The organism is Vibrio sp. M260112 (genome assembly GCF_036533775.1).
Classification (GTDB): Bacteria; Pseudomonadota; Gammaproteobacteria; order Enterobacterales; family Vibrionaceae; genus Vibrio.
The window spans coordinates 1-57,322 of the sequence record NZ_JATABH010000002.1 but is presented as its reverse complement, the minus strand read 5'-3'; the positions used below and the strand labels follow the sequence as shown (position 1 = coordinate 57,322).

The window sequence follows — 57,322 nt, the reverse complement described above, 5'->3', positions numbered from 1 at the left end:
GGTTGGAGCTGCAGTTGCAGTGGGCTTCGCTAAACAGGGGCGGAAGGTAGTTGTTGTCGAAGGCACAGCACCTGAAGAGTTCTCCCCTGAGCAACCTATGGATATACGTGTTTCTGCGATATCACAGCATTCGGTCGATATTTTGAGTGAGCTTGGGGCTTGGCATACGACATCACAAATGCGCGTGTGTCCATACCGCCGTTTAGAGACGTGGGAGCATCCTGAGTGCCGAACCCGTTTTCATTGCGACGAACTTGGTATGGATCGTCTGGGTTATATTGTTGAAAATCGCCTGATTCAGCTTGGATTGTGGGCTCAGTTCTCCCACTACTCGAATATTAGTTTACGCTGTCCAGATACCTTATCTGATATTGAGTTTGGTGAAGTATCGAAAGTGACTCTCAGCTCGGGAGAAGAACTGGTGGTTGATTTGGTGGTTGGCGCTGATGGAGCGAATTCAAAGGTTCGTGATCTAGCGGGGATAGGGGTTACCGCGTGGGATTACCGCCAGCACTGTATGCTAATCAACGTAAAAACTGAGATCGAACAGCAAGATATTACGTGGCAACAGTTCACCCCATCAGGCCCTCGTTCCTTTTTGCCATTATGTGGCAATCAAGGTTCACTGGTTTGGTATGATTCACCAAAGCGCATCAGGCAGTTATGTGCGATGACGCCAGCACAACTTCGAGAAGAAGTATTGGCTTACTTTCCTGCGGAATTGGGCGATATCGAAGTGCTTCAATACGGTTCGTTTCCGTTAACGCGCCGTCATGCTCAACGCTATTCTGCATTAGGCTGTGTGTTAGTCGGTGATTCTGCACATACTATCAATCCATTAGCTGGACAGGGTGTGAATCTTGGATTTAAAGATGTCGAAGCGCTGCTGACGGCCACTCAAAATCACGAGGTATTAACTCAATCCTTACTTGTGCAATATGAACGTAATAGGCGTTATGACAACTTGCTAATGCAATCCGGGATGGATTTTTTCTATAAGGGTTTCAGCAATGATTTTGCGCCGCTTAAACTGTTAAGAAATGCGGCACTTAAGGTCGCTGAGAATGCAGGACCTCTGAAAACTCAAGTGCTGAAATATGCCTTGGGGTTGAAGTAACAAGATAAGCAAAAAAAACGCAGCCATCGGCTGCGTTTTTTAATATCTAGCTAAGTAAAAATTACTTAGTTACACGTAGAACTGGAGTTTCACCAACAGTTACAGAACCAGAAAGCTTGTTCAGCTCTTTGATTTCGTCCATGTTAGAGATAACAACTGGAGTAAGAGTAGACTTTGCTTTCTCTTCAAGTAGTGCTAGATCGAACTCAATGATAGTGTCGCCAGCTTTCACTGCTTGACCTTCTTCAGCGATACGCTTGAAGCCTTCACCTTTCAGCTCAACAGTGTCGATACCGAAGTGAACAAATAGCTCTACACCATCGTCAGATTCGATAGAGAACGCGTGGTTCGTTTCGAAGATCTTACCGATAGTACCGTTTACAGGAGCTACCATTTTGTTACCAGCAGGTTTGATAGCAATACCATCACCAACGATTTTTTCAGCAAAAACAACATCTGGCACATCTTCGATGTTTACGATTTCACCAGATAGAGGTGCGATGATTTCGATTGCACCAGCGTCAGCGCTGTCGTCAGATACTAGCTTCTTAAGTTTGTCAAACAGACCCATTGTGTCATGCTCCTAACGTTTTCATTTAATTCTGTCGAATTATAGTATACCAATATAGAGAGATAGACGACTTTTTTTACCGTCTATCTCATTGGAATTAGTTGGTTATTGAGTTTTCTCAGCGATGAATTTCTCAACAACTGCTTCGATCTCAGCTGCAGTTGGTAGAGATAGAGCTTCTTCCGCCATCGCTTTCACTTCAGCGAAGTTAGAGTTACGAATAACTTTCTTCACTTTAGGAATAGAGATACCGCTCATAGAGAACTCATCTAAGCCCATGCCTAGTAGAAGTAGCGTAGCGCGCTCATCGCCCGCAAGCTCACCACACATACCAGTCCACTTACCTTCAGCGTGAGATGCATCGATAACTTGCTTGATCACGGTTAGTACAGCTGGAGACAGTGGGTTGTATAGGTGAGAAATCATCTCGTTACCACGGTCAACGGCTAGCGTGTATTGAGTTAGGTCGTTAGTACCGATAGAGAAGAAAGCCACTTCTTTTGCTAGGTGGTGTGCAATCGCTGCTGCTGCTGGTGTTTCAACCATGACACCGATTTCGATGTTTTCGTCGAATGCAAGACCTTCTGCACGTAGTTCAGCTTTGTACTCTTCGATAGCGTTTTTCAGTTCACGGATTTCTTCAACAGAGATAATCATTGGGAACATGATGCGCAGTTTACCGTGCGCAGATGCGCGTAGGATACCACGTAGCTGATCACGTAGGATTTCACGACGATCTAAGCTGATACGCACTGCACGCCAGCCTAGGAACGGGTTCATCTCTTGAGGAAGATCCATGTACGGCAGATCTTTATCGCCACCGATATCCATAGTACGGATGATCACTGACTCACCGTTCATAGCTTCAGCGACTTCTTTGTAAGCTTCGTATTGCTCATCTTCCGTTGGTAGGGCATCACGGTCCATAAATAGGAATTCAGTACGGTACAGACCTACGCCTTCACCACCGTTACGGATGATACCGTCACAGTCTTTAACAGTACCGATGTTACCGCAAACTTCTACACGGTGACCGTCTAGAGTCTCTGCGTGTAGATCTTTCAGTTTAGCCAGCTCTTCTTTCTCTGCGATGAAAGCGGCCTTAACTGCTTTTGCTTCTTCTAGCTCAGCTTCTGATGGGTTGATAACGATCTTGTTGTTCATCGCATCAAGAATCAGCATATCGCCGTTCTTAACGCGCGATGTGATGTCGTTAGTACCAACGATCGCTGGAAGTTCAAGAGAACGAGCCATGATAGATGTATGAGAAGTACGACCACCGATGTCACAAGCGAAACCAAGAACGTAGTCTAGGTTGATTTGCGCAGTTTCAGATGGTGTTAGGTCGTAAGCGACTAGGATCACTTGTTCGTTAATATCGCTTAGCGAAACAATGTTGATGCCTAGAGCATTTTTAACAAAACGAGAGCCGATATCACGGATATCAGTTGCTCGCTCTTTTAGATATTCGTCGTCTAGAGATTCTAGCGCCGATGCTTGCTCTTCGATAACCGTGTAGATCGCGTTATCAGCGTGCATCTTGTCATTTTTAATCAGTGCTAGGATTTCTTCCTCTAGCTCTTCGTCTTCAAGAAGCATGATATGACCTTCAAAGATCGCTTCTTTCTCTTCACCGAAGGTTTCAAGTGCTTTCTGCTTAACAGTTTCTAACTGAGCAGATGATTTGTTGCGAGCGTCATAGAAACGCGCAACTTCTGCTTCAACTTGATCATCAGAAATGGTGTTTGTGTTTAGGACAATTTCATCTTCTTGAAGTAGTAGTGCTTTACCGATAGCAATACCAGGAGATGCTAGGATGCCTGAAATCATAGCCTTACCTTAAATTGGTCAACTTTAAAACGGGAGATAATGAGTGCGCTAACGAATAGTTGTAGCTTATATTTTGGCCTATTTCCAACAAAGCCATTTTGCGTTGGCAAAATGGCTTTGAAAATAGGAGACCGAATTAGTGTAGTTGATCCATTAGAGCAACTAGGTGGTCAACAGCTTGTTGAGCTTGTGGGCCCTCAGCTGAGATAGAAACTACTGTACCTTTAACTAGGCCAAGAGTTTGTAGCTTGAAAAGGCTCTTCGCGCTAGCGCTTTTGCCGTTAGAAGTCACAGTGATGTCCGCGTCGAATGCTTTAGCTTCTTTAACGAACTGTGCAGCTGGACGAGTGTGAAGGCCGTTTTCTGCAGTGATTTCTACTTGCTTCTCGTACATGTTATATACCCCAATTGATTTATATTTTGATAGTTTCTTAACCAGAATCAGCTTAACTCCAATTATAGTATTCCGCTAGTTGCAGAACGTTCAATTCGTGTCATAAGTGATACTGGTTGTAAATTTAACAATTGCGCTTTCAATCTTTGCTGTCATTCGCAATTGAGATGAATTCTTATCTGGCTTTTATTTTGAAGCTAGAAATAAAACAGTCCTGATATTACCAAAGGTGAGGCAGGGATCAACAAAAAAGCCCCTGAATGGGGCTTTTTTAGACGAAAAATTGATTTCGACACATATTACTGTTGGTTCTCTTTCTCAGTAAAGATGCCAGCAAATAGGGCAGTGCTCAAGTAACGTTCACCTGAACTTGGTAGGATAGTAACGATAGTTTTTCCTTCAAATTCAGGAAGTTCTGCAAGGCGGTTGGCTGCAACCACTGCCGCGCCAGAAGAGATACCCGCTAGGATACCTTCCTCTTCCATTAGGCGACGAGCCATCGCAATCGCTTCATCAGAAGTCACGGCTTCAACACGGTCAATTATCTCTAAATCGAGGTTTCCTGGAATGAAACCAGCACCGATACCCTGAATTTTGTGTGGTGCAGGCTGGATTTCGTCACCCGCTAGCGCTTGAGCGATAACTGGAGATTCAGCTGGCTCTACCGCGACAGAGACAATGTTCTTGCCTTTTTCGCCCTTAATGTAACGGCTCGTACCTGTGATAGTACCGCCAGTACCAACACCCGCAACGAATACGTCAATTTGACCGTCAGTGGCATCCCAAATCTCAGGTCCGGTTGTTTTTTCGTGAACCTGCGGGTTTGCTGGGTTGTTGAATTGCTGAAGAAGCAAGTACTTATCAGGATTGCTAGCAACAATTTCTTCTGCTTTAGCAATTGCCCCTTTCATCCCTTTTGCTGCTTCAGTCAGTTCTAAGTTTGCACCTAGAGCTTTTAGCAACTTACGGCGTTCTAGACTCATTGACTCAGGCATTGTAAGAGTCAGCTTGTAACCACGAGCTGCTGCAACGAAGGCTAGAGCAATACCAGTGTTACCACTCGTTGGTTCAACAAGCTCTACGCCTGGTTTAAGAGTACCAGCCTTTTCTGCTTCCCAAATCATGTTTGCACCGATACGACATTTAACGCTGAAGCTCGGGTTGCGTGCTTCGATTTTCGCTAACACCTTACCGTTACTTACTTTGTTTAGGCGTACTAGAGGAGTGTTACCAATAGTTTGAGAATTGTCTTCGTAGATTTTGCTCATGGTGTGATCCTTCATCTTTGTTTCAGTCTGCTTAATAGTTATCAAACAGAAGTATGTATGGAGATAATTTATTGGGTAGAGATTAGGACAGCTTGAAAAATGAGAAAAGGATTAAATAGTTATATGATATGAAAGGGTGAGAGGAAGGAGCGGGCTTCGCCCTAAAGAACGCTTCGCCCTAAAGAACGCTTCGCTCCGAGAGCGGACTTCTTGCTGAGAGAATGTAGATCGGGCTCCGCCCAGCGAGAGGTGTGGGCGGAGAGTGAGTTGATAGAACCTTTATTGTTAAGGATGTTGACAGGACTCGTGCCTTCAGAGAGATCACCTCTCGCCTCTATTTCTTGAACTCCGATACCCACATTGAGGTCGCACCACATACAGCGACAGGCATCACGACAAGGTTTAAGATAGGAATCGTCGTAAATACCGACACCAGTGCGCCAAAGCTATATGCCTTCCCTTGTTTTTGTTTCAAATTGTAACGCATCTCGTTAAAGGAGACTTTGTGATTGTCAAACGGGTAGTCACAATACTGAATCGCTAAAATCCAAGCTGTAAATATAAACCAGAGTATTGGGCCCATTGTTTGGCCTAGAGCTGGGATGAGCAGGAGCAAAAATAAACCAATTGCCTTTGGCAGGACATAGACCAACTTGCGCCATTCTCGCGCAAGGATCCTTGGTGTATCTTTCACTACCGCCAGCATTCCATCGTCATTAACTTTTTGTCCAGTGAGGTAAACTTCTACTTTTTCAGCCAGCAGCCCATTAAAGGGAGCGGCGATGAAGTTTGCTAGAGTACTAAAAAAGTATGAAAACGTAGCCAGTATAGTTAACACAAGCAAAGGCCATAAAAGGTAGCTCAACCAAGAAAGAAACTCTGGCAATTGCCCTAGCAACTGCTCAATCCACATATCTAGGTGAGAGAAAAGATAAAATAGGGCACCACCGACCAGTAGGACATTGGCCAACAGAGGTAAAACAACAAACTGGCGAATGCCAGGAGTGAGCGCCAATTCCAAGCCATGAAAGAAATAGCCAAATCCAGAACGCTGTCGAATATGTGTATTCATAGTGATTTTTAGTGGTTTAAAAACGAACGTATTCTATCTTATCAAGAAAAAAGCGTGTTCAAAATCACAACATTATCAGAACTTCTAACATTAAGTTGTTCTAAAACGGGCCAGAGTTTTGGTAGAGTAACTTAGATATAGGTTTAAACAGATTCAATCTAAGCAATGTTATCGCATTGTCTTATTGAACAAATGAGAGCTAAACATGCAGGAACTGCGATTTGTACTCATAATTGTTGGAGCATTAGCGATTGCCGCTCTTTTGTTCCATGGTTTATGGACAAGTAAAAAAGAAGGTAAGACCAAGTTTGGAAGTAAGCCACTTGGTAAGTTAGATGTCGAAAATGAAGAGTCGGACGTAGTACCTGAACGAGCCTTTGCTCCAGAAGACGATTTCGAGATTATCAAAAAAGAGCGTAAAGAGCCGGGATTTGTTGCGCAGGAAGAAGTGATAGCGGATCCGTTGATTGATAGTTATCAAGATCTTGAGCAAGCAGAGCCTGTGCAACCTGCTAAGAGAGAAGACGAGCTAGAGCTGGAGGTACCATCCATTTCAACTCAAGTGTTGGATGAGATTGAACCGATTGGCGACACGAGCATCGAAATAGCTGCCGAGTCTGAAGCTTTGGAAGTTAAAGAAGCAGACCGTGTTGAAGAAGCACCATTAGAAGTGATTGTGCTTAATGTGCACTGCTCGGGTGATGAGCCTTTTATTGGCACTAAACTGTTTGAAAGTATGCAGCAGAATGGCCTAATTTACGGTGAGATGGATATTTTCCACCGACATGCCGATCTTTCTGGGACTGGAAAAGTGTTATTTAGCGTTGCCAATATGATGCAGCCAGGGACGTTGCAGCATGATGATCCTGCAGAGTTTTCTACAAAAGGCATCTCGTTCTTTATGACACTACCATGTTACGGTGACCCAGATCCAAACTTCAAACTGATGCTAAAAACGGCACAGCAAATTGCTGACGATCTTGGTGCGAATGTACTCGACGATGCGAGAAACTTAATGACGCCAAATCGTATCGATGCTTACAAAGCTCAAATCCAAAAGTTTAAGGCCGCCGCTACAGCGTAGTGGTGTTACCACGAACCCCAATTTAAAGGCTCCTAAATGGAGCCTTTATTATTTTTGATTACAGCTTGAGGCTATTGATAACTTGTACTGGCATGGTCATACTTCATGGCAACTAAATTGCCGTACTGCATATCAATGCGGTCTGTAATTCAAACTAGATAAAAATCAGAGTTAGTTATGTCGCAACAGATTCAAGAAAAACTAAACCAGTTACGTGAAAGCCTGCATTATCACGGTGTAAAGTATTACGTAGAGGATAGTCCCGAAATTCCAGATGCCGAGTATGATCGCTTGATGCGCGAGCTGATGGACATTGAGGCCCAGCATCCTGACCTAGTAACACTTGACTCTCCAAGCCAGCGTGTTGGCGGTGCTCCATTAGATGGCTTTGATTCTGTCAGCCATGAGATCCCAATGCTATCTCTCGACAACGCGTTCGATGATGGCGAACTTGACGCGTTTAACAAGCGTATGTCTGATCGACTCACTGGTACTCAGATAGACACATTTTGTTGTGAGCCTAAGCTTGATGGCCTTGCGGTAAGCCTTCTCTACGTGAATGGTCTATTTGTTCAAGCGGCAACTCGCGGTGATGGTGCCACAGGAGAAAACATCACGGAAAATGTGCGCACGATTAAAGCGATCCCTTTGAAGTTGCAAGGAGAAGGCTGGCCGGAGCGACTTGAGGTGCGTGGTGAAGTGTTTATGCCTAAAGAAGGTTTTGCCAAGCTCAATGAACAGGCACTAAAAAAAGGTGACAAAGTCTTTGTCAATCCTCGCAATGCCGCAGCGGGTAGTTTACGTCAGCTTGATTCTCGCATTACGGCTAAGCGCCCGTTGAGCTTTTATGCCTACAGCGTGGGCGTGGTAGAGGGGACATCATTATCAGAAAGTCATTACGAGCGATTTCTCCAATTAAAAGGCTGGGGGCTGCCGATGTGTCCAGAAACTCGACGGGTAGCAAATCTCGATCAAGTTAAGGATTACTATCGCGATATTCTCAATCGCCGAGATCAACTGCCGTATGAAATTGATGGCGTTGTAATCAAAGTGGATAATATTGCTATCCAAGAGCAACTAGGCTTCGTCGCTAGAGCTCCACGCTGGGCCATTGCTTACAAGTTTCCTGCGCAAGAAGAAATTACTCTTTTAAATGATGTTGAGTTCCAAGTTGGACGCACTGGCGCCATTACGCCAGTAGCAAAACTAGAACCTGTCTTTGTCGGTGGTGTTACGGTCAGCAATGCCACTTTGCATAATGCGGATGAAATCGCTCGTCTAGGCGTAAAAATTGGTGATAGTGTTGTCATTCGCCGAGCTGGCGATGTTATTCCACAGATTGTCTCAATTGTTTTAGACCGCCGTCCGCAAAACGCTCAAGAGATCGTGTTTCCAACTCTTTGTCCAGTATGTGGCTCCGCTGTTGAGCGTGTCGAAGGTGAAGCTGTTGCTCGCTGTAGCGGCGGCTTAGTGTGTCAGGCTCAACGTAAGGAAGCACTTAAACACTTCGTATCAAGAAAGGCGCTTGATGTCGATGGTTTAGGTGAAAAGGTCATCGAGCAACTTGTGGATCGCGAGATGGTCGAAACTCCTGCTGATCTGTTTAAACTTTCTGCTGGTGTGATAACCGTGCTCGATCGAATGGGGCCCAAATCGGCGCAAAATGTCGTGGATGCGTTATCTAAAGCCAAAGCCACCACCTTGCCTCGATTCCTATATTCGTTGGGGATTCGTGAAGTAGGTGAGGCAACGGCGGCAAACCTAGCTCAACATTTCAAATCATTGGAAGCGGTGCAATCGGCGAGTCATGAAGAACTTATCGAAGTTCAAGATATTGGTGGTATTGTTGCGAGTCATATCACGGCTTTTTTTGCTCAGGATAAAAACAAACTGGTGATAGATGAACTGCGTGCTCAAGGTGTTCATTGGCCAGATATTGAAGCGAAAGACTCAAGTGCCCCTCAACCTTTGGCTGGCAAGATAGTTGTATTAACTGGTTCGTTGTCGCAGCTAACGCGAACGGATGCAAAAGCCGCCTTAGAGGGGCTTGGCGCAAAAGTGACCGGTAGTGTGTCTAAGAAAACGGATATTCTTTTTGCTGGCGACAACGCCGGCTCTAAGCTCGCGAAGGCGCAGGAACTGGGTGTGGAAATTCGCACAGAAGCAGACTTAATTGCCTTAATGTAACACTGAAAAAAATGATGAAAGCCACCGTTATGGTGGCTTTTTTTTTGTTTGTAATTAATAGGACTTTTTTGTCTAGGTTGGGCGTGTTTTTGCGTCTGTGAAGCGGGTCAATAAAATTGAAATTTATCTTCTTTTGACAAAAAAATGCGATGCACTTCAATGTGATTTTTGACTTTTTTATATGTAAGTGTCTGTTTTTTATATTTTAATTTGTTTTTTGATTAACGGTGTATGCTTATTGTCGATCTAGATCACTCGTTTGATAAAACTTTGTAGCTGGTCATATTTTTTTATATGAAAATTAAGTTCTGATTGATGTTTTTTGCTGCGAAGTTAGTCTGTAGCCATGGATACACGGTGTGTATGCAGGAAATAGAGGGCTAACAATTAATGACTAACTTGCAGCTCTCAGATAGGAAATGATTTCTCCCTTCGGCGGCCAACTTAAGGTGAGAAAAAATAAGACAGCTATATCCATTTTTAGGAGTTTTTCCATGGACAAAATGTTTAAACGTACTCTTCTTGGTGCAGCAGTAGCTACTGCTGCAATGTCAGGTTCGGCAAATGCAGCTATCGAGCTAGCTGGCAAAGCAGTTCAGTTTTACGGTCAGGCAGCAGGTAACATCACTCTAATTGACGCTAATAGCACACAAAGTGTAGGTGCAGAAATCGAATCACGTATCGGTTTCCGTGGTGTGGTTGAGTTTGATGATATTGCACCAAACTTTATTTGGCAGATGGAAGGTGGTAACGCGAACAACAGCGACAAAACTGGTGGTCTAGGTGCTCGTGATACTTACCTTGGTCTAGAGTTTGATGGCGTTGGTCAAATCAAATACGGCCGTCAGCTAGTCGCTGCATACAACTATGTTGACTGGCCACACTCTAACCCTGGTCTAGGTAACGTATTTGACTGGAACAATGATATCAATGGTGGATATCAAGATCGTGCTGACAGTGTTATCCGTTTTGACTCTGCAACTTGGAATGGCTTTAACTTCCAAGCGACATTAAGTGGCATGACTAAAGATACAGACCAAATGGTTTCAAGCTTTGGTACCTCTTTCACTAAAGAGATGTTCAGCATCCACGCAGGTTACTATCACCAAGGTTCTTACCAAGCTGGTGTTGATGAACCAGAAAAGTTCACTGTTAACGATCAAGACCAACTTGTTGTCAATCCGAAGTGGGTTGAGTGGAGCAACGCTGGTGGTGCTAACCAGAAAGAAACGGTTGAAAGTCGCAACTATGCTATTATTGGTGGTTCACTATTCCTAGGTGATGTTACATTAACTGGTGCGTATAAGCGTATGGAAGTAGGTAGCGTTGATCAAAGTGCTTACTCTGCGACAGCTCAGTATGTACTTGATAGCAAATACGTATTTAAAGCGGGTTATGCAGCAACAAATGACGCTAAAGGTATTGAGAATAGTGGTGACCAAGCAATTACAGCTCGCTTTGGTTACTTATTACCAAGCTCATACTGGTACGTAGATTCTCGTAACTACAAGCTGAATACTTCAGACAACAAGTACAATGGCGATTGGGGTCACCGTATCCTAGTAGGTATGGAATACTACTTCTAAGTTAAAGACTTTTAACCATACCCAATCAAGAGCATTCTTTTTAAGAATGCTCTTTTCACTCAAGGAGATAGATAAATGAAGGTAATAAGAAGTTTGGTTGTTGTTGGTGCTATGATTGCTTCATTTGCTCCACGAGCGGAGGTAAGTGTTGATTTTCATTCTGACATCTCACCACTGTTAGTTGGCGGAGATCCTGTGGGATACTCTTTTTTTGCCAAGTCTTCATACATGCTTCCAGATGGTAATAATCAAATCGTACTAAGGGTGTCGAAACTAGTTGAAAAATTAGGTGAAAAAGAAAAGTTTAATTCTAAGGCCTTTGTTTTAACTTTTGATCAAACTGATCAAGAACTATTTATTGAACCAAACGCTAAAATTGTGCGAGTAGAACAAGCGCAAGAGTTTGACGAAGCGCCTAAGTTCTCTGTGAAAAATGCGCAAAATGAAGAGATAGAGTTTGAATTGGCGGAATTGCCAAACTTGGGTGGTCTGACCCGAGACTATGAAAAAGAACTTGCTAAATTTAACAAAAAACATCATCCAAGTTTAGCCGTCGCATCAACCGCCTCGGCGGTTAGTACTACAGAAGTTGGCAATACATCTACCCTTGAATTAGTCTCAGAGAGCTCTGAGCCGAATATGTTCGAATACTGGCTCAAACAAGCTAGCGCAGAGGATATCGATCAGTTTGCACAAATTGCATTTGAGGGTCGTAAGCAAGCTTCAATCTCGATTCCTGAAGGCGAGAGTCAAGCTCTGCAAATGCTAGGTTACTGGTACAACAAAGCTAGCGTCGAACAAAGAAAACAGATCCTATCTCATCTTATTTCTCTATAAAGTAACTACTCTTAGGATAAGAGATAACTTTGTGTTAAGAACAACGCTATCAGCCAGTTAAATCTATTTTATGGCTGATAGTGATGTTGTGTTCTTCTAGAATATTAAATTGGTTTAATGGTTAAGATAATTCCTTTTACTTGCGTTATTTGTACCATTTTACCGGCATTAATAGATGAATCTGATTGAGCACTCCAAGTCGTATCACCGACTTTTACTCGACCTTTACCCGCAGGGAAATCTTCATCGAGGACAAAAGTTTGACCCACTAACTGCTTACTTTTTTGATTGAGTTCGCGGTTGTCATCGGATGCGCGATCTGATTTAAATTGCCTGCGCCACCATAGCCATGTGGTTACCAAGGAAAATACGCCAAACGAGACCCACTGCAACTGCCAACTCATGGGTATCAAAGTCAGCAGAGCCCCAACCACCATTGCGGACAGGCCTAACCAAAGTAAGTAGCCAGCGGTGCCGAGCAGTTCAAAAGCGAGCAGCACAAGCCCCAAGGCCAGCCAATGCCAGTAGTTAACAGTTTCAAGTAATTCCAGCAATTGAACCTCTATTTGTCTGTAGGTTTGTTGTGATTAAACATTTCAGCGATACCAGCGATCGAACCCATCAAGCCAGCGGCTTCGAGAGGCAACATGATAATCTTGCCGTTTTCTGCCTGACCAATTGATTTTAACGCCTCGGTATAACCTTGAGCAATGAAGTAATTGACGGCTTGCATGTCTCCTTTGGCGATCGCTTCAGAAACCATTGTGGTCGCACGAGCCTCCGCTTCGGCAGCACGCTCACGAGCTTCTGCTTGAAGTATAGCGGCTTGTTTGTCGCCTTCAGCTTTAAGAATCTCAGATTGTTTATGACCTTCTGCACGCAAGATTTCTGCTTGTCGAACCCCTTCAGCTTCAAGTACTTCAGCGCGTTTGTTACGCTCTGCTTTCATTTGCGCGTTCATCGCTGCGGTTAAATCGGCGGGTGGTTGTACGTCTTTGATTTCAATACGGGTTACTTTTACACCCCAAGGATTGGTTGCTTCATCAACGATTGCCAGTAACTTGGTGTTGATCATGTCGCGCTGGCTAAGCATCTCATCGAGTTCCATTGAGCCTAGCACCGTACGGATGTTTGTTAGGGTTAAATTACGAATGGCATGTTCGAGGTCGTTAACTTCATAGGCAGCCTGCGAGGCATCAATGACTTGAACGAAACAAACGGCATCAATAGTGACATTGGCGTTATCTTTGGAGATGACCTCTTGTGCGGGGATATCCAACACTCGTTCCATCATGTTGATTTTATGTCCAACTTGATCGATTAACGGAATGATTAAGTTAAGACCTGGCTTTAGGGTATGTGTATAACGTCCAAAGCGCTCAACCGTCCAGTTATTGCCTTGAGGGACAGTTTTTACTCCTGCCACCACTAAGGCAATGGCGACGATGATGAAGACGCCAATAGTAATCAATGAATCAATAGCCATATTAGAGTTCCTTATGAGAGTCGTTTTATAATTGTTGCTTAATTGAACGACTGAAACAATGGCATAAGTGAGACCTAAAGGCGAGTTTTGACAAAATAAAAGCCGGAATGACCGGCTTTAAGTTTATGATTTAGAAGGCACTAATATAGCATTGAATACAATTGTCGGCGGTATTTACTGGCGATTGCATTTCCCTGTCCCAAAGCAGCAAGAATATCCATAAATGATTTTTTAATTTCGCCATCAAGGGCATTCAGGTTGCCCTTTAGTGCTGACATTAACAATTCAAGCGCCTCTTCATCTCTGTTCACCTGATGGTAGCTGAGCGCGAGTTCGTTGGTGAGCTTTAAATCGTTTGGATCTGCTTCTAATGCTTGTTCCAGCAACTGGATCTCAGGGCTATTTGCAGCTTGGGCTTGCAGGTCGAGTTTGGCAATTAAGCCTTTGTAGTAGTTGTCTTGGTATTCAAGGGGGATGTGGTCAAGCAGCGCTCTGGCTTGCTGGTAATCTTTTCCTTCAATGTAGCAATCTGCAAGAGCCAACTTAACGTCGCCTTTTTGTTGAATCGCTGCATCCAATGATTCTAATAGCGGTAGCGCTTGTGCATGGTTACCTGTTTGGATCCACTCAAATGCTTGTTGTAGGTTGCGTTCGTCTTGGCTTGGCAGGTGTTTAGTCAGCATCTCTTGGATTGCTGAAATCGGCTGAGGGCCGCCCAGTCCATCAACGGGTTGACCATTCATAAACAGTGCAATCGTAGGCAAGGCTTGAACGCCAAACTGACTTGCAATCATCTGTTCTTGCTCACAGTTAAGCAGTGCCAGAGTAAATGCGCCGTTATATTGTTGGGCAAGTGTTTGCAGTTCAGGTATCACTTGTGAACTCTCTTGGCTCATTGGCGCCCAGAAGTGAATAAGCACAGGTGTTTGCATCGATTCTTCAAGTACTTGGCGGAAGTTCTGCTCATTGAGCTCAACAATAAATGGTGATTGCATGTAAGGTTTCCTTGCAACATGGTCTGTATAGACAAGATATGGGCGTGACAGGCTGAGTTCAAGTTAACGAGTTGAAATATCTCGTGACGAAAACAAGAACACCGCCTAGTGTAGGCGGTGTTCATATTTCCCAAACGGGCAAGCGAAGGGGGTCTATAAAACGATAAACAACGTTAGTGCAACTCCCACACTCAGCCAGTTTAACTGTATTAAAGACATTGAGTTATTCCGAATAATGTAGCATTGGCAAAATCTGTATAAGGGTTTCCCCAAGCTTCAATATAGTGTCTCAATGTTACGAAATCATGACAACCGCGTTAGTTATTTTACGCGGCATGCCACAATATTTTATCCAACAGCCGAGTGGGCAGAATCCGTTTGAGGACGGCAAAAACTTTAGTCGGGGTAGTAATCCGATAACGAATCTTTGGTTTGTTTGATTCAAGGGCATGGATGAGAGGACCAACACATGCGTCAGTTGGTAAGACAAAAGCATTGTTTGAACTTTGGCTATCAAGCCGAGACATTTGTTGCTGATATTGCTCGTGATGGACACTTGATTCAATGGTAATCCAGCGCTGGAATGCCTTTAAGGCATTGGCTCGAAATTGAGTTTCGATAGGGCCGGGTTCAATAAGACTGATATGAATGTTACTGCCTTTGAGTTCTAAACGTAATGTATCACTCCAACCTTCAAGTGCGAATTTAGAGGAGTTGTAAGCACCTCGGTACTTCATGGCTGCAAATCCGAGCACGGAGCTGTTCTGAATGATTCTTCCTGAGCCTTGGCGGCGCATTGTGGGTAAGATTTCACACACTAGCTGATGCCAACCGAAAAAGTTACTCTCGAATTGTTCACGTAACCCGTCAGTAGGTAGATCTTCCAGCGCTCCCGGTTGACCATACGCACCATTATTGAATAACGCGTCGAGCTTCCCATCGGTTAGCTCGAGAGTTTGTTTGACGGCGAGCTTGATGCTGTTGCTGTCATTGAGATCAAGTTGCAGACAAGTCAGTCCCTCGGAGCGTAACCTATCAACGTCAGCTTGTTTACGACAAGAGGCGATGACTTGATAACCACGCTTGTGTAAGGCATGGGCGCATGTATACCCGATGCCTGTTGAGCAACCGGTAATGAGAATGGATTTTTGCATTTCAAGTAATTAGTTGAGCGATAGTGAATTTTAGAGTACTGGATTACTCTTGGTGTTGTAACAGATTTTTTAGCGCTGGCTCAATACGTGAATAGCTAAAATGAAAACCCAGCTCAGTCAACTTTTTAGGTTTGGCTCGAATACTGTCAAACAACAACACGGAGCTTTCACCCATCGCTAAGGACATCAACCATTTAGGTGTTCGTAATAGGTGAGGGCGCTTTAAGGTTTTGGCTAGAGTCTGACTAAACAGCTTGTTTGTCACCGGGTGTGGTGCACAGAAGTTAAACTCACCGTGTGCGTGAGGGGTTTCGAGTAAATAGATGATTCCTCTCACCATGTCTAGCATATGAATCCAAGGAATATACTGGCGTCCACTCCCTAGAGGACCACCTAAACCAAATCGATAGGGTGGTAGCATCTTAAGCAGTGCACCGCCTTGCGGGGATAGTACGACACCAGTGCGAAGAATACAGACACGCGTCATTTCGGAACGCGCGCGATTGGCTATTTGTTCCCACTTGCTACACACATGGTGAGGAAATCCACGATCGGAGACGTGCAAAGACTCATCGAAAGGGTGTTCTTGCTGATCGCCGTAATAGCCCACCGCAGAACCGCTGATCAATACGTCAGGGGGATTTGTGCTGGCATGAATCAATTCAACTAAATGCTCTGTTAATGACCAGCGACTGTCACAAATAATGTCTTTCTGCGTTTTACTCCAACGTTTATCCGCGATAGGTTCACCGGCTAAGTTAATTACCGCATCAAAATCGTTGAGATGTTGAAAGCGATCTAAGGTCGTTACGTAGGTCACGTTGCCCATATCGGTGTGGCTGAGTCTCTCTTTTGCCCTTTTGGGGTCGCGAGTAAGCAGTACAATCTCATGGGTGGTTAAGTGTTTGAGGAGTTCTCGGCCAATAAAACCTGTCCCACCTGTGAGCAGTACCTTCATTCCTTATCCTTTTATGATTCATGGCAACCTAAATTAGGTTTTACCATAGACAACTATTGTTACTAATTATAGCGACTTAGCATGAAAAGTGATCACATGTATCAATATCACAATTTTAACATTTTGTTACCTTTCTATTCCTCTACGTAGGGGCAGTCACAGCCGAAGTCGTATTTGTTTGCCATGCTAATAAGTAGGGATATAGCACCGACGGGCAGGAGGTTATGTGCAGGCAATGATAGCGTTAGCTAAGGCGCTACTTGGAAGTCTCAGGGATTTAATGCCTATTGTGGTTGTAATTGCTTTCTTTCAACTGGTGGTATTACAGGAACCCTTACCGAACTTAGTTTCAATCCTATTTGGCTTAGTGCTGGTGGTGTTCGGTCTGACCTTCTTCATCTTTGGTTTGGAAATGGGGCTCTTTCCTATAGGGGAGACGATGGCTCAGGCATTTGCTCGCAAAGGCAGTGTATTTTGGTTGCTGGCTTTCGCTTTTTGTTTAGGTTTTGGTACTACCGTCGCAGAGCCTGCACTTACCGCTGTTGCTGATGAAGCCGCAGAAGTGGCTGCTGAAGGAGGTATGATTGCCCACCAAGAGCAAGCGATGGAAGATTACGCGAATGGATTGCGTTACACCGTTGCGCTTTCTGTCGGTATCGCGATTTTACTTGGTGTACTTCGAATTCTGAAAGGTTGGCCGATTCAATATATGATCATCGGTGGTTACATTGGAGTCGTGGTTCTGACTATGTTTGCGCCTCAAAGCATTATTGGCGTTGCCTACGACTCTGGCGGTGTGACCACTTCTACGATTACTGTACCTTTGGTTACGGCTTTAGGGGTTGGGCTTGCATCAGCGATTAAAGGACGCAATCCGATGATTGATGGATTCGGTTTAATTGCGTTTGCATCGCTACTTCCCATGATGTTCGTGATGGTCTACGGAATGGTGATCGCATGATCGAATGGTCCCACTTTATTGACGTTTTCATCGGTACCATCAGTGATGTAGTACCGATTGCGACGATTATATTTGGTTTTCAGTTTGCGGTATTGAGACGACCAGTTAACAACTTGCCTAAGGTCATTTTGGGCTTCTTCTATGTCATTCTTGGATTGTCGCTGTTTCTTATCGGCCTTGATTTTGCCTTATTCCCGCTGGGTGAAACCATGGCAACCCAGCTAACTGAGCCAAATTTTATTGCTGAGTTTCGTGTTTCGGTTGGCGAGAAAATTGAGTGGTTCGACTACTACTGGGTCTATTTGTTCGCATTCTTTATCGGCTTTAGCACGACCATAGCCGAACCCTCTTTAATCGCGGTGGCTATAAAAGCCAATCAGGTCTCGGGGGGCAGTATTAGCGTCAACGGTTTGAGAATTGCTGTTGCGCTAGGGGTTGCATTTGGTATTGCGTTGGGAAGCTATCGCATTGTTGTTGGAGACCCAATTCACTATTACATCATTGCTGGTTACGTCATTGTCGTTATCCAAACCTTCTACGCACCCCAATTAATCATTCCCCTCGCCTACGATTCAGGCGGGGTGACGACATCCACGGTTACCGTTCCTTTAGTGGCAGCGTTAGGGTTAGGGCTTGCTTCAACCGTACCGGGACGAAGTCCAATGATAGATGGGTTTGGACTAATTGCTTTTGCTAGTTTATTTCCGATGATCTCGGTGATGGGATACGCACAAATCACTCAGTGGCTCAACAAAGGTACTGAGCAGGAGGACAAAGAAAATGCGCTTTAAATTACTCGTTGCATTTGTTGAAGATAGTAAAACAGATGTTGTGCTGGACGCCGCTCGAAAGGCTGGGGCAACAGGGGCGACAGTGATAAATAATGCTCGTGGTGAAGGGCTTAACCAGAAAAGAACCTTTTTTGGTCTGACTCTGGATGTCCAAAAGGACGTACTACTTTTTGTCGTCGAGGAACACTTATCAAGACACATCTTGGAGACGATTAATGAGGTGGGGGAGTTTGATCAGGAGTCCGGACAGGGGATTGCGATTCAGATCGATATTGAAGATGCGGTGGGTGTCGCCCATCAGGTCGAGAAACTAACAAAAGTTGTGGAGGATGAGATATGACAGAGCATGTGAAAGTCAGAGTGCGTGATGTAATGACTAGCAACTATGTCATTGTGGATGGCTTAACTACCGTTAAAGAGGGTATTCAACTAGCGCGCAGCCATGAAGTGAAAGCGCTGGTGGTCGACAAACGTAACGATGAAGATGAGTACGGCGTAGTGTTGATGAATGACATAGCCAAGAAGGTGCTCGCTCAGAATCGTTCTCCAGAACGAACCAATATTTACGAAATCATGACCAAACCCGCGTTGTCTGTTTCTCCTGACATGAATGTGAAGTATTGCGCTCGCTTGTTTGAACGTTTTGGTATCAGCCGTGCTCCCGTTATTGAACAAGGCAAAGTGGTTGGTATGGTCAGCTACAATAACATAGTGATAAACGGAATGGTTAGAGATGACTAATTGGGTCTCAGGGAGTAGAATCTGCAGCGTATTTTTGAGGAGATGATGTCGTGAAACTCTTTTTTGCCTCTGACCTGCATGGTTCTTTGCCTGCAACCGAACTTGTCTTGGATGCGTTTGAGCAATCTGGTGCGCAAACCTTATTTTTGCTGGGGGACACGTTAAATCATGGTCCCCGCAACCCTGTACCAGAAGGATATAACCCACAGCAAGTGAGTGAACGGCTTAATCAGTATGCTAAGCAAATCATTGCTGTTCGCGGAAATTGTGATAGTGAAGTGGATCAGATGCTGCTTTCGTTTCCCATGATGATGGATTACGCCTGGGTTATGTTGGAAAGCGGTCAACGCCTATTTGTAACGCATGGTCACCTATACAACGCTGCTAATCGACCGCCACTAAAGGTTGGAGATGTGATTGTTCACGGGCACAGCCATATTCCGGCTGCTGAGTTAGATGGCGATCAGTATATCTTTAATCCTGGTTCTGCAACCTTTCCTCGGCAAGGTTACGCAGCAAGCTATGGCATGCTTGACGACTCTCAGTTGAAAGTCATGACATTTGACAATCAAGTGATGATGCAAACAACGATAGCGCCACGTTAATGGCGCAGTTGATGTTAGTTGAACGTCGTTACTTAGAATCAGAATGACCAAGATCGCGCTCAGGGTCGATCAGATCCCTGACGCGTTGTTTAAGCACTTTAGCTTCCGGAAAACCGCCATCGCGCTTACGTTCCCAAATCATCTTTCCATTGCAGTGGATCTCAAATCGCCCGCCTGTATCAGGGTGAAGAGTGAGTGACTCAATCTCTTCACTAAAGGTATGCAGTAACTCCTGACTGAGCCAAGTTGAACGGAGCATCCAGTTACACTGACGACAGTAGTAGATATTAATATTGGCTTTTTGCATGGTCCTTCCCTCTAGATAATTAATTTAATGCCGACAGCAAAGGTAAGCAGCTCGAAACACTGCTTGATTGCGTGATTGTTCACACGGGTCGTCAGGTAGGCACCCAGTCCACCACCAATAAACGAGCCTAACAGCAAAGCGGGTAACCAAGGCCAGTAAACGGGAGCTCCAGCGTGAACCATAGCGACACCCCCAATCCCATTCCAGAATAAACCAACACACAACATGGTTAACGCAACGGCTTGTTTATAGCTGTATCCAAACCAACGAACAAGAAAAATGGTCACTAAGAGACCAGAACCCGCGGTCAGCGAACCGTTGATAACGCCGATGACCATCATACCAATTCCACCTAGCGCCCAGCCAAAGTGATGACGGTTGCGTTGGATCTCTTGCTGGCCGAGTTGTGGCTTAAATCGAGAGTAGATTCCTAGAGCGAGTATCATCAGACCAAGAGCGGTTTCCGCGATTTGCTCTGGGATGAGAAGGACAATATTCGCACCGATAATGACGCCTAAGCTACCGACGATAACCAGATATAACGCAACCTTGTAGCTAAAGCTTTTGTGTTTGATATGGGTATAGGCGGCCCCAATGCCGAGCGCAACGCTGGCTATCTTATGGGTTGCTAGAGCAATCGAGAAAGGTAGACCTAAGAATATCAGTAATGGGAACTGAAGTAGTCCAGCGCCTCCGCCAGAGAGTGAGGCGAGAGTGTTAGCAATCAGAGAGCCAACAAATAGGCCAACAGTGTTTGTCCAATCCATGTGATGCTTAGAAAAAAGGGGGCGTCATGCCCCTTTTGTTTTATTGTTTAGTTGGTGAAAAGTACCGTAGAACCGTGACTTAAGCTAGTCAGAAGTAATGTTTTATCATTCACAATATCGATACGGCGACTTTGCTGTGCGTCCATTTTAAACAGCTGAGTAATCAGACTTAGCTGATCTTCGGTAAAGTCTTGACTTTGCGCCGAAGAGACATCTTTAAACTCGGTCGGAGAGACGAGTAAGTAGTTATCGCTGATGTCCCAATGGCCTGTCTCTGAAATGTTGATAATGCTTTCATTTTCAGTGTCGTTACCATAGAGACGTACTGTCGCTACACGAATATAAGTATTGTTTGGCAGATACTTAACGTTAGAGACGACATTCGCTTTACGTAAAGGACCCACTGAGTCATCGGGAATCTTTGCCGCGATAACAGTAACCATTTTTGACTGCCACTCATTTGAAGTTAGCACTTGCTCTACTTTTAGGTCACTTCCCCAGTAAAGCCAACCACTAAATACCGCTGACAGAATAAGTAGGCCTGCTGCAATTTTCTGATTCATCTTGGTGGTTCCTATTGGCAAACTTTACTGAGATCTTGTTGCTCAGCGAAGATACGTAATGTCACGTTCTCGCCTGAGTTATCCAGAGAATGAATGTAGTTGAGAACCAACTGATTATTCTGACCACCAGTGGCAATGACTTCGACTGGCGCAAGCTCGTTAGTATGTGTTTCATTGTACTTTTTCACACACTGCTCAATTGACGGGTACCAGCGACTTAAATCAGGATGATTGAGTGGCGTTTTAACCGGAGTATTGTCATAAACAGCAAGTTGACGGAATTTTGATTCACTCGGGTTAGTAAATAAAACAACGCACAGTGGTAGTAACAGAGCGAGTGCGACCAACACCTTAGCCATTAAGCTTGAATACTTCGTTACTTCAGGCGCTGGAATAGGTGCTTCTAATTGAGGTTCTGCAGAAATAAGCTCAGTATCAATTACAGGTTCAGAAGCATGCTGAAGAGGTATTTCTACGTCTTCCATTGCAACAGCAGGTTGTTCAACTTCGTTAACACCACTCATCAATGGCGTTGTACGTTCTACCGAGCAGATTAGCTGGTAACCGCGTTTTGGCACCGTTTTAACGAACATTGGTGACTTTGTTGAATCTTTGAGAAGCTTACGTAGTGTAGAAATAGCTTGCGTTAGGCTTGAATCATCGACTTCGAAGCCTTGTTTACGCCATACGAAATCGTGTAAATCATTACGCGAGACGATTTCACTCGGTTTTTCACAAAGTAAAAGAAGAATCCGGCTTTCGTTGCTCCCTAAACGAATCAGTTCGTTTTCGCATTCCTTGTCTGTGAGGGAGTTTGTATTGGGATCAAAAGTAAATCTATTCGCAAGATTAAACTTAGTACCTATATTACTCATTAATGATGGCCATTTAATTTAAGTTTCAGACAGTTATTCAAGTAAGGCGCTTTCTAAGACTAGTCCAAAATTACTCTAGTTTAGATTTTTTGATTTTTAGAGAGTGCAAGGATAGTAAAGATTGAGATAAAAAAACACTGTTTTTATGATTCTTGACCTTGAATTTACATTTGTCACCCTCATGTTAACTGACAGATTTGGGCCAAATTACTCTTTTTTTGATTAGGGTAGTGGCTTGATAACTATAGAACTTATGGAGTTATCATGAGCGAAACAGTAACACAAAACAAAGAAACTCGCGGTTTTCAGTCTGAGGTAAAACAATTACTTCATTTGATGATTCATTCTCTCTATTCAAATAAAGAGATTTTCCTTCGCGAGCTGATTTCTAATGCGTCTGACGCTTCTGACAAACTGCGCTTTCAAGCACTGTCAAATCCAGACTTGTACCAAGGTGACGCTGAACTTGGCGTAAAACTTTCCTTTAATGAAGAAGCGAATACCTTAACGATCTCAGACAACGGTATCGGTATGAGTCGTGAGGATGTCATCGAGCATCTGGGCACCATCGCGAAATCTGGCACAGCGGAGTTTTTCTCTAAGCTTTCAGAAGATCAATCGAAAGACTCTCAGTTAATTGGTCAATTCGGTGTCGGCTTTTACTCTGCATTCATCGTTGCTGATGCCGTCACGGTTCGCACTCGCGCAGCTGGCCTAGCGAGTGACCAAGCCGTTCAATGGCACTCAGCGGGTGAAGGTGAGTACACCATCGAAAACATCACCAAAGAAACTCGCGGTACAGATATCGTTCTTCATATGCGAGAAGAAGGTAAAGAGTTCCTAAACGAATGGCGTCTGCGTGAAGTGATCAGCAAGTATTCCGATCACATTGGTATTCCTGTTGCGATTCAAACGTCAGTTCGTGATGATGAAGGTAAAGAAACAGGTGAGAAAAAATGGGAGCAGATCAATAAGGCTCAAGCACTTTGGACTCGCAATAAATCCGATATTTCTGAAGAAGAGTATCAAGAGTTCTACAAGCACGTTTCTCACGATTTTGCCGATCCTCTAACATGGAGCCACAACCGTGTTGAGGGTAAAAACGACTACACCAGCTTACTTTACATCCCTGCGAAAGCACCTTGGGATATGATGAACCGTGACCACAAATCTGGTCTGAAATTGTATGTACAGCGCGTATTCATTATGGATGACGCAGAGCAGTTTATGCCATCGTACCTACGTTTCGTACGTGGCTTGATAGATTCCAACGATCTGCCACTCAATGTATCGCGTGAAATCCTACAAGACAACAAAGTGACTCAGTCTCTGCGCAATGCTTGTACTAAGCGTGTTCTAACGATGCTAGAGCGCATGGCTAAGAATGATGAAGAAAAGTATCAATCATTCTGGAAAGAGTTTGGCTTGGTCCTAAAAGAAGGCCCAGCAGAAGACTTCAGCAATAAGGAAAAAATTGCGGCCTTGTTGCGTTTTGCTTCGACGGAGGTGGACTCTTCTGAACAGACTGTTAGCCTTGCGTCATACGTTGAGCGCATGAAAGAAGGCCAAGATAAGATCTACTACTTAACAGCGGATAGTTATGCAGCGGCTAAGAATAGCCCACACTTAGAACAGTTCCGTTCTAAAGGCATCGAAGTCATTCTAATGTTTGACCGTATTGATGAGTGGCTGATGAACTACCTCACCGAATTTGATGGTAAACAGTTCCAGTCGATCACAAAGGCGGGGCTAGATCTTAGCAAGTTTGAAGATGAAGCTGAGAAAGAGAAACACAAAGAAACCGAAGAAGAGTTCAAGTCAGTCGTTGAACGTACTAAAGAGTACTTAGGCGATCGTGTTAAGGAGGTTCGTACCACCTTTAAGCTAGCAACAACGCCAGCCGTTGTAGTGACTGACGACTTTGACATGGGTACGCAGATGGCCAAACTGTTGGAAGCCGCAGGTCAAGCTGCGCCAGAAGTGAAGTACATCTTCGAAATTAACCCTGAACATACCTTGGTTAAGCGTATGGCTGATGAAGCAGACGAAGAAGCCTTTGGCCGTTGGGTTGAACTTCTACTTGGTCAAGCGATGTTAGCTGAGCGTGGCTCAATGGAAGATCCATCTCAATTCTTAGGTGCAATTAATGCGCTTTTGACTAAGGGCTAATAGCTGAAAATTGGTAAAAAGCTCGCATCTTGCGGGCTTTTTAGCTTAATTGCTTTAATTGTGAATGAAGCGCGTTAAATAAGCGGCAAATGTGAGTGTTTAAGCATTCTTTAGTCGTAATTCGCGCTTTGGTTTTAAATTGTATGATAGAATGCATTCTTGAAACCAAACGAGCGGGCGTGTAATGTGCACGCCTGTTTTATTGTTAACTTGTAATAACAGTTATACCGAAACTTACCGTGAGCTAAGGCTGTGTGATTTACGACACCATAGTGAGCTTCGGTATAAATCATCATTATCTTAAGAGGATTCAACATGCGCATCATTCTTCTAGGTGCTCCAGGTGCAGGTAAAGGCACACAAGCAAATTTCATCATGGAAAAATACGGTGTTCCGCAAATCTCTACTGGTGACATGCTACGTGCTGCTATCAAAGCAGGTACAGAGCTTGGTAAGCAAGCTAAAGCTGTTATTGACGCTGGTCAGCTAGTTTCTGATGAAATCATCCTTGGTCTAATCAAAGAGCGCATCGCTCAAGATGACTGCGAAAAAGGTTTCCTACTAGATGGCTTCCCACGCACTATTCCTCAGGCTGATGGTCTAAAAGAAATGGGTGTAGCGGTCGATTACGTTATCGAATTTGACGTTGCCGATGACGTGATTGTAGAGCGTATGGCTGGCCGTCGTGCTCACCTGGCTTCAGGTCGTACTTACCACGTTGTTTACAACCCGCCTAAAGTTGAAGGTAAAGATGACGTAACGGGTGAAGACCTTGTTGTTCGTGACGACGACAAAGAAGAGACAGTACGTGCTCGTCTTGGTGTCTACCATGATCAAACTGCGCCACTAATCGAGTACTACGGTAAAGAAGCAGAAGCGGGTAACACTAAATACCTTAAATTCGATGGTACTAAGCAAGTTGCTGAAGTCAGTGCTGATATCGAGAAAGCGCTAGCATAAATAGCTAACAGCGAATTTTGAAAATTTGTTATAGTTAAAGCGACCCAAGTTGGGTCGCTTTTTTATGTTTATTCGTTGATCTATCAAGATCTTATTTACGTAAATATCCCTTTTAGGATTGATAGGAAGCTATGCAAAATAGTAAGAGACAAGGTGTGCTACTCGTTAACCTGGGTACCCCTGATGAAGCAACGTCCCCTGCAGTAAAGCAGTTTTTGGGTCAGTTCCTCCATGACAAACGAGTGGTCGATATGACGCGCTGGTTGTGGTGTCCGATTTTGCATGGTGTGATACTCCCAATCCGTGCACCGAAAGTGGCTAAGCTGTATCAGTCAGTATGGATGGAGCAAGGTTCGCCATTGATGGTCTATTCGAAAAGGCAGGTCGAGAAGCTACAAGTTTTAATTGATATGCCCGTTGAACTGGGTATGACTTATGGCAACCCGAGCCTACAAACCGGACTAGAAGCGCTGGTGGCACAAGGTGTGGAAGACATTATTGTTCTGCCTCTATATCCTCAGTATTCAGGTACAACGACGGCGGCAGTCTCGGATGGATTGACCAAAGCATTTAAAAAGATGCCCGTTGTACCAAGTTATCGGTTCATTCGTGATTATCATGATCATCCTTTGTACATCAAAGCGTTGGCAGAGAGCGTAAAACGTTCTTGGCAAGAGAACGGCAAAGGTGACTATCTGCTGTGTTCTTACCATGGAATTCCTAAGCGCTATGCGGATAATGGTGATATCTACCCACAGCATTGCGATGTCACCACGACGCTACTTGCACGTGAGTTAGGATTGGCACCCAATCAAATCGGTATGACCTATCAGTCTCGTTTTGGTCGTGAAGAGTGGCTACAGCCCTATACGGACAAGACCTTGGAAACACTACCGAGTAAAGGGATTAAAAAACTCGATATTCTTGCGCCTGCATTTTCTGTCGATTGTTTGGAAACACTGGAAGAACTGGCTGAGCAGTGTTGTGAGATTTTCACCGAGAATGGTGGTGAAACATTTACCTATATTCCTTGCCTCAATGACGATGACTTGTATATTGAGATGATGACGCAATTAGTTACTCAAGGTTAATGCGCGCTAACTGATTCTAAAAGGGCTGCCGGTGGCAGCCTTTTTTGTGCATCCTATACCGGGCTTTGCCATCTATGCGCCATCTAAAGGCGAGCAAAACCGTTCCACTGCCTGCCAAAGAATGCTGTCTGGCATTTGGATATAGTCAATGTTTGAGAGCGCATTTTTCCATAAATCTAAGCAGGCAGCCGGCCTGTTTTCACTCGTATAGTGAGCCAAAACTTGCTTGGCAGGTACACTACTTGTTAGAGCCGCTGTTGCCTTTATAGTGTCGGTACTCAAATACCTGACCTTTTTCGTTGAACGCGTAGACTGAATATTCGTCTTTTTCATTGCCATATTCCATGCCTGGAGAACCCATTGGCATTCCCGGAACAGCAAGTCCTTTCGCATTGCGTGGTGGGTTTTCAAGGAAAGCTTGAATGTCTTCCGCAGGAATATGACCTTCGAATACGTAGCCATTAATTTCTGCTGTATGACAAGAAGCAAGTTCAGGTGTAATCCCCAACGTTTGCTTAATAGGATTCATGTTTTCGTGTAACTTCTCTTTAACTGTGAAGCCTGCATCTTGCATATGTTTCGTCCACTCAGTACAACAGCCACAGTATGGTGATTTATGGTTGAGTACATCGGTAGCCAATGCGTGACCAGAAATCAGAGTTAGTGTTGCTAGGGCAAAAAATTTACGTTTCATAATAACCTCTACGAGCTTTTAAAAAGTCTTAAACGATTAGCGTTGCTTACTACGGTAATCGAGGAAAGTGCCATTGCTGCACCTGCAACTACAGGGCTAAGCAAAAAGCCAAAGCCGGGATAAAGAACACCCGCGGCAATAGGGATACCTAGCGAGTTATAGACGAAGGCCCCGAATAAATTTTGCTTCATATTACGTACTGTTGCTTTAGAGAGCTCAATTGCTCGAACAACAGACAGTGGTGACGAGTTAAGCAGTGTCATCTGTGCACTCTCGATGGCGATATCGCTGCCTCCCCCCATCGCGATGCCAATATCAGCAAGGGCTAGAGCTGGCGCATCGTTAACGCCATCGCCTATCATTGCAACGCAGTGGCCTTGACTTTGTAAATCAGCAATATGGCCTGCTTTCTCATCTGGCAATACTTGCGAGATTACTTGCTCAATTCCCAGCTCTTGTGCAATGGCTTGTGCGACACTCGAATTATCACCAGTGAGCATTATTGGCGTGATATTGATGGCTTTTAGTGCTTCTACAGCTTGTTTCGCATCGGGCTTTATCGGATCTGCGATGGCGATAACGCCAATCACCGTTGAGTTTTCAGCGACAATAATCGGTGTCCAAGCGTTGTCTAGATATTGCTGAAGTTCACTATCAACCTCATCTAAACGCCATGCTTGCTCACGCGCATAAGCCAGTGAGGTAACGGTAATAGATTGTTGTTCTACTTTTGCAAACACTCCCTGACCGCGGCGGTTTTCAAATTCCGATACCTCGAACAGTGGTAGAGACTGCTGATGAGCTTGTTGAACAATAGCTTTAGCAAGTGGATGTTCTGACTGTTGTTCTATTGAAGCTGTGAGCGTTAGCAACTGGTCATTATGACCATTGACTGCATAGATGCCTTGAACATTTGGCTTGCCTTGAGTCAAGGTGCCTGTTTTGTCAAAGACCACCGTATCTATTTTGCCTGCTGACTGCAAAACGTCGGCATCTTTAATCAAGATCCCCATCTCGGCCGCTTTACCAATACCAACCGTTACAGATAGCGGGGTCGCCAACCCTAATGCGCATGGACACGCAATAATAAGAACGGTAGTAGTGACAATTAGCATGTAGCTGGCTTTAGGTTCTGGACCAACCATAAACCAGACCAATGCAGATAGGAGAGCAATTGCTACTACAACTGGAACGAAAATTGAAGAAATTTGGTCTGCGAGTTTAGCGATAGCTGGTTTGCTACTTTGAGCCTCGCGGACCATAGTGATGATGCGTGACAACATGGTGTCGCTACCTACACTTGAAGCGCGAATGATTAAACTACCATCCTGATTAATGGTTCCTGCGGATACAGAATCCCCAACTTGCTTATTCACCGGTATTGGCTCGCCAGTCAACATTGACTCGTCTAGATAAGATTCACCAGACTCAACGATGCCATCAACAGGTATTTTTTCACCGGATTTCACCCGCAGTCTCATTCCCAGGTTAATTTCGTCGATGGTGATGTCTCGATCGCCTTGTTCCGTCACCAGAGTCGCCACCTGAGGCTGAAGATTAATCAGAGCCTGAAGTGAGCGGGTGGTATTCGCCTTAGCTTTGGCTTCTATATAGTGACCAAGCGATATCAGGCCAATAATCATTGCGCTTGCTTCGAAGTAGACGTGTCTAGATGCGGCAGGAAACCAGTTGGGGAAAGTGACCACTAACATTGAGAATAACCAAGCTGTACCTGTCCCTAGGGCGACTAAGGTATCCATTGTCGCTCGTTTGTGAGTGAGCGCTTGCCATGCGTTAGTGAAAAATGTTTTTCCTGCTGTCGCAAGTAGCCATAAACAGATAACACCAATGATGCCCCAAAAGATTTGATCTGCGTTATTGCGAATCATCATATTACCGCCTGCAATTCCCCACAGCATGAGTGGCGCACCGATCATCAAACCTAACCAAGCACTTTTCTTATGGTGGGTTTGAACTGCTTGCTGCAATTCGAGTTGTTTTTGCTGCTGGTTTTGAGGATCGTCAATCAGTTGGGCTTGATAGCCAGATTGAGAGACCGAGCGTAATAGCTGAGTCTCGATCTCCTCAATGGGTTGGTTGGAAAAAATAAGTGCGCTTTGTTCAGCAAGATTGACTTGAGCTTTTTCTACGCCTTTTACTGAGATTAAGGCTTTCTCGACCGAAGAGACACAACTAGCACAAGTCATACCCGATATAAGAAGGTGCGCCGAGTGTTTAATGGGTAATGGTTGCCCTCTCTCTATAGGGGCGGCGATTTCTTCGTCAGCGGGTACAGCTTCCACTTGCGGGGAGAATGGACTTGCTTGATAACCCAATGACTCAATCAATTGGATGACTTCTTGTTGTGAGTGAAGCGATACAAGCTCTAGCTCTGTTTTCGATACACGAAAGGAGCCATTGAGTGGAGACTGCTCAAGAGCTTGTTCCAACTTAGCAACACATTTACCGCAATTGAGTCCAGTTAAGAACAAATGATGTTTGTGGCCTGCCTGATAGCCTAGCTTCTCAATTGAATCTGCAAGTGCGGCAAAAGAACTGCCTGTCTCTAAAGAGATGTGAGTGGGAGACAACTGATCAATGCTGACTTGGTGTTCTGCCGTAATTGTTCGCTCCACTTTTCTTGCACAGCCCATACAGTTTAAGCCAGAGAGTGGGATATCAAACTTAGTCATAACATCACCTTAATTATTCAACTGTTGCTAAGCGTAAACCTTACCGCAAGGGTAAGGTCAAGTATTTAAATAAAACGTCAAAATCACCGATTGCCGTGAATTAGTGGGCAGGAAGCATGCGAGGCAATTCAAACTTTTTATTTGGGAAATATAAAGTTCCGTAAATAGATAAAAAATCACAGTGATCTAGCCAGCAGATTTGGCGAACAAGCGCTCCATGTACGCAACGCGCAAGCAGTATTGACGTTTATGTTTATTGAGGTTTCTTTTTAAGTTGTTGATTTTAATTGGTTTGCTTAATTTTACAATTTTCTGATTTGAAGCTGGTCAGATTATCTTTTCATTCCTTTTGTGTCGCGAAAAAAGTTTGCCACCATGACCCCGTCCATAAATAGTTCCCTTCAAAACAACCAGTTAGTTTTGTGTGAGGGGAACAAGGAAAAATTCAAATAAATAGGGGTTAATCTTATGTCTCACTTTAAAAAGACTCTTCTTGGCGCAGCAATCGTCGCAACTACCATGGCCGCTGGTACTGCTAACGCGTATATGCTGGGCGATCCGAATGATGCAAACGTAGAAGTCTACGGTGTCGTCTCTATCTCTGCTGTAGACTACGGAGCATCGAAAGCGACAGGTCCAGATGATGGTTGGGCGCTTGAAAATGAAACTCGCATCGGTTTCCGCGCGGCTAAAGCAATGACAGATAACGTAACTGCGTTTGCTCAAGTTGAGTCAGGTTGGGTATTGGACTACGGTGCCGATTTAGGTAACCGCGATACTTTCGTCGGTCTGCGCGGCGATGATTGGGGTCAGGTTCGTTTTGGTCGTATGTTGACACCGTTATATGAACTTGTTGACTGGCCATACTCAGCATCTAACCTAGGTCGTACTTTTGACCGCGCATGGCGCAGCGGCGAACGTTACCACTTTGACCGTAAGAGCCAAATGGCACGCTACGATTCACCAATGTTTGGTGAGATGGTTAAATTCAGCCTAGCGGGTGGTAATGGTAGTGAAAACCACGAAGATTCTAACTTCTTCGGTGGTTCTATCACAGTGGCGCCAGTTGATATGCTAACGTTACATGCAGCGTTTGAAACGGCTAAAGGTACAGTATTTGAAAGTGCTACCGACAACGTGTTTGATACAAACAATGCAACACCAGGTAACCCTCTAGATATTAAAGAACTAGGGAAAGCGGCTTCTGTCGGTGATACGGATTCATACTTTGTAGGCTTCGAACTTCGTCCAATGGACAACTTTAATATCCTTGGTGCATACAAAACGGGTTCGTACGACTCAACTAACGGTGGCGGTGACTACGGTTACACCAAACGTGAAATCGACGCTTACTCGATTCAAGCGAACTACTTCTTTGGTAACGCAAACATTCGTGTTGGTTACGCAGACCAAAGTGGTAAGCAAGATGGCGTAGACAACAAAGATATGGATTCAACCTCTATCAGTGGTGAATTGGGTTACTCATTTAGTTCTGTATACACCTTTGTTCGTTTAACTCAACAAGATGACTCTTCGTACGATGATGACCTAATGGTTCGTATCGGTACTGAGTGGACATTCTAATAAATACATTATGACCCGGCGGACAGTTTGTCCGCCTTTTTTCGTTTGTAACCGTGAGGAAGAGAGAGTGAAAAAAATCATTGCAGCGGCCATTGTGCTTTTGATGAGTAGTATGGCTCATGCTCAAGTGACGATTCACACCGATAGCCGAATGGAGATTCTAGCGGTAAATCAACAGCTCAATCAGATACCAAAAAAGGCTAAGGGGGATCTGAAAATAGCTAATGGTCACAATCAGATATTGCTACGAGTCACGGCAATGGTTGATGGCAATGGTGGCAAGAAGAAGTTCAACTCTCATCCAATGGTGGTCACATTTGACGCACAGAACGAAACTCTATTGTTTGAAACGCCTTTCGCGATTCGAGATCAGCGTGGGGTAAGTAAGTTTGAAAAGAGTCCAACAGTTAAAGTTACCAGTAATGGACAATCAGTGCAGATCGTGATGGATCAGATTGTGAATCAGTCTTTTGCGTTGATTCACGATTACGACGCGATGCTGAACGACTACAACTTGACTGGTGGTATTGCGGCGATATCTGTTACACCTTCTGAGCCAAACATTAAGACGAGTTCCGCGTCAGTGGCGTCTGTCAACGTGGATCAAAAAGTGCAATCGAAAGTGATCCAGCGTGATTTTCTCTCTATGACGCCATCAGAGCGCCAAGAGTTTATCTCTTGGGCGGTAAAACATATTAACGATTGATTGTAGATTTGCATATCGGTGCTAAAATAACGCGCAATTTTAGCACCATCGCACATATTGAAGGCGTGGTGCAGTCATTCAGACAATCAAGGTATTTTACATGACGGTTAAAACTCGTTTTGCTCCTAGCCCAACAGGCTACCTACACGTTGGTGGTGCGCGTACTGCACTTTACTCTTGGCTATACGCTAAAAACCAAGGTGGTGAATTCGTACTGCGTATTGAAGATACGGATCTTGAGCGTAACTCGCAAGAAGCAGTAGACGCGATTCTAGAAGGTATGAAATGGCTAGGTCTTGAGTGGAATGAAGGGCCTTACTTCCAAACTCAGCGTTTTGATCGTTACAACGAGATGGTTGATAAACTGCTGGCTGAAGACAAAGCATACAAGTGTTACGCATCTAAAGAGTTGCTAGATGAAATTCGTGCACAACAAGAAGCGAACAAAGAAATGCCTCGTTACGATGCTGAACACCCTAAGATTAAAGCAGCAAACGATGCAGCTAAAGATGGCGATCCATGCGTTATCCGTTTCCGTAACCCTAAGGAAGGCAGCGTGGTATTCGATGACCAAATTCGTGGTCGTATCGAAATTCGCAACAGCCAGATGGATGATCTAATTATTCGTCGTACTGACGGCTCACCAACATACAACTTCTGTGTTGTAGTTGATGACTGGGATATGGGCATTACTCATGTTGTTCGTGGTGAAGACCATATCAACAACACGCCTCGTCAAATCAATATCTATGAAGCATTAGGTGCACCAGTACCTACTTTTGCTCACTGTGCAATGATTCTTGGCGATGACGGTGCGAAACTGTCTAAGCGTCATGGCGCTGTTTCTGTAATGCAATATCGTGACATGGGTTACCTACCAGCAGCACTAAACAATTACCTTGTTCGTCTAGGCTGGTCTCACGGTGACCAAGAGATCTTCTCTGAAGAGGAAATGATTAACCTGTTCAGTCTAAACGCAGTATCTAAGTCAGCTTCTGCGTTCAACACAGATAAACTACAATGGTTGAACAACCACTACATTAAGACTTCAGAACCTGAGTATGTTGCAGAGCACCTACAATGGCATCTTGATGAGCAGAAATTAGATGTGACTAACGGTCCTGCTATTACTGAAGTAATCAAGCTTGTTGGTGAACGTTGCAATACGCTTGTTGAGCTAGCAGAACAGATTCGCTACTTCTATGAAGACTTCTCTGAATTTGAAGTGGGTGCGGCGAAAAAGCATCTACGTGGTGTAGCGAAAGAGCCACTAGAACTAGCACTAGCAAAAGCAGAAGCGTTAACAGAGTGGACGACGGAAAGCATTAAAGATGGTGTTATTGCCGCTGTTTGTGAAGAGCTTGAAATTGGTATGGGTAAAATTGGTATGCCACTACGTGTAGCGGTTACGGGTGGCGGTCAGTCTCCATCGGTAGATACAGTTATGGCTCTTATCGGTAAAGAGCGTTGTGTTGCTCGTATCAAAATGGCATTGGCATACATCGCAGAGCGCGAAGCCAACGCATAATGGTTATTGCCAGTTCGAAAACCGCAGCACTACGCTGCGGTTTTTTTGTCTCTAGTAAAGACCAGAGCGAGAGACGTGAGAGAGTACTTACAATAATTTTTCTCGTTATTGAGAATTTGTTTTTTTGTTCCCTAGTTGGCTCAATTTTATTGGAGAAATTCATACATACGCCAATCCCTTATCCTAACTAGCTTTACGTGGATTCGTGTTTTTTTTGGGGATTATTTCCTAACAGTTCGCTGACAAAATCCCACTTTGAATATTGGGAAATATGTATATAGTTTGCTGAGTTCGCTTGCGGGTTTAGATGTTTATCCAGTAGGCATTGGTTTGGCCGAAATAAAATTATGAGTCGTGTTCTGTTTCCATTTGGGCTTTGCTAAGGGTAAATGGAAATGTGCACTATGGCTAAACAACTTTCAGATTTGAGGAATAAAAAACCATGAAAAAGTTAGCAGCGGTAATTTCAGCATCACTTCTTCTTGCATCAGCGCCTTCAATGGCAGAGCTTTATGTCGGTGGTAAAGTAGGTAAGTCTTGGTTGGATGATGCATGCACAACAGCGACAGCAAACTGTGATGATGAAGCTTCAACAGCAGGTGCATTCATCGGTTACGAAATGTGGGACTTTCTATCCATCGAAGGTGGTTACGACTACCTAGGTAAGTTTACAACTGATGGTCTTAATGACGATAAAGTTGAAGCATTTACGCTAGCTCCAAAGTTAAACCTACCGATTACTGACGATATCTCACTTTACGGTAAATTTGGTGGTGCATACGTCAAATATGGCAACAAAGAAGATGCTTCATACATGGGTGCAGCAGGTGTTGAATTTGACTCACATAAGAACGTGACTGTGCGAGTTGAATACCAAACCATTACTGATGCAAACAATGAGCAGGTTCGTGCGATGGGTAATAGTGCGACGCTTGGCGTAGTTTACAAGTTTGGTAGCAATGAAGAAGCTGCACCAGTTGTAGTAGAAGAAGAGATGGTTGAAGAAGTCGTTGAAGAGACTCCAGCAGAGCCTGTTGTTGAGACTAAGACGTTTGAGACTCAGCTACTAGGCACAGGTAGTTTTGAACTAAATAGTACAAAGCTAAACCAACAGAGCGCTTCTCAACTGGATGAGCTGGTAGAGTTCCTTAATACTTACCCACAAGCGAAAGTAGAAGTGATTGGTTACACTGATTCATCTGGTGCGGCTGAGTACAACCAAGTGGTATCAGAGAAGCGTGCAGAGTCTGTAGCGTCTACTCTTGAGCAAAAAGGTATTGATGCGTCTCGTATTACCGTTCGTGGTGAAGGTGAGAATAACCCAATTGCATCAAATGACACTCGTGAGGGTCGTCAGCAAAACCGCCGTGTTGAAGTGATCGTACCTAGCTTTGAGTACCAAGTTCAGCAGTAATAATTAAAATAACAACGTTAGTAATTGAGCCCCAACCCCATGGTTGGGGCTTTGTCTTATATATGAGAAAGAAAAAGCACTTATAATTCCGTTGTTATATTGTTTGCATATCGATACTTATTAGGTGTGCGGTATTACCAATGTGCTTATCAATAGGTTCCAGTTTAGAGAAATAAGTTGTTGTCACGCCTGTAGTTAAGACTTTCGAAACAAAACTGGTCGGTTCAGGCAGTTTTGAGCTAAATAGCAACAAACTAAAACCAGAAAGCCAATCAACTCTTGATGAACTGGTAGCGTTTATGAACCAGTACCCGCAGTCTAATGTCGAGGTGACAGGCTACACCGATTCGACTGGCGCAGCCGCTTACAACCAAGTTTTGTCTGAAAAACGAGCTCAATCTGTCGCGGATGTTTTGATCAATGAAGGGATTGAAAGTCGTCGTATCACAGTACGTGGTGAAGGGGAAAATAACCCAATCGCTTCGAACGAAACTCGCGAAGGTCGAGAACAAAATCGTCGCGTAGAGATTGTTGTACCAGCTTTTGAATACCAACAGTAATCAGTACCGAGTTATTAAGACTGTATAGGTCGTTTGGTTAAAAGAATGACTCTAAAAGAAAGGCCTTGTTGTATAACAAGGTCTTTTATTTTTTAAATTACTTAAGATCGATGCTATTCAATCGTCCCATAAACTCGAGAATTTCAAGGTTCTCTTTGTTTGCTTCTAACAGCGCTTTTTTCGTCTTTGTGTAGGCAGCTAAACGGCCATGTTTCTTTATTGAGCAAACGACACTTTTGTAAATTAGTTTGCCGTGCTCATCGTAGTTACGCCATGCCGCAATATAGCACTCATCTTTTGCCGCTGGATTTTCCTTTGTAGGCCGGGGTTTGAAAATTATCTTGGGTTCCAGAGAGTGAGGTAATCGCGTCATCAGGTAAGGATCTTTCAGTAACTTACGCCAAAACTTTCCCCACATTTTACTCCCCAGCTCATTGCGAAGCTTAATGGCTTTCTTCAGTCCTTTCTTTTCACCTATACGAATGTAGCCCACAGAGCGGTGAAGAACTTTGTCGTCCGGAGTGTGAATATGGATTTTATAGGCTGTTTTAGCTTTTGAGATGAAGCGGTGACCAGTGTTCGTCTCTAAGTTACTCTTTTTCATTCTTTCGCTATCGATAACTTTATTAATAACTATTTTAGATGATTGTATTCAAATGTTGAAGGTTTGTTTGTAAGGATGTACGGGTTTCTTATGCTGAAAACAAGGCTGAAATATGAGTGTAGTTTGAATAGTTTCAGCTTGAGTAAGGGAATTGTGTGAAACTTGTCAATTGAATCGACATTGAGACAAGGGCAATCTGCACACCGACAGAATGGGGCTAGTAGTTACTAACTTGCTAGCCCTTTTAAATATGGCGCTCCCGACAGGATTCGAACCTGTGACCTATCCCTTAGGAGGGGATCGCGCTATCCAGCTGTGCCACGGGAGCGTAACGCTATGATACTGATTTAAATCCAGAAGTTAAGCTCATTGTGGTGGTTTTACAACAGCTTGTGCATTACATCGCCAATCTGGATGCTGCCAGCAAGTTCCGCTTGATCGATGGTGAGTTCTGCTTCGTTCTCATAAACACGTGAGACCGTTAAAGTGATGTCTGTTTCGGTGACTTTGTTACGTGGAAGTCCACGCTGGTCGATAAACGAACCGGTATGCCACAACTGCAATTTATCACCAGGCTCAACACCATGAATTCTGCCGAGATCCATGGTAATGGTATTTCCCCATTTGGCGACCACTTCTGGAAGCGTGATTTTACATGATACTTCTGATTCTAAGTCGAGCATGATATTTCGGCTTACTCGAAGCATCATATCTCCGTAAGTAGAAGCCCAAAAACGAGCACTTTTGGTGTCAACTTGGCTGGTTTTAGCGAAAGGCCAGCGTGCGACTTCGCGATAGTTGCGGTTATAAACCTCATTACCTGTCTTACCATCGAATACCGTCATTTCCAGAGCAAACTGACGATTAATAATGTCGTCCTTAATCAGGTTTTGCTCTATGGTCGCGGTTAAATCCGTAATCACTCCGCCGATGATGTACTGTGCGCCAGTATCTTGGGCAATCATTTTAAGGCGTTCTGGGTACTTTTTACTGATTTCATAGTCAGTGGTGCCAACGGAGATAAAGTTGGCTGATTCCTGATCCAGTTGGCGGTTAATAACATTGGCAAAGTCATCACCCACATCATAAATTTGCCCCATGACCGCTTGGCTAGGAGAGGCAAGCGCAATGTTGCCAACCAAAAACGTCTTTTTGTACTGATCAACGTGGCAACTGGTTGCCGATGGGTAAATGTCTACTCTTGCTCTGACAAACATCACTCCGCGACGTGTCTTTTGCTCTTCAACCAAGATGTAACGTACTTCACTATTCGTGAATTGGTACTCTTTGCGTTCACTTTCCAACAGCGGACGAAGGTTTGCAATGCTGCCTATATCCGCGCCAGAGAATCGGACGGCTTTGTAGAGCGCATCTTCCAACGCATGGATTCTAGCTACCTCTTCGGACGACACGACAGTGGCTGTGCCAGTCACTTCATACCAACCTGCCAACGCTGAATTAGCAATGAGGCTGATGAATACGGTTGAAAAGAGCTTCAGAAGCGATTTTTTCATGTTTGTTTACCAAGTTGGTTCATTTTTTGCTTATTGAATCTTAGCTGATTTAGGCATTGCCTTTCTGAATAGTTGCATAATTAGAAAAGCAAGGAATGTTCCACTTTTAGAAGAGAGCTAAAAGAAACGACATTTTAGGCCTTAATGTATCGGAGATTAGAGAATGAAAAAATGGCTTACGCTAGTACCAGTGGTGTTTTTAACCGCTTGTGCCTATGCCCCAATATACAATGGTAAAGAACCTTATGCGGGTTCTCAGTTTATGCTGATGGAGAGTCCGCGTCATACTCTTGACTTCTTTGTGGAGAGTATGACCGAAGACTTGATGGTTTCTAACACCAGTGTTTCTGCACGGACACCTATTGCCGTCACATCATTTGTAGATCTACAAAATATGGATGCGACAAACTGGCTAGGTAATTCGGTATCAGAAGGTTTTATCCACCAGTTCCAGCGTCGTGGTTTTAAAGTTGTAGACTTTAAAACGACAGGCTCTATTCAAGTGACTCATCAGGGTGACTTTGCATTTAGCCGAGATTGGAAAGATCTGGCTCAAGAGCAAGATATCCAATATGTACTGACAGGGACAATGCTGCGCCAAGAGGGCGGTGTTATTGTGAACGCCCGTGTGGTGGGGATGCAATCTCGCGTTGTTGTCGCTACAGCTCAAGGCTTCTTACCCGCAGATCGAATTGGTCGAGATCTTGATACCCTTAATAGTATTCGTACTCAAGATGGTGTATTAATTCGCTCAGACCCAACGATTACCCAACCTTACACCGTGATTTTACGCCCGTAGGAGCCGAGATGAAAAAGATATTACTCCTTGCTGTCGTTCTCATAATGGTCGGTTGTCAGCCGTTAAGTAACATGCGTCCTGGTGACTGGTTAACGGCTGTTGGCTACGCCAGTATTAGTGAACAGAAAGGACGTAACGAGGAAGAGAAGCAAGTACGTGCGATGCGTGCTTCGAAGATCGATGCTTATCGTGAACTTGCTGAGCAGGTCTACGGCATGCGCGTGAGTGGTCGAGCTGATTTGCAAGACCAACGTCTAGGTACAGAGCTCACATCAGGGGCGGTAGATGGCGTTATCCGTGGCGCGGAAGTCGTCAGAAGTTACAAAGTCGGGGATAGTTATGTCACTGAACTGCGTCTTGATATCCAGAAAATGAACAAGCTGCGTGATTACGGCGAAGTTCAGCAAGTACCTGAAAAAAGGCAGCAAACTCTTTTCTAACTTACCCATTCTCTCTGATACAAAAAAAGCGGCAATCATTGCCGCTTTTTTATTGAATGCTTTTAGGCTTTGATATTTGTGCCCAAAGTGGTGATATTTTTGGTTTGCCCTTCAGATGTATAAGTCATACCAAGTTTCCCTTGTGACTGTTTCATCAGATTGTTGAGTTTGTTAAAACTCAGTTGGGCACGCTGGAGAGCTTGACCATTAATATCGTTAGCTTGTTGGCATTGGCTAATAAGCGCTCTTATCTGTTCTACCAGAGGGCTCAACTCTGGGTTGGTGGTAAGAGTCTCTACTTCAGGGTGGCGACGAATACGATCATCAGTCGTTTGAAGTTGCTCAATAAGCGTAATCTTTTGTTTGGCAATCTGTTCAATATCTTTGGATAGTCGATTAGCGATAGCGTGCTTTTCCAACACAAGGACTTCACTCAGTTCTTGTGCATTTTTTAATTGGAATTCAACTAGTCCTTGCAGTGCTGCCATTTACAGATATCTCTTGGTTTAGAATCCGCCCAATTCTTTTTCGAACTTCATCATGTTATCAGCAAGTTTTTCAGGATCAACTGAGTAGGAGCCATTCGCGATAGCCTCTTTAATTGCCGCAACCTTTGCTTTGTCGAAACTAGGTTGGCTGACCATTTGATTGTGCATTTCTCCCACCGCTTTTCCTTGTGAGCTAAGTGAAACTGCATCTTGCGCGACAGACGACTTCTTTGCGGATTCAGAACCGCTCGTTTGAGTGCTGTCGTTACGTACAGAGTGCCTCGTCGATGTAGAAAGAGGTTGCCCTGAACGAATATTATCAATACCTGCCATATGTTGAGCCTTTTACGAATTAGAACTTGTACTGTCAATATCGACTACTAGGGTAAGAACTTTAGCTTTTTTTCTAACCAGTTAAAAAATTACCGTCACTTCCGAAATTCCAGATACACGCCCTTCAATTATACGGTTGGATTTACTATTTTTCACTCTAATCTGTTCACCATGTGAGCCATCCGTTAGAGCGACGCCTTTTGTTGTGATTGTCATACCGGATTTCACCGCTTTTATTGTCACGGTTTCATTGCGGCAGACTACACAAATATCTTGTTCTTCAAGAATTTCTCCAGCACGGAGATTTTTTTTGGCTTTTGCGCCAATAACAGCATCAACTGAGGAAAAGCCTTGCCGCCTAAAGCGTTGCAAGTCTACCATATTAATAGCGACATCTTGCCCAGAGATCAGTTGCCCACGAGAAAGTGCAGTGGTCAGCACGACTTGTGGTCCAGTACGAACTAATCTTACAGGTACATAGACTCGCCAACTGTCATCAGGACATTCGACGAGCACAGTGATGTTACTTGCACTAGGATTGGTAGAGGAGGAGGAAGTCTCTAACGGGGCGGGGCAGTCAGTAGGGACAGTAGCGAATATTCGGCTATCAACGCTAGCAGCGGTCGCCTGTAAGGTACCACCAGTAGGCCACTCAATTGTGGACAAAATGTACTCTTCGGCTGCTTGCTGAATCTGCGCAATTTGGTTTTCTGTCGCGGATGTCGCTGAAAAACTAAAGAAAAAGAATAAAAAGCCGATAGACTTACAAAACTTTTTATAGAAAGCTCTACAATTAGTTATGGAAAATGAGCACAAGTGTGATTTAGGATATGTCATGTTGTTTCTCTGGTTTTTCATGGCCTACAGTAGACTACCACTTTTTTAGCATGAAAGTTTGAGATGGAGATGAGCTTATGACGGGTATTCTTGATTCTGTGAATCAGCGTACGCAACTCGTCGGTCAAAACCGATTAGAACTCCTAACCTTTCGCCTAATGGGGCGTCAGCGTTATGGAATCAACGTATTTAAAGTAAAAGAGGTTCTCCAGTGTCCTAAACTTACTTCAATGCCAAACTTGCACCCTTTAGTGAAAGGGGTTGCCCATATTCGTGGCCATACAGTTTCAGTCATTGATTTAAGTTTAGCTATTGGTGGCCGCCCGACAATGGACGTTGAAAAAGCGTTTGTTGTAATTGCAGAGTTTAACCGAACAATTCAGGCTTTCTTAGTTACTTCAGTCGAGCGCATTATTAATATGCACTGGGAGGCGATTTTACCGCCACCAGATGGAGCAGGCAAAGCGAACTACCTGACGGCTGTAACGAATATCGATAATGAGTTAGTAGAAATTCTCGATGTAGAAAAAATACTGGCAGAGATTGCGCCTGTTGATGAAACGATGGACGCATCCATTGGTGAAGAAATTGCGCAGGCGGAAACGGAAAAAGAAATTGTACGTCGTATACTTATTGCTGACGACTCTACCGTGGCACGTAAGCAAGTTGAGCGTGCAATTACTTCCTTAGGTTTCGACGTCGTTGCTGTGAAAGATGGCAAAGAGGCTTATGAAAAGCTTGTGGAAATGGCATCTGAAGGCAGTATTTATGATCAGATATCTCTGGTTATCTCTGATATCGAGATGCCAGAAATGGACGGTTATACATTGACTGCGGAAGTACGTCGTAATCCTGATCTAAAAGATCTTTATGTTATTCTTCACTCATCACTTAGTGGTGTATTTAACCAAGCAATGGTTGAACGAGTTGGGGCAAACGCATTTATTGCCAAATTTAACCCCGATGAGCTTGGTAATGCGGTGAAAACTGCACTTACAAAATAAAAAGAGAAGTTAATGACAGCAATAACTATAAGCGATCAAGAATATCGTGATTTCAGCCGTTTCTTAGAGTCACAATGCGGTATTGTTCTTGGGGACAGTAAGCAGTATCTGGTAAGAAGCCGACTAAGCCCACTTGTCACCAAGTTCAAGCTGGCTTCGTTGTCTGATTTGCTGAGAGACGTAGTGACGGGACGCAATCGTGAGTTGCGTGTTGCTGCTGTTGATGCGATGACGACAAATGAGACGCTTTGGTTTCGAGATACCTATCCGTTCGAAGTACTGGCGAACAAGTTGTTGCCAGAAGTCGCGGCAAATAAAAGACCAATTAAGATTTGGTCTGCCGCGAGTTCATCAGGTCAAGAGCCTTATTCAATGGCGATGACCATCATAGAGACCCAGCAACGCAAACCAGGCATGTTGCCTAGCGTTGCGATTACCGCAACGGATATCTCTGCAAGCATGCTTGATATGTGTCGAGCAGGCGTGTATGACAACTTAGCGTTGGGGAGAGGACTTTCTCCAGAGCGCCGTCGCACTTTCTTTGAAGATGCGGGCGATGGTCGAATGAAGGTTAAAGATAACGTTAAGCGTCTGGTTAACTTTAGACCGCAAAACTTAATGGATAGCTACGCTTTGCTCGGTAAGTTTGACATTATTTTTTGCCGCAACGTATTGATTTACTTCTCACCGGAAATGAAGTCTCAAGTGCTTAATCAAATGGCCAACAGTTTAAATCCAGGTGGTTATCTGCTGCTCGGGGCATCAGAGTCGTTAACCGGATTAACGGATCGATTTGAGATGGTCAGATGTAATCCAGGAATTATCTACAAGCTTAAATAGTTAAGCGTTGTTTTATTAAGCCCAGCCATAGTGCTGGGCTTTTTTGTACGATGGCAAAAGTTGCTTGTATACTTTTGATTGAGTAATTCCAAAATCTCACCTAGCTGCGAACAACATGTAAAGTTGGCGTGGTTATTGCTCAGTAAAAAATGAAGTAATAGTGGAACGATTTTAAAAGTTGGTACGCTAATTGCTTTATATTTGATAGTAACGGTCAGTTCTTTGAGTAGAGGTCAACATGGCTATTTCTTTTGACAACGCATTAGGTATCCACCAGCACACGGTGGGCGTACGTGAGCGCAATGCTGAGGTGATCTCCACCAACATTGCTCAATCGAACACACCTGGCTTTAAATCAAAAGGGATGGATTTCCAGAAGGCATTGCAGGCGGCAACCTCGGGGGCAAGCATTGGTCTTAGCCGTACCGATGGTCGGCACATACCTGCCTCTACTCAAGTGACAGGGGAAGTAATGTATCGTCTTCCAACACAACCTGACACCGGTGATGGCAACACGGTTGATGTGGATTTAGAGCGTAACTTGTTTATGCAAAACCAAATCAGACACCAAGCATCACTCGACTTCTTAGGAAGTAAATTCAAGAACTTAACGAAAGCAATTAAAGGGGAATAGATAGATGAGCTTATTTAACGTATTCAATGTAACTGGTTCTGCCATGAGCGCTGAATCCGTTCGTCTAAATACTACCTCGAGTAATTTGGCTAACGCGGACAGTATCTCTAGCTCTGCAAAAGATACTTATAAGGCGCGTCATGCTGTGTTTGGTGCTGAGTTAAGTAAGGCAAAGTATGGCCGCGACCATACCGTGCCAGTGAAAGTGATGGGTATTATAGAAAGCGATAAACCGCTTACCGCGGAGTACAACCCTGATCACCCACTCGCAAATGATGAGGGCTATATCTACAAGCCTAATGTCAATGTGATGGAAGAAATGGCAAACATGATTTCTGCTTCACGTTCTTACCAAACGAACGTTCAATTAGCAGATGCAAGCAAACAAATGCTGCTGCGTACGCTGCAGATGGGTCAATAGGGATAAGGAGGTAACGTATGGCCGGAGGCATTAATAATAATGTTGGTCAAAGCGGCTTGTCCTATATCGATCAGCTTAAACAGCTTCAGGACAAGAATAAGCCGAACGAGACAACAGGTAAGCAGGAACTTAAGCAAGAAGACTTCTTATCTTTGCTCACCAAGCAACTTGCCCAGCAAGACCCGTTTAAGCCGGTCAGTAATGACCAGATGATTGCACAAATGGCGTCATTCGCGACGGTAGATGGCATCGGGAAGATGAACAATCAGTTTGAAACACTGAACACTTCGATGACATCAAACCAAGCGCTACAGGCGTCCTCTTTAGTAGGGCGTGACGTCTTGGTCCCTGGTGCTGCTGGCGTGAAAAACGATAACGGCAGTATGGCTGCTATGATCAAACTTCCTCAAGCCGTCGATAACTTGATGGTGAGAATAGAAGATCAAATGGGGCAGCTAGTTCGTACCTTCGATGTCGGTTCAAAGCCAGGTGGCGATAACCGAGTTGTATGGGACGGCAAAGATCAAAACGGTAACCCATTGCCGGCTGGCAAATACAAGGTGAAAGCCTCGGGCTTGCTAGATGGGAAAGCTAAAGAGTTTGAGGTTTCGACCTATGCAAACGTCAATAGCGTCCTGTTAGGTAAAGGCGATGGTAACGTACTACTCAATCTGGCTGGCTTTGAGTCGCCAGTTCGACTTGCTGAAGTACTAGAAGTTGGCAAAGCGTAACTCTCAAGTAGATATGCTAGCTAGATAGGAGATTTTGGAATGTCATATGTTGCACTAAGCGGTTTATCCGCAGCTCAGTTAGATCTGAATACCACCAGTAACAACATTGCGAACGCAAACACGTACGGCTTTAAAGAGTCACGTGCAGAGTTTGGCGATGTATACTCAAATTCACTCTTTACTCATGCGAAAACCACGCCTGGGCAAGGTGTTCAAGCGGCGCAGGTTGCTCAGCAGTTCCACGAAGGTTCAAGTATTTATACGAACAATCCGATGGACTTGCGAGTGTCCGGTACAGGGTTCTTTGCTGTCGCTAAAGATAGACTCACACCAACCTCCAATGAGTTAACTCGAAATGGGGCATTCCACCTCAATAAAGATAACTACATGGTAACGGCCAATGATGAGTTCTTACTTGGCTACCAAGTTAACCCGGACACCGGTGATGTGCTCTCTTATGAGCCATCTCCTATCAACATACCAAAAGAGTTCGGTAAACCAAAACAAACGTCGAATATTGAAGTCGGTGTTAACCTACCTGCAAATGGCGACCTCAAAGATCCGACGCTGTTTGACTATACCGATCCAGAAACCTACAACCGTTCTACGTCATCAACGATTTATGACTCTATGGGGCAGTCGTACAAGATGACGACGTATTACCTCAAAGATCAAAATCAGCCTAATACGTGGCAAACTTACTACACTGTCACCGACAGTGCGGGTGAGAAACCGATAAATATTGTAGGTGGTGATGCTACGAGCCCTACCGGGCACATCGGTCATACTATGCGTTTTAACAACGACGGTACACTGGCAAGCTTGAACAATGGACAAAACATTGTATCTGAACCATTAGGTGCGGGAGCAAACCCAGTCGACCTCAACGGTGCCGATATCAATCAAACTCTGTCGTTCGGGCTTGATGGTGCAACTCAGTTTGCCGCACCATTCGAGTTAACTAGGTTTGATGAAGATGGGGCGACTACCGGCTTCTTGACCAAAGTTGACATCGATGAAAATGGCAGCGTTCTTGGAACCTACTCAAATGGTGAATCGAACACTCTGGGCCGTGTTGCCTTGGTACGTGTTGCAAATGAGCAGGGTCTAGACAAGAAAGGTGGTACGCAATGGGATGCAACTCAGATGTCGGGCGCGAAAGTCTGGGGTGAGTCGAACAAAGGTTCATTTGGTTCCATTAACAGTGGTGTCCTTGAACAATCTAACATCGATATGACGCAAGAACTTGTCGACTTGATCTCTGCGCAGCGTAACTTCCAAGCGAACTCTCGTTCACTTGAAGTTCATAACCAAACGCAACAAAACATCCTACAGATTCGTTAATCTCTATTTAGCGATACTCGCAATCATCTGTTTAGCAAGCTGGTGGCAATCATCAGCTTGCTATTGTTGCCGCAACAGGCAATGCACTCCTCTTACTCCTTTCTATTTTTGCCGCTTTCATTTTAGTTTATTGATAATAAAGGAAAATTAATATTGGCACATAAGTTGCTTTCATTGATCTGAATTGTGATTTTTGGAGCAAATTATGGATCGTGCACTGTTTCTAGCGATGAGCGGAGCCAAGCAGAATATGCAAGCGCTACAGCTTAGAGCAAACAACTTGGCGAACGTCAGTACTACGGGCTTTCGTGCTGATTTGGCGCAAGCTCGTTCAATGCAAGCATATGGCGATGGTTTACCAAGTCGCGTCTTTAGCATGACTGAACGTCCGGGACATAATTTTCAACAAGGTAGCGTGATCACGACAGGACGAGATCTCGACGTTACCATCCAAGGTCAAGGCTGGATGTCGGTTCTCGATAAAACCGGCAAAGAAGGCCTAACACGCGATGGCAACTTAAAAGTTGACGTTAACGGTATGTTGGTGAGTGGCAACGGTAATCTTGTTCTTGGTGAAGCAGGTGCGCCAATTACTCTGCCAATTCCAGTCAGCAAAATTGAAATCGGCAACGATGGCACCATCTCGGTTGTTCCTCAAGGAGCTCCGGCAGATGCAATAGAAATCGTTGATCGAATCAAGCTCACTAGCACCAATAATCAATCACTATTCAAAGATGTAAACGGCTTGTTCCGTGCAAAAGATCCTAATGCGGCATACGAAGCGGATGCCGGTGTAAAACTGCTCACAGGCGCAATTGAAGGCAGCAACGTCAATGCAATTGGCGAGATGACTAGCCTGATTGACTTGCAACGTCAGTTTGAAATGCAAGTGAAAATGATGAGCACCGCAGAAGATATGGACAAAGCGTCTGACTCTCTGCTTCGTATGAGCTAACAAATTTTAGGAGAAGGTTATGCATCCGGCACTATGGGTAAGTAAGACTGGGTTAGACGCTCAGCAAACCAATATTTCAACAATTTCAAACAACTTGGCTAACGCATCAACGGTAGGTTACAAAAAGAGCCGCGCCGTTTTTGAAGACTTGTTCTACCAGAACATCAATCAGCCAGGTGGTCAGTCATCGCAAAATACAGAACTGCCAAGCGGCCTGATGTTAGGCGCGGGTTCTAAAGTAGTGGCGACGCAAAAAGTTCACACTCAGGGTAACACTCAAACAACGAACAACAGTCTCGATATGATGATTGAGGGTGATGGTTTCTTCCAGATCCTGATGCCAGATGGCAACATCGGTTATACACGTAACGGGCAGTTCACGGTCAATGATGAAGGCGTTATTGTCACCTCTGGTGCGGGTTACGCCCTAGAGCCAGAAATTGCCATCCCTGAGGACGCGATTAGTGTCACGATCGGTACCGACGGTGAAGTATCAGTTCGCGTGCGAGGCCAGCAAGATAACCAAGTGATTGGCCAGATCGCGACGGTAGATTTCGTCAACCCAGGTGGTTTAGAACCTATTGGTCAAAACTTATACCTACCGACAGGTGCGAGTGGTGATCCACAAGAAGGTGTTCCTGGTTTCGACGGTTTCGGTGAAGTAAGACAGTCAATGTTGGAAACATCAAACGTCAACGTGACGGAAGAGCTGGTCAATATGATCGAAGCTCAGCGTGTTTATGAAATGAATTCCAAAGTCATCTCTGCGGTAGACAAGATGATGAGCTTTGTTAACCAGCAGCTTTAATTTAGGGATAGGGCAATGAATCGATTACTCGCACTTTTCGCTCTTACAGTTGTTTCAGGCTGTACTATGCTTGAGCCACCGATTGAAACTCCTGATGTCGTTCAAGGAACCACAACCGTTGACGCGGTCGAAGGGGACAAATCGGATGACGAAAGCGCAGGCGTTATCGATACCTTGCGCGGTCGAGCTGACCCTGTTGCGGGGGACCCTGCATGGGCACCGATACATCCGACACATCGTCCTGAGCATTATGCGGCGGAAACGGGATCGCTGTTTAACATGGCTCAAACTACCAGCCTATATGACGATTCCAAACCACGCGGTATCGGCGACATCATCACGGTTACGTTAGATGAAAGCACTAAAGCGGCAAAAAGCTCTGACGCAGATCTATCTAAAAACAATGATGCGTCGATGGATCCACTAGAAGTGGGTGGTCAGCAACTTAACATTGGTGACTACAACTTTTCGTACAATTTAAGCAACGACAATAAATTCAGTGGCAGTGCCGCGGCAAATCAAAGTAACAGCATTTCTGGTTCAATTACAGTTGAAGTGATTGAAGTACTGGCGAACGGCAACTTGGTCATACGTGGTGAGAAGTGGTTGACACTTAATACTGGCGATGAATATATCCGACTCAGCGGAACGATTCGTCCTGATGATATTGATTACGACAACACTATTGCGTCAAACCGCATATCAAACGCAAGAATTCAGTACTCAGGTACAGGAACACAGCAAGATATGCAAGAGCCAGGTTTCTTGGCACGATTCTTTAATGTATCTCTCTAAATCCATCTGATGCCGCTTTTTTGGCACGACAGTAAAGATGGCAAAGAGTTAGAGTAAAGGTATGGTCATGAAAAAGTTGTTTCTCCTATTTACAAGCTTGTTGGTCCTCGCGGCTTCAGCGCAAGCAGCACGCATCAAAGACGTTGCTCAGGTCGCTGGTGTTCGTAGCAACCAACTGGTCGGTTATGGTCTGGTTACAGGTCTGCCAGGTACTGGAGAATCCACTCCCTTTACTGATCAGAGCTTTAACGCCATGTTGCAGAACTTTGGTATTCAGATGCCACCAGGTACGAAACCGAAAAGTAAAAACGTGGCTGCCGTTATCGTTACCGCTGAACTGCCTGCATTTTCTAAGCAAGGACAAACCATCGACGTGACGGTCTCTTCAATTGGATCGGCAAAAAGCTTACGTGGCGGTACGTTAATGCAGACGATGCTAAAGGGTCTCGACGGGCAAATTTATGCCGTTGCCCAAGGCAATTTGGTCGTGAGCGGTTTTAGTGCCTCGGGGGCGGATGGGTCGAAAATTGTTGGGAATAATCCAGCAGCAGGTATGATTTCAAACGGCGCGATGGTCGAACGTGAAATACCAACGCCATTTAGCCGCGGCGACTACATTACCTTTAACTTGCTTGAATCAGATTTTACAACTGCACAGCGTATGGCTGATGCGGTAAATAACTTCCTCGGTCCTCAAACGGCATCGGCGGTCGATGCAACTTCCGTCAAAGTCCGTGCACCTCGTGATGTTACACAACGCGTTGCTTACCTATCTGCGATTGAGAACATTGAGTTTGACCCAGCAGACGGCTCCGCAAAAATCATTGTTAACTCGCGCACTGGCACTATCGTGGTTGGTAAGCACGTACGACTTAAACCTGCGGCAGTCACACATGGCGGCATGACAGTGGCGATTAAAGAAAACCTCAATGTTAGCCAACCTAATGCTTTTGGTGGTGGTGAGACCGTTGTGGTACCGGATACTGACATTGAAGTCACTGAAGAGCAGGGCAAGATGTTTAAGTTTGAGCCAGGTCTGACGCTCGATGATCTCGTTCGCGCGGTGAACGAAGTTGGCGCTGCACCTTCGGATTTAATGGCAATCCTTCAAGCACTCAAACAAGCGGGTGCAATCGAAGGCCAACTCATTGTTATCTAAGGAGTAGAACATGATTAACAACGGTAATGACATCGGTTTTATTCATGATATCGCTAACCTAGATAAACTGCGTAAGAAAGCGGTTGAAGGTGATGAGGGGAGTGAAAAAGAAGCGCTGGCTGCTGCCGCGAAACAGTTCGAAGCTATCTTCACTAACATGCTATTTAAGTCAATGCGTGACGCTAACTCCACATTTGAGTCTGGCTTGATGGATAGCCAAAACCAACAATTCTATCGTCAGATGATGGATGAGCAGATGGCGAGTGAATTGAGTGCATCAGGTTCTCTGGGCTTAGCCGATATGATTGTCGCTCAGCTGACTTCCGGTAAGGTTGAAAACCAGAACGCCAACGCACGCAACGCTGATTTTGAGACAATGATGGAAAGAGTCGATCGTATCCGTCAACAGCAAGCCAATACCGCTTCAGCGCCAACCGCAGTTTCTGCAACTAAAGAGCCTTCTCGATTTGACTCGCCTGAGTCGTTTGTCGCATCAATGAAGCCTTACGCAGAGAAAGCAGCTCGTGCATTAGGTATTGATTCTTCATTGCTGCTTGCTCAAGCCGCACTTGAAACCGGCTGGGGCCAAAAGGTTGTGAACAACGCGGCCGGCAGCAGTAATAACCTATTCAATATTAAAGCTGACCGTAGCTGGTCAGGTGACCGTGTTGCGACACAAACTCTTGAGTACCATCAAGGGGTGCCAGTCAAAGAACACGCAGCATTTCGCTCTTATCAAAGTTATGAAGAGAGCTTTAACGACTATGTTCGTTTTCTCAATCAAAACCCTCGTTACACCACTGCACTTCGTCATGGTGGAAACAATGAAGAGTTTATCCGTGGCATTCATCAAGCTGGCTACGCGACTGATCCTCGTTACGCCGATAAGGTGCTAAGCGTTAAGGCGCGGATTGATCAGATGTAACTCGAGGGCTGCGCCGATGGAGAACTAGAACGCTTCGCTCCGAGAATCGAGAACGGACTTCGTCCATCGAGAGGAGCTGGTGGTGAGTGAGTCGAAAGTTGCAGGCAGTGCAGGCTAATATTTGAGTCTAATTACCTGAATTTAAAAGGAAAGTGTTGATATGCACTGTCGACCCTTTCAGAATCTTCTCGCTTCTCGCTTCTCGCTTCTCGCTTCTCGCTTCTCGCTTCTCGCTTCTCGCTTCTCGCTTCTCGCTTCTCGCTTCTCGCTTCTCGCTTCTCGCTTCTCGCTTTGGCACACATATTGCAAATCTTAATTCAGATATTCAGTTAACACTGATTTTTAAAGGTTTCTTGGGGGCAATATGGCGTCTGATCTTCTGAATCTTGGTTCGCAAAGCGTACTGACGGCTCAGAGACAACTCAACACCACTGGTCATAACATCTCTAATGTAAATACAGAGGGTTACAGCCGTCAGTCGGTGATACAAGGCACAAACATGCCACGTCAATACGGTGGGGAAACCTACGGTATGGGCGTCCATGTGGAAAAAGTTCGCCGCTCTTGGGATCAGTTTGCCGTCAATGAACTCAATGTCTCTACCACTAACTATGCGCATAAAGTCGATGACGAAGGCAATTTAGAGATGCTATCTAGCATGCTCTCTTCAGTGGCATCGAAAAAAATTCCTGAAAATCTTAATGAATGGTTCGATGGGGTGAAATCACTCGCAGACAGTCCGAATGATGTGGGGGCACGTAAGGTTGTGCTAGAGAAAGCGAATCTGATTACGCAAAACCTTAATGATTTCCATGAAACCATCCGTCGTCAATCCGATGTCACCAATAAAAAACTTGAGCTTGGCATAGAACGTGTCAATCAACTTGCTTTGGAAATTAGAGACTTACATCGATTGATGATGCGTACGCCTGGGCCACACAATGATTTGATGGACACCCATGAAAAACTGGTCGCGGAACTGTCTGAGTACACCAAGGTAACTGTCACGCCGCGTAAAAACGCTGAAGGTTTTAATATTCACATTGGTAATGGACACACCCTCGTTTCAGGAACTGAAGCGAGTGAACTCAAGATGATTGACGGTTATCCAGATGTTCATCAGCGTCGTCTTGCCATGATTGAAGGTAAAGGTATTAAGGCGATTACCACCAAGGATATTGATGGCAAAATCGGAGCTATGCTCTCGATGCGCGATGATAAAATTCCTCAATTGATGGATGAGTTAGGACGATTAGCGACTTCATTCTCATACCAAGTCAACAAGCTCCAGTCTCAAGGTCTTGATTTAAGAGGCAACATTGGTGGTCTGATGTTTACCGATGTGAACTCGGATGTGGTGGCAAAGTCTAGAGTCGTGACGTCATCGAATTCAAGTGCTGATGTTGCGGTGTTTATTGAAGATACCAACAAGTTAGTTGGTGGCGAGTACTCTCTGCAATACACGGGCGGGGATTACTACATAACGCGCCCTTCTGGAGAGCAATTTATTGTTCCCGTTGTCGACAATGCCATCACACTTGACGGCATCCGTATCGATATTCGTAAGGATCTAGAGTCTGGAGAGCGCGTTCTGTTGAGACCAACTCGAAGTGGCGCGGCACAGATGAAGATGGCAACGAATGACCCAAGTGATATTGCCGCACAAAGTTATGAAGCATCCACAACCTTTGCTCAAGGCAAGGCGAAGTTCAGTATTGAACAAGCGGGCACATTACGTGAGTTTGAAGTCATCATCTCACCGGACGGCAAACAGTTTGCCGTTACTGACACCAAAGGCAATATACTGCTTGATCCACGAGACTACCCACCATCGGGTGTTGTGACAGTGCAGGGCACCTCATTTGAGTTGACCGATGGTGCATTGCCGAATGACAAGTTTACGGCAAACCTTGTCCCTTCAGAAGGTGACAACGGCAACTTGCTAAAAATGCAAAACATCCAGACGGATAAAAAGCTCAATGATGGCGAATCGACCATTCTGGATATCTATCACAACCTCAATACAAACGTTGGTTTGCAGATGTCGACCGCTTCAAGGCTGACTGATGTGTCGCGCTTAGAAAAAGAAGCAGCGCAGGAACGTGTGGCGTCGATTTCTGGCGTTAACCTCGATGAGGAAGCGGCAAACATGATGAAGTTCCAGCAAGCGTATATGGCTTCTTCACGCATCATGCAGGCGGCAAATGATACCTTTAACACCATTCTGGCGTTGAGATAAGGAGGCATAAATGATGAACCGTATTTCTAGCTTCCATAACTATCAATCAGTACAGAATGATTTGCGTCGTTCAGAAGCGAAAGTCCACCATAATCAGGCGCAGTTAGCGTCGGGTAAAAAGTTAATGAAAGCCAGTGATGATCCACTGGCAACGCATTACATCCAAAACATTGGTCAGCAAAAAGAGCAATTACGTCAGTTTACTGATGCGATTGTGTTGACTCGCAATCGTCTAGAGCACCATGAGGTCATTATCTCCAATGCGGAACAGTTTGCTGATGAAGCGAAACGCACGGTGATGGAAATGATCAATGGTGCCTTATCACCAGAAGACCGATTAGCGAAGCGTAGAGAGATCCAAGAGATTGCCAATAACTTCCTCAACTTGGTCAATGTTCAAGATGAATCCGGCAACTATATCTTTGCCGGTACTAAACCTAAAAACCAACCATTCTTCCGTGATAAGGATGGAGAGGTGGTGTATGCAGGCGATGACTATCAACGCAAGATGAAGATCTCCAACAGCTTAGAAATGCCGATTAATGATCCAGGCAGCAAGCTGTATATGGAAATAGACAATCCATTTGGTGATTTTGAACCTAAGTACAACCTAAAAGACGCATCAGAACTGTTACTAGAGCGTGCTATCAACATTAATCCAGACGATCAGTCGACCTATAAAGTCACTTTTGTCGATATGCCCGACGGCAAATATGGGTACCAGTTGGAACGTGATGGTTCAGTCGTTAAAGCAGACACCTTTGACCCTGCCAAAGGCATTCAATACGAAGGCGTGAAAATTCAGGTCAAAGGCCAGATTACCAAAGGTGATGAGATCAGCTTAGAGCCGAGACGTACCTTCAGTGTGTTTGAAACGTTTAAAGATGCGATGGAGTATTCACGAGGTTCGGTATCAGACGCATCCAACACCGCTCAGTTACATCAGATTACACAAGAGTTCCATGCCGCTTTCATTCATTTGAACAAGGCGCGCACGGATGTGGGTGCAAGGCTAAATACACTTGATATCCAAGAAGAGCAGCATGACGACTTCAAAATGACGTTGGCTAAATCAAAAAGTAATTTTGAAGATCTGGATTATGCAGAAGCGATTATCGAATTCAACGAGAACTCGCGAGCACTACAAGCGTCACAACAAGCGTTTGGTAAAACCAAAGACTTAACACTATTTAACTACATCTAATCTCAATGCCTTATGCGCCATGCCATAAGAGCGAGATAGATGTAGTTTGCCAGCAAAACGAAACCACGATGAGTGGCAAGTCAGGTGGCAAAAGAGCGGCAACGAGCTTGCCGCAGGCGGTGAGTGTAATTTGTTCAATTAGGATAATTTGCAATCACTAGATTCAAGTTGCTAATAAATAAGGATAAATAAATTTATTTTCCGGATTTTTAAAATTGGCACACAACTTGAATCAGTTAATTGAGAGTTAAACAAATTAGTTTTAAGCAGGTAATCGATCTGCTTAGCAAGGCATTTACGGTCAGTGCTTCCAAATGAGACAAAGCTGGCCGCTTCGCAAGCACTTGCGAACTCAATAGGAGAGCAAACTATGACCATTACAGTAAATACTAACGTTTCGGCAATGACAGCCCAGCGTTACCTAAACAAAGCAACGGGTGATCTGAATACCTCTATGGAGCGTTTGTCTTCTGGTCAACAGATCAACAGTGCAAAAGATGATGCGGCTGGCCTACAGATTTCGAACCGATTAACGGCTCAGTCTCGTGGTCTTGACGTAGCAATGCGTAATGCCAACGACGGTATTTCTATTGCCCAGACAGCTGAAGGTGCAATGAATGAGTCAACATCGATTCTTCAACGTATCCGTGACTTGTCACTACAATCAGCAAACGGCACTAACTCTACGTCAGAGCGCCAAGCTCTACATGAAGAAGTAGCGGCACTGCAAGATGAATTAAACCGTATCGCAGAAACAACATCATTTGGTGGTCGTAAATTGCTAAATGGTTCATTTGGCGAAGCGTCATTCCAAATCGGTGCGAGTTCAGGTGAAGCGATCATAATGGGCTTAACCAGTGTACGTGCAGACGATTTCCGTATGGGCGGACAAACTTTTATTTCTGATGCTGAGAAAGCCAAAGATAAAGACTGGGGTGTACCAAGCGCAGCAAAAGATTTGAAGTTTGAGTTCACGACGAAGGATGGTGAAGCAGTGACACTCGATATTATCGCTAAAGAAGGCGACGACATCGAAGAGCTTGCAACTTATATCAACGGCCAAACAGACAAGTTTAAAGCGTCTGTAGACCAAGATGGAAGACTGCAGATCTTTGCCGCAGAGCCTAATTTAGAGGGTAACCTGAACATCTCAGGTGGTCTTGCAAGTGAACTTGGCCTAAACGGTGGTCCTGGTGTGCAAACAACAGTACAGAACATCGATGTTCGTTCGGTTGGTGGCGCTCAAAACGCGATAGGTATTGTTGATGCGGCACTGAAGTACGTAGATTCACAACGTGCTGATTTAGGTGCGAAACAAAACCGTCTAAGCCACAGCATCAACAACTTGGCCAACATCCAAGAAAACGTAGAAGCATCGAACAGTCGAATCCGCGACACTGATTTCGCGAAAGAGACTACGGCGATGACAAAAGCACAAATTCTGCAACAAGCAGGTACTTCAATACTTGCTCAAGCAAAACAGTTGCCAAACTCTGCAATGTCACTATTGCAGTAGTGGTCAACCTTTTCACTAACGTAAACCTAGACGTAGGGTTAGTGGAAGTTTGACGGCAAACATAGGTGATTAGGTAATGGAGTTCTCTCTCACCTGCTCCATCACTGGAGTCACCTATGTAGCGCGGCAGCCAGGCTGTGATCATTTCTCTCGATCTCCATATTGGCATTGGCTACCAAATAGCCCCGGTTCTCTCAAAGGAAAAGGGGCTTTTCTTTTGCCCAAAGAAAACTATTTTCAAATTCACTCCCTCGACAGCGAAAACGCGCATTATCGGCTGAAGTTCCTATTTCTTTAGCAATTAAGTTCATATCTGCTAACCGTATCAATCTGCTACTGTTAACCCCATTTTTTTATAGAAATTGACCAAATAGCTCTAAAGTTAATCAGATTAATGTCGCTAATAAGGTTACTTTGAGAGAACTAATTGGTTTGCCGAGACGTCGGAAACCTTTACCTCCAGTCTACGGAAATCAATAGGAGAACCACTATGGCGGTTAATGTAAATACAAACGTCGCGGCAATGACAGCACAACGCTACTTAAATAGCGCTTCAAATGCTCAACAAGTGTCGATGGAAAGACTTTCATCCGGTTTTAAGATCAACAGCGCAAAAGATGACGCTGCGGGTCTACAAATTTCTAACCGTTTGAATGTACAAAGCCGAGGTTTAGACGTCGCAGTACGTAACGCAAACGATGGTATTTCGATGGCACAAACAGCTGAAGGTGCCATGAACGAAACAACCAACATCCTACAACGTATGCGTGATCTATCACTTCAATCAGCTAACGGCTCTAACTCTAAGTCTGAGCGTGTAGCGATTCAAGAAGAGATCACGGCACTGAATGATGAACTTAACCGTATCGCAGAAACAACCTCTTTTGGTGGTAACAAGCTACTGAATGGTACGTTCGCGACTAAGTCCTTCCAAATTGGTGCGGACAACGGTGAAGCCGTTATGCTTACCATGAACAATATGCGTAGCGATAACGTTATGATGGGTGGTAACAGTTACGTTGCAGCGAATGGCCAAGGCAAAGACTGGGCAGTGCAGAGTGGGGCAAATGACCTTACAATCACGCTAACTGACAAGTTTGGACAAGAGCAAAACGTAGCGATTAACGCAAAAGCTGGTGACGACATCGAAGAGCTAGCGACTTACATCAATGGTCAAACTGATCTTGTTAAAGCGTCAGTCGATCAAGATGGCAAACTACAGCTATTTACCGATAACAACCGCGTTGAAGGCGTTGCAACCTTTGGTGGTAGCTTAGCGGGCGAACTAAGTATCGGTGAAGCTAAAGCGGTTACCGTTGACACGATCGATGTAACGTCGGTTGGTGGTGCACAAGAATCGGTAGCGATTGTTGATGCGGCTCTTAAATTTGTTGATAGCCACCGTGCAGAACTGGGTGCGTTCCAGAACCGTTTCAACCATGCAATCAATAACTTAGATAACATTAACGAAAATGTGAATGCGTCTAAGAGCCGAATTAAGGATACAGACTTCGCGAAAGAGACGACAGCTCTAACGAAATCTCAGATCCTTACTCAGGCTTCGAGCTCTGTTCTTGCTCAAGCAAAGCAAGCGCCCAACTCAGCGTTGGGGCTTTTAGGCTAAGGAATTAATTTCTAAGCAAATTTAAAAGTCATGACTCTAAGCAAAAAATCCAGCCTCGGCTGGATTTTTTTATCTATCGACATCGTACGTCGAGCAAATTTTCCGTAGAGCAGATAAAACAAAACCCAGCTAAAAGCTGGGGTTTATAAAGAATGGTGCGGAAAGAGAGACTTGAACTCTCACACCTTGCGGCGCCAGAACCTAAATCTGGTGCGTCTACCAATTCCGCCATTTCCGCATCTTAATCTGTAGTCATCCTGATAATTGGTAAAATCAAGACAACGTTGTATATGGCAGGCTACTGAGAGCCTAACCTGGGACAATAGACGGGGCATCAAATGATGCTTATCTAGTGAACCTATAAATAATGGCAGGTCTACCTGGATTCGAACCAGGGAATGGCGGCATCAAAAGCCGCTGCCTTACCGCTTGGCGATAGACCTGCAGTGCTCTCAAAGAGAGACTTAAAGAATGGTGCGGAAAGAGAGACTTGAACTCTCACACCTTGCGGCGCCAGAACCTAAATCTGGTGCGTCTACCAATTCCGCCATTTCCGCATC

Annotated in this window: 55 protein-coding genes, 4 tRNA genes and 1 pseudogene (1 of these 60 cut by a window edge); 35 read left to right on the top strand and 25 right to left on the bottom strand. The window is 44.6% G+C overall.

Going from position 1 to position 57,322, the window contains the following annotated elements; translation table 11 throughout:
• Positions 1–1,117 carry the 3' portion of a 2-octaprenyl-3-methyl-6-methoxy-1,4-benzoquinol hydroxylase gene (locus QTN95_RS01460; protein WP_138973395.1) on the top strand. It extends 38 nt beyond the left edge of the window, so only the last 1,117 of its 1,155 coding nucleotides appear in the window; the start codon falls outside the window, past its left edge; the stop codon is at positions 1,115–1,117.
• A 61-nt stretch (positions 1,118–1,178) separates the two neighbouring features.
• Here the strand turns inward: QTN95_RS01460 and crr are convergent, their stop codons facing one another.
• The 5 genes from crr to cysZ all read right to left on the bottom strand — a co-directional run bounded on the left by crr (position 1,179) and on the right by cysZ (position 6,252).
• Positions 1,179–1,688 (bottom strand): PTS glucose transporter subunit IIA, encoded by a 510-nt coding sequence (gene crr / locus QTN95_RS01455; RefSeq protein ID WP_138973394.1) that lies wholly within the window; start codon positions 1,686–1,688, stop codon positions 1,179–1,181.
• A 105-nt stretch (positions 1,689–1,793) separates the two neighbouring features.
• On the bottom strand, positions 1,794–3,518 hold the full coding sequence (gene ptsI, locus QTN95_RS01450; protein ID WP_331416079.1) for a phosphoenolpyruvate-protein phosphotransferase PtsI: 1,725 nt from the start codon (positions 3,516–3,518) through the stop codon (positions 1,794–1,796).
• Between the two features lie 136 nt (positions 3,519–3,654).
• The gene (locus QTN95_RS01445; RefSeq protein ID WP_004415108.1) at positions 3,655–3,912 is read right to left on the bottom strand and encodes an HPr family phosphocarrier protein; all 258 of its coding nucleotides are present in this window, start codon (positions 3,910–3,912) and stop codon (positions 3,655–3,657) included.
• A gap of 299 nt (positions 3,913–4,211) precedes the next feature.
• Positions 4,212–5,180: a cysteine synthase A gene (gene cysK / locus QTN95_RS01440; protein WP_331416078.1), complete on the bottom strand. Its 969-nt coding sequence runs from the start codon at positions 5,178–5,180 to the stop codon at positions 4,212–4,214.
• A 334-nt stretch (positions 5,181–5,514) separates the two neighbouring features.
• Positions 5,515–6,252 (bottom strand): sulfate transporter CysZ, encoded by a 738-nt coding sequence (cysZ, locus tag QTN95_RS01435; RefSeq protein WP_331416077.1) that lies wholly within the window; start codon positions 6,250–6,252, stop codon positions 5,515–5,517.
• A gap of 205 nt (positions 6,253–6,457) precedes the next feature.
• Between cysZ and zipA the strand changes: the two genes are divergently transcribed.
• The 4 genes from zipA (at position 6,458) to QTN95_RS01415 (ending at position 11,946) form a co-directional block, all read left to right on the top strand.
• Entirely contained in the window at positions 6,458–7,336 is an 879-nt protein-coding gene (gene zipA / locus QTN95_RS01430; protein WP_138973390.1) for a cell division protein ZipA, read from the top strand.
• A 177-nt stretch (positions 7,337–7,513) separates the two neighbouring features.
• Entirely contained in the window at positions 7,514–9,523 is a 2,010-nt protein-coding gene (gene ligA / locus QTN95_RS01425; RefSeq protein WP_331416076.1) for an NAD-dependent DNA ligase LigA, read from the top strand.
• 494 nt (positions 9,524–10,017) lie between these two features.
• Positions 10,018–11,109: a porin gene (locus tag QTN95_RS01420; RefSeq protein ID WP_331416075.1), complete on the top strand. Its 1,092-nt coding sequence runs from the start codon at positions 10,018–10,020 to the stop codon at positions 11,107–11,109.
• A 75-nt stretch (positions 11,110–11,184) separates the two neighbouring features.
• Complete coding sequence (locus tag QTN95_RS01415; RefSeq protein WP_331416074.1) at positions 11,185–11,946, top strand: YccT family protein; 762 nt, start codon at positions 11,185–11,187, stop codon at positions 11,944–11,946.
• A 104-nt stretch (positions 11,947–12,050) separates the two neighbouring features.
• On the opposite strand, the gene QTN95_RS01410 is transcribed toward QTN95_RS01415, so the two are convergent.
• From QTN95_RS01410 to QTN95_RS01390, 5 genes are all read right to left on the bottom strand, one after another.
• Positions 12,051–12,500 carry an NfeD family protein gene (locus QTN95_RS01410; protein WP_331416073.1) on the bottom strand — a complete coding sequence of 150 codons (450 nt, stop codon included), beginning with the start codon at positions 12,498–12,500 and terminating at the stop codon, positions 12,051–12,053.
• Positions 12,501–12,508: 8 nt separating this feature from the next.
• Entirely contained in the window at positions 12,509–13,432 is a 924-nt protein-coding gene (locus tag QTN95_RS01405; protein WP_331416072.1) for an SPFH domain-containing protein, read from the bottom strand.
• Positions 13,433–13,572: 140 nt separating this feature from the next.
• Positions 13,573–14,427, bottom strand: a complete 855-nt coding sequence (locus QTN95_RS01400; RefSeq protein WP_138973384.1) for a co-chaperone YbbN — start codon at positions 14,425–14,427, stop codon at positions 13,573–13,575.
• A gap of 326 nt (positions 14,428–14,753) precedes the next feature.
• Positions 14,754–15,581 (bottom strand): SDR family oxidoreductase, encoded by an 828-nt coding sequence (locus tag QTN95_RS01395; protein ID WP_331416071.1) that lies wholly within the window; start codon positions 15,579–15,581, stop codon positions 14,754–14,756.
• Positions 15,582–15,624: 43 nt separating this feature from the next.
• The gene (locus QTN95_RS01390) at positions 15,625–16,539 is read right to left on the bottom strand and encodes a TIGR01777 family oxidoreductase (RefSeq protein ID WP_331416070.1); all 915 of its coding nucleotides are present in this window, start codon (positions 16,537–16,539) and stop codon (positions 15,625–15,627) included.
• 226 nt (positions 16,540–16,765) lie between these two features.
• Here QTN95_RS01390 and QTN95_RS01385 point away from each other — a divergent pair, with 226 nt between their 5' ends.
• The 5 genes from QTN95_RS01385 to yfcE are packed head-to-tail and all read left to right on the top strand — an operon-like array spanning position 16,766 to position 19,637.
• On the top strand, positions 16,766–17,500 hold the full coding sequence (locus tag QTN95_RS01385) for a DUF1538 domain-containing protein (RefSeq protein WP_138973381.1): 735 nt from the start codon (positions 16,766–16,768) through the stop codon (positions 17,498–17,500).
• Positions 17,497–18,291, top strand: coding sequence for a DUF1538 domain-containing protein (locus QTN95_RS01380; RefSeq protein ID WP_331416069.1), 795 nt, complete (start codon positions 17,497–17,499; stop codon positions 18,289–18,291). Before QTN95_RS01385 ends, QTN95_RS01380 begins: the two co-directional genes overlap by 4 nt.
• A complete protein-coding gene (locus QTN95_RS01375; protein ID WP_331416068.1) occupies positions 18,281–18,631 on the top strand; it encodes a P-II family nitrogen regulator in 351 nt (116 codons plus the stop codon). Before QTN95_RS01380 ends, QTN95_RS01375 begins: the two co-directional genes overlap by 11 nt.
• Positions 18,628–19,032, top strand: a complete 405-nt coding sequence (locus QTN95_RS01370; RefSeq protein WP_331416067.1) for a CBS domain-containing protein — start codon at positions 18,628–18,630, stop codon at positions 19,030–19,032. The genes QTN95_RS01375 and QTN95_RS01370 overlap by 4 nt, the downstream gene beginning before the upstream one ends.
• Before the next feature lie 50 nt (positions 19,033–19,082).
• Positions 19,083–19,637, top strand: a complete 555-nt coding sequence (yfcE, locus tag QTN95_RS01365; protein ID WP_331416066.1) for a phosphodiesterase — start codon at positions 19,083–19,085, stop codon at positions 19,635–19,637.
• A 28-nt stretch (positions 19,638–19,665) separates the two neighbouring features.
• On the opposite strand, the gene QTN95_RS01360 is transcribed toward yfcE, so the two are convergent.
• Genes QTN95_RS01360 through QTN95_RS01345 form a run of 4 tightly spaced genes read right to left on the bottom strand, consistent with a single transcriptional unit; the run spans position 19,666 to position 22,149 of the window.
• The gene (locus QTN95_RS01360) at positions 19,666–19,944 is read right to left on the bottom strand and encodes a SelT/SelW/SelH family protein (protein ID WP_138973376.1); all 279 of its coding nucleotides are present in this window, start codon (positions 19,942–19,944) and stop codon (positions 19,666–19,668) included.
• 11 nt (positions 19,945–19,955) lie between these two features.
• Entirely contained in the window at positions 19,956–20,711 is a 756-nt protein-coding gene (locus tag QTN95_RS01355; RefSeq protein WP_331416065.1) for a sulfite exporter TauE/SafE family protein, read from the bottom strand.
• Positions 20,712–20,758: 47 nt separating this feature from the next.
• Positions 20,759–21,274, bottom strand: a complete 516-nt coding sequence (locus QTN95_RS01350; RefSeq protein ID WP_331416064.1) for a regulatory protein ToxS — start codon at positions 21,272–21,274, stop codon at positions 20,759–20,761.
• An 11-nt stretch (positions 21,275–21,285) separates the two neighbouring features.
• A complete protein-coding gene (locus tag QTN95_RS01345) occupies positions 21,286–22,149 on the bottom strand; it encodes a winged helix-turn-helix domain-containing protein (RefSeq protein ID WP_331416063.1) in 864 nt (287 codons plus the stop codon).
• 264 nt (positions 22,150–22,413) lie between these two features.
• Between QTN95_RS01345 and htpG the strand changes: the two genes are divergently transcribed.
• The 3 genes from htpG to hemH all read left to right on the top strand — a co-directional run bounded on the left by htpG (position 22,414) and on the right by hemH (position 26,369).
• A complete protein-coding gene (gene htpG, locus QTN95_RS01340; protein WP_331416062.1) occupies positions 22,414–24,318 on the top strand; it encodes a molecular chaperone HtpG in 1,905 nt (634 codons plus the stop codon).
• Between the two features lie 315 nt (positions 24,319–24,633).
• The gene (gene adk / locus QTN95_RS01335; RefSeq protein ID WP_138973371.1) at positions 24,634–25,278 is read left to right on the top strand and encodes an adenylate kinase; all 645 of its coding nucleotides are present in this window, start codon (positions 24,634–24,636) and stop codon (positions 25,276–25,278) included.
• 131 nt (positions 25,279–25,409) lie between these two features.
• A complete protein-coding gene (gene hemH / locus QTN95_RS01330) occupies positions 25,410–26,369 on the top strand; it encodes a ferrochelatase (RefSeq protein WP_331416061.1) in 960 nt (319 codons plus the stop codon).
• Between the two features lie 238 nt (positions 26,370–26,607).
• Here the strand turns inward: hemH and QTN95_RS01325 are convergent, their stop codons facing one another.
• Positions 26,608–27,063 (bottom strand): DUF411 domain-containing protein, encoded by a 456-nt coding sequence (locus QTN95_RS01325; RefSeq protein ID WP_331416060.1) that lies wholly within the window; start codon positions 27,061–27,063, stop codon positions 26,608–26,610.
• Positions 27,064–27,071: 8 nt separating this feature from the next.
• Positions 27,072–29,756: a heavy metal translocating P-type ATPase gene (locus QTN95_RS01320; RefSeq protein ID WP_331416059.1), complete on the bottom strand. Its 2,685-nt coding sequence runs from the start codon at positions 29,754–29,756 to the stop codon at positions 27,072–27,074.
• A 468-nt stretch (positions 29,757–30,224) separates the two neighbouring features.
• Here QTN95_RS01320 and QTN95_RS01315 point away from each other — a divergent pair, with 468 nt between their 5' ends.
• The 5 genes and pseudogenes from QTN95_RS01315 to QTN95_RS01295 all read left to right on the top strand — a co-directional run.
• Positions 30,225–31,340, top strand: coding sequence for a porin (locus tag QTN95_RS01315; protein WP_331416058.1), 1,116 nt, complete (start codon positions 30,225–30,227; stop codon positions 31,338–31,340).
• A gap of 103 nt (positions 31,341–31,443) precedes the next feature.
• Positions 31,444–32,046 carry a DUF2057 family protein gene (locus QTN95_RS01310; protein ID WP_443088845.1) on the top strand — a complete coding sequence of 201 codons (603 nt, stop codon included), beginning with the start codon at positions 31,444–31,446 and terminating at the stop codon, positions 32,044–32,046.
• A gap of 100 nt (positions 32,047–32,146) precedes the next feature.
• Positions 32,147–33,574 (top strand): glutamate--tRNA ligase, encoded by a 1,428-nt coding sequence (gene gltX, locus QTN95_RS01305; protein WP_331416056.1) that lies wholly within the window; start codon positions 32,147–32,149, stop codon positions 33,572–33,574.
• A gap of 442 nt (positions 33,575–34,016) precedes the next feature.
• Entirely contained in the window at positions 34,017–34,988 is a 972-nt protein-coding gene (locus QTN95_RS01300; protein WP_331416055.1) for an OmpA family protein, read from the top strand.
• Between the two features lie 182 nt (positions 34,989–35,170).
• Positions 35,171–35,548: pseudogene (locus tag QTN95_RS01295) on the top strand (OmpA family protein); the annotation flags it as partial.
• 97 nt (positions 35,549–35,645) lie between these two features.
• On the opposite strand, the gene QTN95_RS01290 reads toward QTN95_RS01295, so the two are convergent.
• The 3 genes from QTN95_RS01290 to QTN95_RS01280 all read right to left on the bottom strand — a co-directional run bounded on the left by QTN95_RS01290 (position 35,646) and on the right by QTN95_RS01280 (position 37,666).
• Positions 35,646–36,152 carry a Fe3+-citrate ABC transporter substrate-binding protein gene (locus QTN95_RS01290; protein ID WP_331416054.1) on the bottom strand — a complete coding sequence of 169 codons (507 nt, stop codon included), beginning with the start codon at positions 36,150–36,152 and terminating at the stop codon, positions 35,646–35,648.
• Positions 36,153–36,403: 251 nt separating this feature from the next.
• Positions 36,404–36,480 (bottom strand) — tRNA-Arg (locus QTN95_RS01285).
• A gap of 52 nt (positions 36,481–36,532) precedes the next feature.
• Entirely contained in the window at positions 36,533–37,666 is a 1,134-nt protein-coding gene (locus QTN95_RS01280; protein ID WP_331416053.1) for a flagellar assembly protein FlgT, read from the bottom strand.
• 163 nt (positions 37,667–37,829) lie between these two features.
• Between QTN95_RS01280 and QTN95_RS01275 the strand changes: the two genes are divergently transcribed.
• Both QTN95_RS01275 and flgP read left to right on the top strand, forming a co-directional pair.
• Entirely contained in the window at positions 37,830–38,465 is a 636-nt protein-coding gene (locus QTN95_RS01275; protein WP_138971536.1) for a FlgO family outer membrane protein, read from the top strand.
• Positions 38,466–38,473: 8 nt separating this feature from the next.
• Positions 38,474–38,905 (top strand): flagellar assembly lipoprotein FlgP, encoded by a 432-nt coding sequence (gene flgP / locus QTN95_RS01270; RefSeq protein WP_331416052.1) that lies wholly within the window; start codon positions 38,474–38,476, stop codon positions 38,903–38,905.
• Positions 38,906–38,967: 62 nt separating this feature from the next.
• Here the strand turns inward: flgP and QTN95_RS01265 are convergent, their stop codons facing one another.
• The 3 genes from QTN95_RS01265 to flgA all read right to left on the bottom strand — a co-directional run bounded on the left by QTN95_RS01265 (position 38,968) and on the right by flgA (position 40,563).
• Entirely contained in the window at positions 38,968–39,393 is a 426-nt protein-coding gene (locus tag QTN95_RS01265; protein WP_138971534.1) for a flagella synthesis protein FlgN, read from the bottom strand.
• An 18-nt stretch (positions 39,394–39,411) separates the two neighbouring features.
• Entirely contained in the window at positions 39,412–39,726 is a 315-nt protein-coding gene (gene flgM, locus QTN95_RS01260; RefSeq protein WP_138971533.1) for a flagellar biosynthesis anti-sigma factor FlgM, read from the bottom strand.
• Between the two features lie 81 nt (positions 39,727–39,807).
• Entirely contained in the window at positions 39,808–40,563 is a 756-nt protein-coding gene (gene flgA, locus QTN95_RS01255; RefSeq protein ID WP_331416051.1) for a flagellar basal body P-ring formation chaperone FlgA, read from the bottom strand.
• Positions 40,564–40,640: 77 nt separating this feature from the next.
• On the opposite strand from flgA, the gene QTN95_RS01250 reads away from it, so the two are divergent.
• The 15 genes from QTN95_RS01250 (at position 40,641) to QTN95_RS01180 (ending at position 56,762) form a co-directional block, all read left to right on the top strand.
• The gene (locus QTN95_RS01250; RefSeq protein WP_331416050.1) at positions 40,641–41,567 is read left to right on the top strand and encodes a chemotaxis protein CheV; all 927 of its coding nucleotides are present in this window, start codon (positions 40,641–40,643) and stop codon (positions 41,565–41,567) included.
• A gap of 12 nt (positions 41,568–41,579) precedes the next feature.
• Positions 41,580–42,407 carry a protein-glutamate O-methyltransferase gene (locus QTN95_RS01245; RefSeq protein WP_269378012.1) on the top strand — a complete coding sequence of 276 codons (828 nt, stop codon included), beginning with the start codon at positions 41,580–41,582 and terminating at the stop codon, positions 42,405–42,407.
• A 238-nt stretch (positions 42,408–42,645) separates the two neighbouring features.
• On the top strand, positions 42,646–43,041 hold the full coding sequence (gene flgB / locus QTN95_RS01240) for a flagellar basal body rod protein FlgB (RefSeq protein WP_138971529.1): 396 nt from the start codon (positions 42,646–42,648) through the stop codon (positions 43,039–43,041).
• A gap of 4 nt (positions 43,042–43,045) precedes the next feature.
• Positions 43,046–43,462: a flagellar basal body rod protein FlgC gene (gene flgC, locus QTN95_RS01235; RefSeq protein WP_138971528.1), complete on the top strand. Its 417-nt coding sequence runs from the start codon at positions 43,046–43,048 to the stop codon at positions 43,460–43,462.
• Between the two features lie 17 nt (positions 43,463–43,479).
• The gene (flgD, locus tag QTN95_RS01230; RefSeq protein WP_331416049.1) at positions 43,480–44,193 is read left to right on the top strand and encodes a flagellar hook assembly protein FlgD; all 714 of its coding nucleotides are present in this window, start codon (positions 43,480–43,482) and stop codon (positions 44,191–44,193) included.
• 39 nt (positions 44,194–44,232) lie between these two features.
• On the top strand, positions 44,233–45,537 hold the full coding sequence (gene flgE / locus QTN95_RS01225) for a flagellar hook protein FlgE (RefSeq protein ID WP_331416048.1): 1,305 nt from the start codon (positions 44,233–44,235) through the stop codon (positions 45,535–45,537).
• Positions 45,538–45,742: 205 nt separating this feature from the next.
• Positions 45,743–46,492 (top strand): flagellar basal-body rod protein FlgF, encoded by a 750-nt coding sequence (gene flgF / locus QTN95_RS01220; RefSeq protein WP_138971525.1) that lies wholly within the window; start codon positions 45,743–45,745, stop codon positions 46,490–46,492.
• A gap of 19 nt (positions 46,493–46,511) precedes the next feature.
• On the top strand, positions 46,512–47,300 hold the full coding sequence (gene flgG, locus QTN95_RS01215) for a flagellar basal-body rod protein FlgG (protein WP_331416047.1): 789 nt from the start codon (positions 46,512–46,514) through the stop codon (positions 47,298–47,300).
• 15 nt (positions 47,301–47,315) lie between these two features.
• Positions 47,316–48,095, top strand: coding sequence for a flagellar basal body L-ring protein FlgH (gene flgH / locus QTN95_RS01210; RefSeq protein ID WP_331416046.1), 780 nt, complete (start codon positions 47,316–47,318; stop codon positions 48,093–48,095).
• A 67-nt stretch (positions 48,096–48,162) separates the two neighbouring features.
• On the top strand, positions 48,163–49,254 hold the full coding sequence (locus tag QTN95_RS01205; protein WP_331416045.1) for a flagellar basal body P-ring protein FlgI: 1,092 nt from the start codon (positions 48,163–48,165) through the stop codon (positions 49,252–49,254).
• Positions 49,255–49,264: 10 nt separating this feature from the next.
• Positions 49,265–50,179: a flagellar assembly peptidoglycan hydrolase FlgJ gene (gene flgJ, locus QTN95_RS01200; protein ID WP_269378007.1), complete on the top strand. Its 915-nt coding sequence runs from the start codon at positions 49,265–49,267 to the stop codon at positions 50,177–50,179.
• Positions 50,180–50,543: 364 nt separating this feature from the next.
• Positions 50,544–52,418: a flagellar hook-associated protein FlgK gene (gene flgK / locus QTN95_RS01195; protein ID WP_331416044.1), complete on the top strand. Its 1,875-nt coding sequence runs from the start codon at positions 50,544–50,546 to the stop codon at positions 52,416–52,418.
• A 10-nt stretch (positions 52,419–52,428) separates the two neighbouring features.
• Complete coding sequence (gene flgL, locus QTN95_RS01190) at positions 52,429–53,622, top strand: flagellar hook-associated protein FlgL (protein ID WP_331416043.1); 1,194 nt, start codon at positions 52,429–52,431, stop codon at positions 53,620–53,622.
• Between the two features lie 370 nt (positions 53,623–53,992).
• On the top strand, positions 53,993–55,138 hold the full coding sequence (locus tag QTN95_RS01185) for a flagellin (RefSeq protein WP_331416042.1): 1,146 nt from the start codon (positions 53,993–53,995) through the stop codon (positions 55,136–55,138).
• Positions 55,139–55,628: 490 nt separating this feature from the next.
• Entirely contained in the window at positions 55,629–56,762 is a 1,134-nt protein-coding gene (locus QTN95_RS01180) for a flagellin (protein ID WP_331416041.1), read from the top strand.
• A 153-nt stretch (positions 56,763–56,915) separates the two neighbouring features.
• Here the strand turns inward: QTN95_RS01180 and QTN95_RS01175 are convergent.
• The 3 genes from QTN95_RS01175 to QTN95_RS01165 form a co-directional block, all read right to left on the bottom strand.
• Positions 56,916–57,000, bottom strand: a tRNA-Leu gene (locus QTN95_RS01175).
• Positions 57,001–57,130: 130 nt separating this feature from the next.
• Positions 57,131–57,205: transfer RNA gene (locus tag QTN95_RS01170), tRNA-Gln, on the bottom strand.
• 29 nt (positions 57,206–57,234) lie between these two features.
• Positions 57,235–57,319, bottom strand: a tRNA-Leu gene (locus QTN95_RS01165).
• Between the last annotated feature and the right edge of the window lie 3 nt (positions 57,320–57,322).

Excerpts from the sequence above, each read along its gene's own strand:
- QTN95_RS01290 (WP_331416054.1), bottom strand. The coding sequence starts at position 36,152 with ATGAAAAAGAGTAACTTAGAGACGAACACTGGTCACCGCTTCATCTCA.
- flgF (WP_138971525.1), top strand. The coding sequence starts at position 45,743 with ATGGATCGTGCACTGTTTCTAGCGATGAGCGGAGCCAAGCAGAATATG.
- QTN95_RS01315 (WP_331416058.1), top strand. The coding sequence starts at position 30,225 with ATGTCTCACTTTAAAAAGACTCTTCTTGGCGCAGCAATCGTCGCAACT.
- QTN95_RS01300 (WP_331416055.1), top strand. The coding sequence starts at position 34,017 with ATGAAAAAGTTAGCAGCGGTAATTTCAGCATCACTTCTTCTTGCATCA.
- QTN95_RS01345 (WP_331416063.1), bottom strand. The coding sequence starts at position 22,149 with ATGAGTAATATAGGTACTAAGTTTAATCTTGCGAATAGATTTACTTTT.
- QTN95_RS01205 (WP_331416045.1), top strand. The coding sequence starts at position 48,163 with ATGAAAAAGTTGTTTCTCCTATTTACAAGCTTGTTGGTCCTCGCGGCT.
- QTN95_RS01180 (WP_331416041.1), top strand. The coding sequence starts at position 55,629 with ATGGCGGTTAATGTAAATACAAACGTCGCGGCAATGACAGCACAACGC.
- QTN95_RS01380 (WP_331416069.1), top strand. The coding sequence starts at position 17,497 with ATGATCGAATGGTCCCACTTTATTGACGTTTTCATCGGTACCATCAGT.
- ptsI (WP_331416079.1), bottom strand. The coding sequence starts at position 3,518 with ATGATTTCAGGCATCCTAGCATCTCCTGGTATTGCTATCGGTAAAGCA.
- QTN95_RS01280 (WP_331416053.1), bottom strand. The coding sequence starts at position 37,666 with ATGAAAAAATCGCTTCTGAAGCTCTTTTCAACCGTATTCATCAGCCTC.
- flgP (WP_331416052.1), top strand. The coding sequence starts at position 38,474 with ATGAAAAAGATATTACTCCTTGCTGTCGTTCTCATAATGGTCGGTTGT.
- QTN95_RS01350 (WP_331416064.1), bottom strand. The coding sequence starts at position 21,274 with ATGAATCAGAAAATTGCAGCAGGCCTACTTATTCTGTCAGCGGTATTT.
- flgC (WP_138971528.1), top strand. The coding sequence starts at position 43,046 with ATGAGCTTATTTAACGTATTCAATGTAACTGGTTCTGCCATGAGCGCT.
- QTN95_RS01400 (WP_138973384.1), bottom strand. The coding sequence starts at position 14,427 with ATGCAATCACCATTTATTGTTGAGCTCAATGAGCAGAACTTCCGCCAA.
- flgL (WP_331416043.1), top strand. The coding sequence starts at position 52,429 with ATGATGAACCGTATTTCTAGCTTCCATAACTATCAATCAGTACAGAAT.
- QTN95_RS01325 (WP_331416060.1), bottom strand. The coding sequence starts at position 27,063 with ATGAAACGTAAATTTTTTGCCCTAGCAACACTAACTCTGATTTCTGGT.
- gltX (WP_331416056.1), top strand. The coding sequence starts at position 32,147 with ATGACGGTTAAAACTCGTTTTGCTCCTAGCCCAACAGGCTACCTACAC.
- flgD (WP_331416049.1), top strand. The coding sequence starts at position 43,480 with ATGGCCGGAGGCATTAATAATAATGTTGGTCAAAGCGGCTTGTCCTAT.
- flgB (WP_138971529.1), top strand. The coding sequence starts at position 42,646 with ATGGCTATTTCTTTTGACAACGCATTAGGTATCCACCAGCACACGGTG.
- htpG (WP_331416062.1), top strand. The coding sequence starts at position 22,414 with ATGAGCGAAACAGTAACACAAAACAAAGAAACTCGCGGTTTTCAGTCT.
- QTN95_RS01370 (WP_331416067.1), top strand. The coding sequence starts at position 18,628 with ATGACAGAGCATGTGAAAGTCAGAGTGCGTGATGTAATGACTAGCAAC.
- QTN95_RS01245 (WP_269378012.1), top strand. The coding sequence starts at position 41,580 with ATGACAGCAATAACTATAAGCGATCAAGAATATCGTGATTTCAGCCGT.
- QTN95_RS01310 (WP_443088845.1), top strand. The coding sequence starts at position 31,444 with ATGAGTAGTATGGCTCATGCTCAAGTGACGATTCACACCGATAGCCGA.
- QTN95_RS01320 (WP_331416059.1), bottom strand. The coding sequence starts at position 29,756 with ATGACTAAGTTTGATATCCCACTCTCTGGCTTAAACTGTATGGGCTGT.
- flgE (WP_331416048.1), top strand. The coding sequence starts at position 44,233 with ATGTCATATGTTGCACTAAGCGGTTTATCCGCAGCTCAGTTAGATCTG.
- QTN95_RS01395 (WP_331416071.1), bottom strand. The coding sequence starts at position 15,581 with ATGCAAAAATCCATTCTCATTACCGGTTGCTCAACAGGCATCGGGTAT.
- hemH (WP_331416061.1), top strand. The coding sequence starts at position 25,410 with ATGCAAAATAGTAAGAGACAAGGTGTGCTACTCGTTAACCTGGGTACC.
- QTN95_RS01185 (WP_331416042.1), top strand. The coding sequence starts at position 53,993 with ATGACCATTACAGTAAATACTAACGTTTCGGCAATGACAGCCCAGCGT.
- QTN95_RS01420 (WP_331416075.1), top strand. The coding sequence starts at position 10,018 with ATGGACAAAATGTTTAAACGTACTCTTCTTGGTGCAGCAGTAGCTACT.
- adk (WP_138973371.1), top strand. The coding sequence starts at position 24,634 with ATGCGCATCATTCTTCTAGGTGCTCCAGGTGCAGGTAAAGGCACACAA.
- ligA (WP_331416076.1), top strand. The coding sequence starts at position 7,514 with ATGTCGCAACAGATTCAAGAAAAACTAAACCAGTTACGTGAAAGCCTG.
- QTN95_RS01390 (WP_331416070.1), bottom strand. The coding sequence starts at position 16,539 with ATGAAGGTACTGCTCACAGGTGGGACAGGTTTTATTGGCCGAGAACTC.
- flgM (WP_138971533.1), bottom strand. The coding sequence starts at position 39,726 with ATGGCAGGTATTGATAATATTCGTTCAGGGCAACCTCTTTCTACATCG.
- QTN95_RS01265 (WP_138971534.1), bottom strand. The coding sequence starts at position 39,393 with ATGGCAGCACTGCAAGGACTAGTTGAATTCCAATTAAAAAATGCACAA.
- QTN95_RS01445 (WP_004415108.1), bottom strand. The coding sequence starts at position 3,912 with ATGTACGAGAAGCAAGTAGAAATCACTGCAGAAAACGGCCTTCACACT.
- QTN95_RS01375 (WP_331416068.1), top strand. The coding sequence starts at position 18,281 with ATGCGCTTTAAATTACTCGTTGCATTTGTTGAAGATAGTAAAACAGAT.
- flgH (WP_331416046.1), top strand. The coding sequence starts at position 47,316 with ATGAATCGATTACTCGCACTTTTCGCTCTTACAGTTGTTTCAGGCTGT.
- flgJ (WP_269378007.1), top strand. The coding sequence starts at position 49,265 with ATGATTAACAACGGTAATGACATCGGTTTTATTCATGATATCGCTAAC.
- cysK (WP_331416078.1), bottom strand. The coding sequence starts at position 5,180 with ATGAGCAAAATCTACGAAGACAATTCTCAAACTATTGGTAACACTCCT.
- zipA (WP_138973390.1), top strand. The coding sequence starts at position 6,458 with ATGCAGGAACTGCGATTTGTACTCATAATTGTTGGAGCATTAGCGATT.
- QTN95_RS01405 (WP_331416072.1), bottom strand. The coding sequence starts at position 13,432 with ATGGCTATTGATTCATTGATTACTATTGGCGTCTTCATCATCGTCGCC.
- QTN95_RS01360 (WP_138973376.1), bottom strand. The coding sequence starts at position 19,944 with ATGCAAAAAGCCAATATTAATATCTACTACTGTCGTCAGTGTAACTGG.
- QTN95_RS01355 (WP_331416065.1), bottom strand. The coding sequence starts at position 20,711 with ATGGATTGGACAAACACTGTTGGCCTATTTGTTGGCTCTCTGATTGCT.
- cysZ (WP_331416077.1), bottom strand. The coding sequence starts at position 6,252 with ATGAATACACATATTCGACAGCGTTCTGGATTTGGCTATTTCTTTCAT.
- QTN95_RS01275 (WP_138971536.1), top strand. The coding sequence starts at position 37,830 with ATGAAAAAATGGCTTACGCTAGTACCAGTGGTGTTTTTAACCGCTTGT.
- QTN95_RS01415 (WP_331416074.1), top strand. The coding sequence starts at position 11,185 with ATGAAGGTAATAAGAAGTTTGGTTGTTGTTGGTGCTATGATTGCTTCA.
- QTN95_RS01250 (WP_331416050.1), top strand. The coding sequence starts at position 40,641 with ATGACGGGTATTCTTGATTCTGTGAATCAGCGTACGCAACTCGTCGGT.
- flgK (WP_331416044.1), top strand. The coding sequence starts at position 50,544 with ATGGCGTCTGATCTTCTGAATCTTGGTTCGCAAAGCGTACTGACGGCT.
- flgG (WP_331416047.1), top strand. The coding sequence starts at position 46,512 with ATGCATCCGGCACTATGGGTAAGTAAGACTGGGTTAGACGCTCAGCAA.
- flgA (WP_331416051.1), bottom strand. The coding sequence starts at position 40,563 with ATGACATATCCTAAATCACACTTGTGCTCATTTTCCATAACTAATTGT.
- crr (WP_138973394.1), bottom strand. The coding sequence starts at position 1,688 with ATGGGTCTGTTTGACAAACTTAAGAAGCTAGTATCTGACGACAGCGCT.